This window comes from Paenibacillus sp. YAF4_2 (genome assembly GCF_052113225.1).
In the GTDB taxonomy this organism is placed as follows: Bacteria; Bacillota; Bacilli; order Paenibacillales; family Paenibacillaceae; genus Pristimantibacillus.
Genome location: NZ_JBFRCT010000018.1, coordinates 1 through 56,962 on the forward strand (window position 1 = coordinate 1; position 56,962 = coordinate 56,962).

61 protein-coding genes, 2 tRNA genes, 1 other RNA gene, 1 pseudogene and 1 riboswitch (1 of these 66 cut by a window edge) are annotated in these 56,962 nt (G+C 47.9%); of the genes and pseudogenes, 20 read left to right on the forward strand and 45 right to left on the reverse strand.

Annotated features, from left to right (window positions below):
- Positions 1-312: 312 nt before the first annotated feature.
- The 14 genes from AB4Y93_RS27775 to rpoE form a co-directional block, all read right to left on the reverse strand.
- On the reverse strand, positions 313-576 hold the full coding sequence (locus AB4Y93_RS27775; protein ID WP_441896901.1) for a pro-sigmaK processing inhibitor BofA family protein: 264 nt from the start codon (positions 574-576) through the stop codon (positions 313-315).
- Positions 573-860 (reverse strand): DUF2508 family protein, encoded by a 288-nt coding sequence (locus tag AB4Y93_RS27780; protein ID WP_441896903.1) that lies wholly within the window; start codon positions 858-860, stop codon positions 573-575. Before AB4Y93_RS27780 ends, AB4Y93_RS27775 begins: the two co-directional genes overlap by 4 nt.
- Positions 861-1,012: 152 nt before the next feature.
- Entirely contained in the window at positions 1,013-1,612 is a 600-nt protein-coding gene (recR, locus tag AB4Y93_RS27785) for a recombination mediator RecR (RefSeq protein WP_441896905.1), read from the reverse strand.
- Positions 1,613-1,723: 111 nt separating this feature from the next.
- On the reverse strand, positions 1,724-2,035 hold the full coding sequence (locus AB4Y93_RS27790; protein WP_167283032.1) for a YbaB/EbfC family nucleoid-associated protein: 312 nt from the start codon (positions 2,033-2,035) through the stop codon (positions 1,724-1,726).
- A gap of 26 nt (positions 2,036-2,061) precedes the next feature.
- Positions 2,062-3,834: a DNA polymerase III subunit gamma/tau gene (gene dnaX / locus AB4Y93_RS27795; protein ID WP_441896907.1), complete on the reverse strand. Its 1,773-nt coding sequence runs from the start codon at positions 3,832-3,834 to the stop codon at positions 2,062-2,064.
- Positions 3,835-3,993: 159 nt separating this feature from the next.
- An RNA gene (ffs, locus tag AB4Y93_RS27800) (signal recognition particle sRNA large type) lies at positions 3,994-4,261 on the reverse strand.
- Positions 4,262-4,321: 60 nt separating this feature from the next.
- Entirely contained in the window at positions 4,322-4,756 is a 435-nt protein-coding gene (locus AB4Y93_RS27805; protein WP_441896909.1) for a hypothetical protein, read from the reverse strand.
- Between the two features lie 78 nt (positions 4,757-4,834).
- Positions 4,835-5,032, reverse strand: a complete 198-nt coding sequence (gene rpmE, locus AB4Y93_RS27810) for a 50S ribosomal protein L31 (RefSeq protein ID WP_167283026.1) — start codon at positions 5,030-5,032, stop codon at positions 4,835-4,837.
- A gap of 108 nt (positions 5,033-5,140) precedes the next feature.
- Positions 5,141-6,394, reverse strand: coding sequence for a radical SAM protein (locus AB4Y93_RS27815; protein WP_441896911.1), 1,254 nt, complete (start codon positions 6,392-6,394; stop codon positions 5,141-5,143).
- Between the two features lie 24 nt (positions 6,395-6,418).
- A complete protein-coding gene (rho, locus tag AB4Y93_RS27820) occupies positions 6,419-7,783 on the reverse strand; it encodes a transcription termination factor Rho (protein ID WP_441896913.1) in 1,365 nt (454 codons plus the stop codon).
- Positions 7,784-7,886: 103 nt separating this feature from the next.
- A complete protein-coding gene (locus tag AB4Y93_RS27825) occupies positions 7,887-9,140 on the reverse strand; it encodes a UDP-N-acetylglucosamine 1-carboxyvinyltransferase (RefSeq protein ID WP_441896915.1) in 1,254 nt (417 codons plus the stop codon).
- A 288-nt stretch (positions 9,141-9,428) separates the two neighbouring features.
- A complete protein-coding gene (locus AB4Y93_RS27830; protein WP_132312442.1) occupies positions 9,429-9,827 on the reverse strand; it encodes a response regulator in 399 nt (132 codons plus the stop codon).
- Between the two features lie 132 nt (positions 9,828-9,959).
- Positions 9,960-11,564, reverse strand: a complete 1,605-nt coding sequence (locus AB4Y93_RS27835) for a CTP synthase (RefSeq protein ID WP_441896917.1) — start codon at positions 11,562-11,564, stop codon at positions 9,960-9,962.
- A gap of 375 nt (positions 11,565-11,939) precedes the next feature.
- Positions 11,940-12,521 carry a DNA-directed RNA polymerase subunit delta gene (rpoE, locus tag AB4Y93_RS27840; RefSeq protein ID WP_441896919.1) on the reverse strand — a complete coding sequence of 194 codons (582 nt, stop codon included), beginning with the start codon at positions 12,519-12,521 and terminating at the stop codon, positions 11,940-11,942.
- A gap of 365 nt (positions 12,522-12,886) precedes the next feature.
- Here rpoE and AB4Y93_RS27845 point away from each other — a divergent pair, with 365 nt between their 5' ends.
- Positions 12,887-14,017: a S8 family peptidase gene (locus tag AB4Y93_RS27845; protein WP_441896921.1), complete on the forward strand. Its 1,131-nt coding sequence runs from the start codon at positions 12,887-12,889 to the stop codon at positions 14,015-14,017.
- Between the two features lie 631 nt (positions 14,018-14,648).
- On the opposite strand, the gene argS is transcribed toward AB4Y93_RS27845, so the two are convergent.
- The 4 genes from argS to speE all read right to left on the reverse strand — a co-directional run bounded on the left by argS (position 14,649) and on the right by speE (position 18,379).
- On the reverse strand, positions 14,649-16,328 hold the full coding sequence (argS, locus tag AB4Y93_RS27850; RefSeq protein WP_441896923.1) for an arginine--tRNA ligase: 1,680 nt from the start codon (positions 16,326-16,328) through the stop codon (positions 14,649-14,651).
- A 5-nt stretch (positions 16,329-16,333) separates the two neighbouring features.
- Complete coding sequence (locus AB4Y93_RS27855; protein ID WP_441896925.1) at positions 16,334-16,774, reverse strand: DUF1934 domain-containing protein; 441 nt, start codon at positions 16,772-16,774, stop codon at positions 16,334-16,336.
- A 79-nt stretch (positions 16,775-16,853) separates the two neighbouring features.
- The gene (locus AB4Y93_RS27860) at positions 16,854-17,381 is read right to left on the reverse strand and encodes a DNA-deoxyinosine glycosylase (RefSeq protein ID WP_441896927.1); all 528 of its coding nucleotides are present in this window, start codon (positions 17,379-17,381) and stop codon (positions 16,854-16,856) included.
- 170 nt (positions 17,382-17,551) lie between these two features.
- Entirely contained in the window at positions 17,552-18,379 is an 828-nt protein-coding gene (gene speE / locus AB4Y93_RS27865; RefSeq protein WP_167283008.1) for a polyamine aminopropyltransferase, read from the reverse strand.
- A 152-nt stretch (positions 18,380-18,531) separates the two neighbouring features.
- Between speE and AB4Y93_RS27870 the strand changes: the two genes are divergently transcribed.
- The 7 genes from AB4Y93_RS27870 to AB4Y93_RS27900 all read left to right on the forward strand — a co-directional run bounded on the left by AB4Y93_RS27870 (position 18,532) and on the right by AB4Y93_RS27900 (position 26,102).
- Complete coding sequence (locus AB4Y93_RS27870) at positions 18,532-20,625, forward strand: transglycosylase domain-containing protein (RefSeq protein WP_441896930.1); 2,094 nt, start codon at positions 18,532-18,534, stop codon at positions 20,623-20,625.
- A gap of 141 nt (positions 20,626-20,766) precedes the next feature.
- Positions 20,767-21,075, forward strand: coding sequence for a hypothetical protein (locus AB4Y93_RS27875; protein ID WP_167283004.1), 309 nt, complete (start codon positions 20,767-20,769; stop codon positions 21,073-21,075).
- A gap of 222 nt (positions 21,076-21,297) precedes the next feature.
- Positions 21,298-22,299: a ubiquinol oxidase subunit II gene (gene cyoA / locus AB4Y93_RS27880; protein ID WP_441896932.1), complete on the forward strand. Its 1,002-nt coding sequence runs from the start codon at positions 21,298-21,300 to the stop codon at positions 22,297-22,299.
- A 25-nt stretch (positions 22,300-22,324) separates the two neighbouring features.
- Complete coding sequence (locus AB4Y93_RS27885; protein WP_441896934.1) at positions 22,325-24,301, forward strand: cbb3-type cytochrome c oxidase subunit I; 1,977 nt, start codon at positions 22,325-22,327, stop codon at positions 24,299-24,301.
- A complete protein-coding gene (cyoC, locus tag AB4Y93_RS27890) occupies positions 24,302-24,928 on the forward strand; it encodes a cytochrome o ubiquinol oxidase subunit III (protein ID WP_167282998.1) in 627 nt (208 codons plus the stop codon).
- Position 24,929: 1 nt separating this feature from the next.
- Entirely contained in the window at positions 24,930-25,256 is a 327-nt protein-coding gene (gene cyoD / locus AB4Y93_RS27895; RefSeq protein WP_441896936.1) for a cytochrome o ubiquinol oxidase subunit IV, read from the forward strand.
- 117 nt (positions 25,257-25,373) lie between these two features.
- Entirely contained in the window at positions 25,374-26,102 is a 729-nt protein-coding gene (locus tag AB4Y93_RS27900) for a peptidylprolyl isomerase (protein ID WP_441896938.1), read from the forward strand.
- Between the two features lie 50 nt (positions 26,103-26,152).
- On the opposite strand, the gene AB4Y93_RS27905 is transcribed toward AB4Y93_RS27900, so the two are convergent.
- From AB4Y93_RS27905 to AB4Y93_RS27925, 5 genes are all read right to left on the reverse strand, one after another.
- Entirely contained in the window at positions 26,153-26,785 is a 633-nt protein-coding gene (locus tag AB4Y93_RS27905; RefSeq protein WP_441896939.1) for a hypothetical protein, read from the reverse strand.
- Complete coding sequence (locus tag AB4Y93_RS27910; protein WP_441896941.1) at positions 26,782-27,930, reverse strand: hypothetical protein; 1,149 nt, start codon at positions 27,928-27,930, stop codon at positions 26,782-26,784. The genes AB4Y93_RS27905 and AB4Y93_RS27910 overlap by 4 nt, the downstream gene beginning before the upstream one ends.
- 31 nt (positions 27,931-27,961) lie before the next feature.
- Complete coding sequence (locus tag AB4Y93_RS27915) at positions 27,962-28,516, reverse strand: zf-HC2 domain-containing protein (protein WP_441896942.1); 555 nt, start codon at positions 28,514-28,516, stop codon at positions 27,962-27,964.
- Positions 28,513-29,154 carry an RNA polymerase sigma factor gene (locus tag AB4Y93_RS27920; RefSeq protein ID WP_441896944.1) on the reverse strand — a complete coding sequence of 214 codons (642 nt, stop codon included), beginning with the start codon at positions 29,152-29,154 and terminating at the stop codon, positions 28,513-28,515. The genes AB4Y93_RS27915 and AB4Y93_RS27920 overlap by 4 nt, the downstream gene beginning before the upstream one ends.
- Positions 29,155-29,215: 61 nt before the next feature.
- A complete protein-coding gene (locus AB4Y93_RS27925) occupies positions 29,216-29,740 on the reverse strand; it encodes a YwhD family protein (protein WP_441896946.1) in 525 nt (174 codons plus the stop codon).
- Positions 29,741-29,844: 104 nt separating this feature from the next.
- Here AB4Y93_RS27925 and AB4Y93_RS27930 point away from each other — a divergent pair, with 104 nt between their 5' ends.
- The 3 genes from AB4Y93_RS27930 (at position 29,845) to AB4Y93_RS27940 (ending at position 33,748) form a co-directional block, all read left to right on the forward strand.
- Positions 29,845-31,851 carry a M1 family metallopeptidase gene (locus tag AB4Y93_RS27930; RefSeq protein ID WP_441896948.1) on the forward strand — a complete coding sequence of 669 codons (2,007 nt, stop codon included), beginning with the start codon at positions 29,845-29,847 and terminating at the stop codon, positions 31,849-31,851.
- A gap of 135 nt (positions 31,852-31,986) precedes the next feature.
- Complete coding sequence (locus AB4Y93_RS27935) at positions 31,987-32,808, forward strand: hypothetical protein (protein WP_441896950.1); 822 nt, start codon at positions 31,987-31,989, stop codon at positions 32,806-32,808.
- 310 nt (positions 32,809-33,118) lie between these two features.
- A riboswitch (cyclic di-AMP (ydaO/yuaA leader) is annotated at positions 33,119-33,275 on the forward strand.
- Positions 33,276-33,280: 5 nt separating this feature from the next.
- A complete protein-coding gene (locus AB4Y93_RS27940; RefSeq protein ID WP_441896952.1) occupies positions 33,281-33,748 on the forward strand; it encodes a C40 family peptidase in 468 nt (155 codons plus the stop codon).
- A gap of 125 nt (positions 33,749-33,873) precedes the next feature.
- Here the strand turns inward: AB4Y93_RS27940 and AB4Y93_RS27945 are convergent, their stop codons facing one another.
- A complete protein-coding gene (locus AB4Y93_RS27945) occupies positions 33,874-35,091 on the reverse strand; it encodes an MFS transporter (protein WP_441896953.1) in 1,218 nt (405 codons plus the stop codon).
- A gap of 103 nt (positions 35,092-35,194) precedes the next feature.
- Here AB4Y93_RS27945 and AB4Y93_RS27950 point away from each other — a divergent pair, with 103 nt between their 5' ends.
- The gene (locus tag AB4Y93_RS27950; RefSeq protein WP_441896955.1) at positions 35,195-35,713 is read left to right on the forward strand and encodes a GNAT family N-acetyltransferase; all 519 of its coding nucleotides are present in this window, start codon (positions 35,195-35,197) and stop codon (positions 35,711-35,713) included.
- Between the two features lie 5 nt (positions 35,714-35,718).
- Here AB4Y93_RS27950 and AB4Y93_RS27955 read toward each other — a convergent pair whose 3' ends face one another.
- A complete protein-coding gene (locus AB4Y93_RS27955; protein ID WP_441896956.1) occupies positions 35,719-36,960 on the reverse strand; it encodes an EAL domain-containing protein in 1,242 nt (413 codons plus the stop codon).
- Positions 36,961-36,984: 24 nt separating this feature from the next.
- Positions 36,985-37,278: a hypothetical protein gene (locus AB4Y93_RS27960; RefSeq protein ID WP_441896958.1), complete on the reverse strand. Its 294-nt coding sequence runs from the start codon at positions 37,276-37,278 to the stop codon at positions 36,985-36,987.
- A gap of 170 nt (positions 37,279-37,448) precedes the next feature.
- Between AB4Y93_RS27960 and motA the strand changes: the two genes are divergently transcribed.
- A complete protein-coding gene (motA, locus tag AB4Y93_RS27965) occupies positions 37,449-38,246 on the forward strand; it encodes a flagellar motor stator protein MotA (RefSeq protein WP_441896998.1) in 798 nt (265 codons plus the stop codon).
- On the forward strand, positions 38,230-39,051 hold the full coding sequence (gene motB, locus AB4Y93_RS27970; RefSeq protein WP_441897000.1) for a flagellar motor protein MotB: 822 nt from the start codon (positions 38,230-38,232) through the stop codon (positions 39,049-39,051). Before motA ends, motB begins: the two co-directional genes overlap by 17 nt.
- 57 nt (positions 39,052-39,108) lie before the next feature.
- Here motB and rluF read toward each other — a convergent pair whose 3' ends face one another.
- From rluF to AB4Y93_RS27985, 3 genes are read right to left on the reverse strand one after another with little or no spacing between them, the layout of a single operon-like run.
- Entirely contained in the window at positions 39,109-39,810 is a 702-nt protein-coding gene (gene rluF, locus AB4Y93_RS27975) for a 23S rRNA pseudouridine(2604) synthase RluF (RefSeq protein WP_441896960.1), read from the reverse strand.
- Between the two features lie 6 nt (positions 39,811-39,816).
- Complete coding sequence (locus AB4Y93_RS27980) at positions 39,817-40,563, reverse strand: NAD(P)H-binding protein (RefSeq protein WP_441896961.1); 747 nt, start codon at positions 40,561-40,563, stop codon at positions 39,817-39,819.
- Positions 40,564-40,580: 17 nt separating this feature from the next.
- On the reverse strand, positions 40,581-42,449 hold the full coding sequence (locus AB4Y93_RS27985) for an ATP-binding protein (protein ID WP_441896963.1): 1,869 nt from the start codon (positions 42,447-42,449) through the stop codon (positions 40,581-40,583).
- A gap of 213 nt (positions 42,450-42,662) precedes the next feature.
- On the opposite strand from AB4Y93_RS27985, the gene tadA reads away from it, so the two are divergent.
- Entirely contained in the window at positions 42,663-43,133 is a 471-nt protein-coding gene (gene tadA, locus AB4Y93_RS27990) for a tRNA adenosine(34) deaminase TadA (RefSeq protein ID WP_441896965.1), read from the forward strand.
- Here the strand turns inward: tadA and AB4Y93_RS27995 are convergent, their stop codons facing one another.
- Positions 43,134-43,325 (reverse strand): Spo0E family sporulation regulatory protein-aspartic acid phosphatase, encoded by a 192-nt coding sequence (locus tag AB4Y93_RS27995; protein WP_441896967.1) that lies wholly within the window; start codon positions 43,323-43,325, stop codon positions 43,134-43,136.
- 284 nt (positions 43,326-43,609) lie between these two features.
- On the opposite strand from AB4Y93_RS27995, the gene AB4Y93_RS28000 reads away from it, so the two are divergent.
- Positions 43,610-43,687: transfer RNA gene (locus AB4Y93_RS28000), tRNA-Arg, on the forward strand.
- 111 nt (positions 43,688-43,798) lie between these two features.
- Here the strand turns inward: AB4Y93_RS28000 and AB4Y93_RS28005 are convergent.
- Positions 43,799-44,530: an MBL fold metallo-hydrolase gene (locus tag AB4Y93_RS28005; protein WP_441896968.1), complete on the reverse strand. Its 732-nt coding sequence runs from the start codon at positions 44,528-44,530 to the stop codon at positions 43,799-43,801.
- 146 nt (positions 44,531-44,676) lie between these two features.
- On the opposite strand from AB4Y93_RS28005, the pseudogene AB4Y93_RS28010 reads away from it, so the two are divergent.
- From AB4Y93_RS28010 to AB4Y93_RS28020, 3 genes and pseudogenes are all read left to right on the forward strand, one after another.
- Positions 44,677-44,829, forward strand: a pseudogene (locus AB4Y93_RS28010) (arsenate reductase/protein-tyrosine-phosphatase family protein); the annotation flags it as partial.
- A 79-nt stretch (positions 44,830-44,908) separates the two neighbouring features.
- On the forward strand, positions 44,909-45,175 hold the full coding sequence (locus AB4Y93_RS28015; RefSeq protein WP_441896970.1) for a hypothetical protein: 267 nt from the start codon (positions 44,909-44,911) through the stop codon (positions 45,173-45,175).
- Positions 45,176-45,551: 376 nt separating this feature from the next.
- Positions 45,552-46,070 carry a DinB family protein gene (locus tag AB4Y93_RS28020; protein WP_441896972.1) on the forward strand — a complete coding sequence of 173 codons (519 nt, stop codon included), beginning with the start codon at positions 45,552-45,554 and terminating at the stop codon, positions 46,068-46,070.
- On the opposite strand, the gene AB4Y93_RS28025 is transcribed toward AB4Y93_RS28020, so the two are convergent.
- The 3 genes from AB4Y93_RS28025 to AB4Y93_RS28035 form a co-directional block, all read right to left on the reverse strand.
- Positions 46,071-46,733 (reverse strand): methionine ABC transporter permease, encoded by a 663-nt coding sequence (locus tag AB4Y93_RS28025; RefSeq protein ID WP_441896974.1) that lies wholly within the window; start codon positions 46,731-46,733, stop codon positions 46,071-46,073. It abuts the gene before it with no gap.
- A complete protein-coding gene (locus AB4Y93_RS28030; protein ID WP_441896975.1) occupies positions 46,726-47,502 on the reverse strand; it encodes a methionine ABC transporter ATP-binding protein in 777 nt (258 codons plus the stop codon). The genes AB4Y93_RS28025 and AB4Y93_RS28030 overlap by 8 nt, the downstream gene beginning before the upstream one ends.
- A 95-nt stretch (positions 47,503-47,597) precedes the next feature.
- Positions 47,598-48,362: a glycosyltransferase family 2 protein gene (locus AB4Y93_RS28035; protein WP_441896977.1), complete on the reverse strand. Its 765-nt coding sequence runs from the start codon at positions 48,360-48,362 to the stop codon at positions 47,598-47,600.
- 124 nt (positions 48,363-48,486) lie between these two features.
- Between AB4Y93_RS28035 and AB4Y93_RS28040 the strand changes: the two genes are divergently transcribed.
- Positions 48,487-49,809 carry a nucleotide sugar dehydrogenase gene (locus AB4Y93_RS28040; RefSeq protein ID WP_441896979.1) on the forward strand — a complete coding sequence of 441 codons (1,323 nt, stop codon included), beginning with the start codon at positions 48,487-48,489 and terminating at the stop codon, positions 49,807-49,809.
- Between the two features lie 56 nt (positions 49,810-49,865).
- Here the strand turns inward: AB4Y93_RS28040 and AB4Y93_RS28045 are convergent, their stop codons facing one another.
- The 11 genes from AB4Y93_RS28045 to AB4Y93_RS28095 form a co-directional block, all read right to left on the reverse strand.
- Positions 49,866-50,291 carry a NucA/NucB deoxyribonuclease domain-containing protein gene (locus AB4Y93_RS28045; protein WP_441896981.1) on the reverse strand — a complete coding sequence of 142 codons (426 nt, stop codon included), beginning with the start codon at positions 50,289-50,291 and terminating at the stop codon, positions 49,866-49,868.
- Positions 50,292-50,329: 38 nt separating this feature from the next.
- Positions 50,330-51,055: a DsbA family oxidoreductase gene (locus tag AB4Y93_RS28050; RefSeq protein WP_441896983.1), complete on the reverse strand. Its 726-nt coding sequence runs from the start codon at positions 51,053-51,055 to the stop codon at positions 50,330-50,332.
- A gap of 21 nt (positions 51,056-51,076) precedes the next feature.
- Entirely contained in the window at positions 51,077-52,135 is a 1,059-nt protein-coding gene (locus tag AB4Y93_RS28055) for a hypothetical protein (RefSeq protein ID WP_441896985.1), read from the reverse strand.
- A 120-nt stretch (positions 52,136-52,255) separates the two neighbouring features.
- On the reverse strand, positions 52,256-52,405 hold the full coding sequence (locus AB4Y93_RS28060; RefSeq protein WP_441896987.1) for a small acid-soluble spore protein P: 150 nt from the start codon (positions 52,403-52,405) through the stop codon (positions 52,256-52,258).
- A gap of 25 nt (positions 52,406-52,430) precedes the next feature.
- Positions 52,431-52,613 carry a hypothetical protein gene (locus AB4Y93_RS28065; RefSeq protein ID WP_167282941.1) on the reverse strand — a complete coding sequence of 61 codons (183 nt, stop codon included), beginning with the start codon at positions 52,611-52,613 and terminating at the stop codon, positions 52,431-52,433.
- A gap of 12 nt (positions 52,614-52,625) precedes the next feature.
- On the reverse strand, positions 52,626-52,970 hold the full coding sequence (locus AB4Y93_RS28070; RefSeq protein WP_441896989.1) for a hypothetical protein: 345 nt from the start codon (positions 52,968-52,970) through the stop codon (positions 52,626-52,628).
- A gap of 243 nt (positions 52,971-53,213) precedes the next feature.
- Positions 53,214-53,302, reverse strand: a tRNA-Ser gene (locus AB4Y93_RS28075).
- 80 nt (positions 53,303-53,382) lie between these two features.
- The gene (gene serS / locus AB4Y93_RS28080) at positions 53,383-54,666 is read right to left on the reverse strand and encodes a serine--tRNA ligase (protein WP_441896991.1); all 1,284 of its coding nucleotides are present in this window, start codon (positions 54,664-54,666) and stop codon (positions 53,383-53,385) included.
- A 36-nt stretch (positions 54,667-54,702) separates the two neighbouring features.
- Entirely contained in the window at positions 54,703-55,290 is a 588-nt protein-coding gene (pdxT, locus tag AB4Y93_RS28085) for a pyridoxal 5'-phosphate synthase glutaminase subunit PdxT (protein ID WP_167282935.1), read from the reverse strand.
- A 31-nt stretch (positions 55,291-55,321) separates the two neighbouring features.
- Positions 55,322-56,203 (reverse strand): pyridoxal 5'-phosphate synthase lyase subunit PdxS, encoded by an 882-nt coding sequence (gene pdxS, locus AB4Y93_RS28090; RefSeq protein ID WP_167282933.1) that lies wholly within the window; start codon positions 56,201-56,203, stop codon positions 55,322-55,324.
- Positions 56,204-56,378: 175 nt separating this feature from the next.
- Positions 56,379-56,962, reverse strand: the end of a protein-coding gene (locus AB4Y93_RS28095; protein WP_441896993.1) for a D-alanyl-D-alanine carboxypeptidase family protein. The gene runs 703 nt beyond the window's last position; 584 of the gene's 1,287 nt are visible here — the last part of the coding sequence; its start codon lies beyond the right edge, outside the window — the gene reads right to left on this strand; its stop codon occupies positions 56,379-56,381.

Sequence of the window (56,962 nt, forward strand, 5' to 3'; positions counted from 1 at the left end):
GTCCTGAGCCAGGATCAAACTCTCCATGAAATGGTTCTGTTTGACTTGCTCAAACTTGTTTTTATCGCTTTTTCCGTTATTTCTAACGGGGCAGTTTTGCTCGTTGTTCAGTTTTCAAAGAACAATTTTCTTTCGTTTGTCGACCGTTTTTCTCAGCGGCGACTTTTATAATATATCACAGTTGCCTAGTTGATTGCAAGTTCTTTTTTAAATCTTTTTTTGAAGCTTGTTTTCCCTTGCACTTGGCGCGAGAAGTAATATACCATGAATCAAACAATAAGGTCAACCCTTGATTCGAAAAACTTCTCGATCTCATACAATCAAGTATTGTACACCAGCAATCAGAGCAATGCCTGGAACACCAAGCACGACAACAGTACCTATTGTAACCGGATTAAGCGGAATATATATGTTCGGAATTAGTCCCGAGAAATTTAATACATATAGGACTGCAGCAGCAAGTACGAAATGAATTGCAAAGTTTCGAATCCATGCCAAAGACAGGCGCTGTCTAACAAGAACAGCAACCAAAGCAACAGATGATAAAACAAGTATAGCAAGCCATATCATGTTCATTGTAATGCCCCTCTCCACGCTGGCCATACGCTGCATGTGCGCTTGGCGATTCGAATTAACATCTCATATCTTTTCTCAGCCGTAATCAATGCATAAATGGCATAGTCGATCTGATCTTGTCCAACAGCGACATTAAAGAACCGATTAGCATTTACCCACTCATTATGTGCCTCAGCAATTTCAGCCCGTAAATGTTCGCCCCATTCTACTGTATCTACTTGTGGAATTGGCTTTACTTGAGTTTTCATTAATGCAAGATCACCTGTATGCTGACTTTTGCCCATCACACTTCGCCTCCTCACTTGTCCGTTAGGACAAGGCATTTCTATATATGTATAAAGACTAGGACAGGTTTAGAACGGATAACCTCCAGAAAACAAAACAGAGCCGCCTTCCCCAAAGGGGGAAGACGGCTCTTTAACGTTACTCGTAGTATTTAGTTTAGTTCTCTGCGACCTTCCAATGCTTTGGACAAGGTGACTTCATCAGCATATTCGAGATCGCCGCCAACGGGCAGACCATGAGCAATTCGTGTAACTCGTATGCCAAACGGCTTAACGAGCCTTGAAAGATACATGGCTGTCGCTTCGCCCTCAATATTTGGATTTGTTGCTAGAATCAACTCTTGCACTCGCTCATCACTCAAACGTCGAAGGAGCTCGGCAATTTTGATCTGATCAGGACCAATACCTTCAATAGGCGATATTGCACCCTGCAGGACATGGTAGTGCCCTTGGAATTCCTTCATCCGTTCCAGGGCAACGAGATCTTTGGACTCTTGCACTACGCAGATAACTGTGTTGTCCCGTGTCTTATCCTGACAGATCCGGCAAGGATCCGTATCCGTAATATTGCAGCAAACCGAACAATACGTTAAATTTCGCTTCACACTAACAAGTGCTTTGGCGAAATCAATAACATCATCTTCTTTCATGCGAAGCACGTGAAAAGCCAACCTTGCGGCCGTCTTTGGTCCTATACCAGGGAGGCGCGTAAAGGCATCAATCAACTTCGCTATCGGTTCAGGGTAAAACAAAACGCGCAGCTCCTTTCAATCCTCTAGCGTAAACGGCTGACGCCGCCCTTACGGCGGCGTCAGTCAGCATACGTTTTAGCTTTATATATGATGGTTCTCCGGCAACTAGCCTTAGAACAAACCTGGAATTTTCATACCACCTGTAAATTTGCCCATGTCTTGGTTCGCAATTTCGTCTACTTTAGTAAGAACATCGTTAACTGCAGTCAAAACAAGGTCTTGCAGCATTTCTACATCATCCGGATCTACCGCTTCAGGTTTGATCGTGATGCTAATAATTTTCTTATGACCGTTTGCAACTACCGTTACAACGCCGCCGCCTGCTGTACCTTCAACTGTTTTATTAACAAGTTCTTCTTGTGCTTTCATCATTTGTTCTTGCATCTTCTTAACTTGCTTCATCATTTGGTTCATGTTATTCATGCTTATCACCTCATCGTTATAGTTAACTAATCTTCCTTGATAACAACTAAATCCTCACCAAAAAGCTTTACTGCTTCCTCTACCCATTGTGGACGCTGTTCCTCCCCGGTGTCAATCGCATCGGGCTGTAATTCCAGCGTTTCACCTTGCTGCTCTCCCGAACGGCTGCTGGCGCTCTGCCATTCCTTCAGCATACATGTGGCTAGCTTCAACGGGTTGCCTATTACATCCTGAATAACCCGTTCAATAATCTCCCGATGTGCTGGCCGTTCGGTTGTCTCGCGGTGCATCGTATTTTTAAAAGCTACGAGCACCGTCCCATCCGTTGCTGACACTGGTTCTCCATCAACAAACCAGGCATGTACAGTAATCTTGGCTTCCTTGACCCGTTGAAGCACTTCGTTCCACTTCATCCGAATCTGCCCCGTACTAGGACTTCCAGCAGATGCCACGAAAGGATCGAGTTTTACCGTAGCTCTGCTGATTGCTGCCCCGTTACCACCAAACCCGCCGCTTCGACGGGACTGATTAACAGCGGGGCGTGCTGCTCCACCATCAGCAGATCCTGCAGCTCCAGCGTTAGCCGCACCATTTTGGATAAGCTGTTCCAGCTTACGTTCCAACACTTCGACTTGCTGACGCAGACGATTCACCTCAGCTGAGGCAGCCGGCGGTGAGGTTGATGAACCCGCCCCCCCAGCAGCTGTACTACTCTCATTGCCAATCGTGCAAATCTTCATCAGTGCGACCTCAAATAAGGTTTGGGGCTGAGAAGCATGCTTCATATCGGACTGATAGCCATTGAGTGTGTCAATCATCCGGAATAACCGTTCAGAACTAAATGCTCCGGCCATCTCCTGGAAACGCTCTGCATCTACAACACGCTCGGTCACCGTACCTTGAGGTGCCAGCTTAAGCACAAGCAGATCCCTGAAATAAAAGATCAGGTTCTCCATACATTTATCCGCGCTTTTCCCGGCCTGCGTCAAACCTTCTACGAGCGGCATAATAGCAGCTACATTACGATCTCTAATGGCTTCAGCCAGTGCATAGAACTGATCCGCCGCCATTCCTCCTGTTACATCCACAGCTCCATCGAGCGTAATTCTGGAACCACCGAAGGCAGAAACTTGTTCGAGCAGGCTTATCGCATCACGCATACCGCCTTCGGATAATCTGGCGATATAAGAGATGGCATCGTCCTCTGCCTCAATACCCTCTTCCTTACAGATCTCAAGCAGGCGCTCCGTTTGTTCCTCAAGCGACACTTGCCGAAAATCAAATCTTTGGCATCGTGAGATTATTGTCGCAGGAAGTTTATGAGGCTCAGTTGTTGCTAATATAAAAATAACATGACCCGGAGGTTCCTCTAATGTCTTGAGTAAGGCATTAAAGGCTTCAGAGGTAAGCATATGAACTTCATCAATAATATACACTTTATAACGAACTTCAGACGGGGCGTAACGAACTTTATCTCGAATATCCCGTATTTCATCAATACCCCGGTTTGACGCCGCATCAATCTCAACAACGTCCATAATATGACCGGCTGTAATTCCGCGGCAAGCATCACATTCATTACACGGCTCTTCCGCTGGACCACGTTCGCAGTTTACTGCTTTCGCTAGAACTTTGGCCGCTGTTGTTTTCCCCGTACCTCGGGGTCCATTAAATAAATAGGCATGCGAGACACGATTCTCTCGAATCGCATTCTGCAGCGTTTGTATAATATGCCGTTGTCCGACCATATCCTGGAACGTCTGCGGACGCCAGGCACGATATAATGCAATATGACTCACGCGTTTACGTTCCTTTCGGTTGCTTCATTCTTTGTTCTTCTATTATACAACATGATTTCTATATGCAAAACAAAAACACCTGCATTCTAGGCATCTGCTTCTAAGAAAGCAGAACCACATCGCTGGTGTTCCTCAGTTACTCTATGAAAATAATGTGTACCGTGCACCTGCCCTCGATAACATGCGATCCAGGCGGCACTCTTGCGTCTCAGCTCGAGTCAGGCACTCCCCCGGCACATGAACAAACTTGCTTACGGCTGCTTCCTTCCGGACCTGACCGGGTTCACAAGCGTCCATTGCGGAGGACCCAACTGTCAACACTGATTGCAAGCGCCAAACCCTGCATCACATAACCTCAAGCAGGAATTCAACCTCGCTAAAGCGGATTGCGAGTTACAGGGCACCGCTAACTCCCCATCTAGCACGGCAAAACTAAGTATAGCCCATCCCAGCATAAAGCGCAACCGTAGGATAGTGGCAGTCCAATCTAGCGCGACGCTGTCACTTTGACATGATAACGCGGCATGTTGAACTGTACAGCTTTCTGAGCTTTTGCTTCAAGCGCCTGAATTTGCTCATTCGTCAGTTTTGAATCCGCTGTTATGTGTACATTCAGGTTCCCCCCATTAAAGGAAACCCTGCTGTCTTTAATACCATCGATTGGCTGCAGTACTTGGCCTATAAACTTCCTGTCCGAATCATAATTGAGGAAAGTAAGATTATTAGGCAGATTAGGATTACTGTTGGAGTAGCCCATATATCCATCATGGCCATAAGTCTCTACCTTCTGGTTATTTGAACGATGACCATTGTTTATGCCATCAGTAGCACAGCCCGATAAGCTTACAACTATTAAAGCAGGTATTGCGAAGCCCATAAACAATACTCGCAGCTTGCGTCTTAGCATTCTTTTGGTAAGCAATCAAAAAACCTCCCTTTAACCATAGGATGGCTAAGGGAGGTTTTCTTATTCTGCCAAATTAAGCCGAGGCAGATAATATTACATGCCGTATTTCTTTTTGAAACGATCGACGCGACCGCCTGCATCCAAGAACTTTTGCTTACCCGTGAAGAATGGGTGGCACACGGAACAAACCTCTACGCGAAGATTCGATTTGATCGAACCAGTCTCGAATGAGTTACCGCAAGCGCAAGTGATGTTGGATACGTGGTATGTCGGATGAATACCTTGTTTCATCTCGTTCACCTCTTTCTGCCCTGAACCACATGCGGGTCCAGAGTTAAAATCACACATCTCGGATTATAGCATGACCATACCACTCATGCAATGCCGATGTTTTCCCAGCTACTTGCGCATCGCTGCAGGAGGGAGATGTGTATAGGAGCCAATCACAACATCTGGCAGCTCATCACGGAAGATTTCGAGCATTTGTTTCATCCCGTAAATCTCGCCTTTGGCAGGTGGGATCAAGTTCAAATAGCTCTCCGGGTCAATGTTCAGATTACGCATTTGGATCAGCTTCAAGCCTGTCCGCTTCGCAAATCCGATCATGGCCTCTATCTCTTCCTCACGGTCCGTGACACCAGGGAATATGAGGTAGTTAATGGAAGTGTATACACCTTTTTCAGTTGCATACTTTAACGATTTCTCCACATTAGCTAAGGTATAAGCACGCGGCTTGTAGTAGGCGTTATAATGCTCGTCAAGTGCACTAATGGTGCTGACCCGCATAAGATCAAGACCTGCGTCTACGATCGCACGCATGAAATCAGTCAGACCTGCGTTTGTATTGATATTGATGTAGCCCAGCTTCGTCTGGCTTCTGACGATCTTCATCGCTTCCACAATTATTTTGGCTTGCGTCGAAGGTTCGCCTTCGCAGCCCTGGCCAAAGCTGATAATGGATTCTGGCGTTTTCAGATGCTCCAGCATAATCTCCACAATCTCATTTACCGTAGGCTTAAAGTTCATACGTGTCTGCGGTGCAACAAAACCACTGTCGTCTGGTTGCTCGGAAATACAGCCGAAACATCCAGCATTACAGGAATAGGAGACAGGAACGCCACCCTCCCAGCGCTGCAGGAACGTATTCGACGAAGTTAGGCATTCATAACCAAGCGCGCAGTTAGATAAATGCTTGTATAAACGATTCTCCGGATATTTCGAAGTTAATCGCTCCACCTGTCTGCGAACTTCACCACGGTCGCAGTTCAGCGGATCCCACTTATACGGATCATCGCTCTGCTCCGCCGCTACATAAAATCCGCCGTCTTTCCAAACGACTGAAGTATAGCCGAATAACGGAAACTTCTCGTTCTTATCCGTCTTCACGTACCCTGGTAGAGCCAGCCGGGTAAACCCTTGCGGCAATAAAGCACCTACCGCCTGATAATTGCCGGAGAGCATCTTCATCTCACCTGTGTCAGGCTCAATAAAGACCGGCCGCGTATGCGGCAGTCCTACTAGGGTAGCCCCCCGCGGCAATGGAATCAGCTCTTCCTCCATCAGTTCGACGATCATATCGCCACTGCGCCCAAGCGCAATATAGTCAGGATGATCAAACACATTGCCTTGCTCATCCGCATATACGAGATTCATCTTGATGTCCTCCTTCCAGCAGCGCTAAGAGCCGTGCGTTGTGCGCGGCGCTGGCCGCCTTCCAGTTGTTGCGCTGCTTTTAATTCCCGTACCTGTTCCCGTGCTTGTCCTCGACTGCTGAGGCTTCGGCGTTGACTTTTCCTCTATTGTATCAAGCGACATCAAAAACTCACTATTGGTCTTAGAGTCAGCAAGCTTCTTCAGGAACCCGTCAACAAAGTCAGGTGTATCGGTCATATTACGGCGCACAACCCATAATTTATCCAGTTCTTCTTTCGTTAAAAGCATCTCTTCACGTCGTGTACCCGATCTGCGGATATCAAGCGCAGGGAAAATACGACGTTCTGCAAGCTTCCGGTCAAGATGCAGCTCCATATTACCGGTACCTTTAAATTCTTCATAAATGATATCATCCATACGCGAGCCTGTCTCGATCAAGGCCGTCGCGAGGATTGTCAGGCTGCCGCCCTCTTCCACATTGCGGGCCGCACCAAAGAATCGCTTAGGACGATGGAAGGCCGCAGGATCAATACCGCCGCTAAGCGTACGGCCAGATGGAGGAACAACAAGGTTATAAGCACGCGCAAGACGTGTAATACTATCGAGCAATATAACAACATCTTTCTTATGTTCCACTAAACGCAGTGCTCTCTCAAGCACAAGCTCGGCTACTTTGATATGATTTTCAGGCACTTCATCAAACGTAGAGGCAATAACTTCGCCCTTCACAGAACGCTGCATATCCGTTACTTCCTCTGGGCGTTCATCAATAAGCAATACAAACAACTCAATATCCGGATGGTTAGTCGAAATACTGTTCGCAATTTCTTTAAGCAGCAAGGTTTTACCCGCTTTCGGCGGCGCTACAATTAGTCCACGTTGGCCAAGGCCAACAGGTGCAAGCAAATCCATAATTCGTGTAGAAAGTTTGGAAGATGCCGTCTCCAGCACGAGTTTTTTCTGTGGATAAAGAGGGGTCAGAGCGGGAAAGTGAAGTCTTTCAGCCGCTTGTACAGGATCTGTGCCGTTTACGGCATTTACCTGAAGAAGGCCAAAGTATTTCTCCGAATCTTTCGGCAGCCGGCATTTGCCAGATACTAGATCTCCGGTTCGTAAATCAAACTTTCGAATTTGCGAAGCAGAGATATAAATATCTTCTTTGCTTGGCAAATAGTTGATCGGCCGAAGGAAGCCAAATCCTTCTGGTAAGGTTTCAAGTACACCCTGCATAAACATGAGGCCGCTTTTTTCCGCTTGTGCACGTAATATTGCAAAAATCAATTCCTTCTTCTTCAGCTGGCCATAGTACGGAATTTGATACTGCTTTGCTAATTTGTATAATTCGGTCAGCTTCAATTCTTCGAGATCAGCGATCTGAAGATCTGTCATATTCTCACCACTTTGTATTCAGTTTTAGCTATCATTATATACCCGAAATGGCGCCTTCTATTCGTCTTAATCCATAGAAGGCGCATAAATATTGGAATTAACTTTACTCTGTCTCCCGCCAAACATCTGCACCTAAACGGCGCAGGTTATCAACAAGATTGTCATAACCGCGGTCAATGTATTCCACACCAGTGATTTCTGTAATGCCTTCCTTCACGGTAAGGCCAGCAATAACGAGCGCGGCGCCAGCCCGCAGATCAGCAGCTTTTACTTTAGCAGCAAACAACTCTCCGCCTTCGACGATAGCTGAACGCCCTTCAACACGTATATCCGCACCCATCCGATTCAGCTCTGGTACATGCTTGAAACGGTTGCTGTACACATAGTCACTCAGGATACTCACGCCTTTTGCTTGCGTCAAAAGCGTCGTCATCGGCGATTGCAGATCCGTTGCAAAGCCCGGGTAAACAAGCGCCTTCACATCAATAGCTGAATACTCTGGCGCGCCAATAATTCTGATCGATTCATCCATCTCATGAACCGTTACGCCCATCTCTTCCAGCTTTGCTGTCATGGCTTCCATGTGCTTCGGAATCACGTTATCGATGGTCACGTCACCACGTGTTGCAGCAGCGGCGATCATGTACGTACCCGCTTGAATACGGTCAGGAATAATCGAATGACGGCAGCCATGCATGCTATCGACCCCTTCAATTCGGATCGTTTCTGTGCCTGCCCCTTTGATGCGAGCTCCCATTGAATTAAGAAGTGTTGCTACATCTATAATTTCAGGCTCTTTTGCCGCGTTTTCGATAATTGTAGAGCCTTTGGCCCGCGAGGCCGCAAGCATAATATTAATGGTTGCTCCCACACTTACAACGTCGAGATAAATCTTCGCTCCGCGCAGCTCTTTTGCGTGAATACGCATGGAGCCGTGTTCATTTGTTACGGTTGCTCCTAGTGCCTCAAAGCCTTTGATATGCTGATCAATTGGTCTCGGCTCGAAGTTACAGCCGCCTGGCAATCCAATAATCGCTTCCCCAAAACGCCCCAGCATGGCGCCCATCAAATAATAAGAAGCGCGAAGAAGCTTCACTTTACCGTTAGGCATCGGCTTTGACTCAAGGCGGGAAGGATCAATTCTCATAATATCGCCTTGCCAGCTTACTACAGCGCCCAGGTCCTCAAGGATTTCACTATATACGACAACATCGCTTAAATGGGGCAAATTATCCAATACCACTTCTGATTCAGCCAATATAGCAGCCGGAACCAGAGCGACGGCACTGTTCTTTGCTCCGCTTATTTGGACGGTGCCCCGCAGTGGACGTCCACCACGTATCATCAATTTCTCCATCAAATGTAGTCCTCCCGTGACTAGGAAGAAACATAGGAAAACCGCCTAGCGTGCGAGGTTTATACTAACACACTCGCCGTGATGAAGCGGTTCGTCATCCTGTGCTCCTATTTAGTACGCTTCGTAAAGTACGGAAGCGAATTTGTATTGATTACAAAGCTATTATCAGGTCTATTAGACTTTATATTCTGAGCTATTATACCATAACGGGACAGGGAATGGTATTTCCCTTACAGAAGCAGGGATACCACGTGAAAGTCTTCCATATGGGCAGAAAAAAAGGGTCCCTTAGGACCCTACCGCGAAGCGGTTGTTAGAATTGCCGCCGTGAAGCTGCATATTAACCGCGATTCGCATTTCATCGATATCAAACGGTTTCGTGAAATGCATCACAGCACCCAGATCAGTCGCTTCCTTGATCATGTCGAGCTCGCCGTATGCGGTCATCATAATGACTTTAATTTCACGATTAATGGCTTTCACATGCTTTAAAATTTCAAGTCCGTCCATCCCCGGAATCTTCATGTCGAGCAGAACGAGGTCAGGGTTCTCAGCCTTCACAATTTCCAGTGCCAGCCTACCGTTTGAAGCTTGGAAAGTATTGTAGCCTTCACTGCTGAATACTTCCATTAGAAGCACTCGGATGCCATTCTGATCATCAACGATCAATAGCTTCTTCTTCTCCAAGATATTACCTCCCGCGACTCGAGCGACAACTGGTCAACTCTTCCATAATCGTTAATATATTCGCGCGGAGAGGCACATTATCCTGCTTTTCCAATAAAAAAATTGAAACATTCCTTGTTAGAACGGGTGTTCTTATTGTCCGGAGTATTTCAAAGCAGCACGAACAAATCCGCGGAAGAGCGGTTGTGGACGATTCGGACGGGATGTGAATTCCGGATGGAATTGAACGGCAAGGAACCATGGGTGCGCAGGAAGCTCCACCATTTCGACCAAACGGCCGTCAGGGGAAGTACCAGAAATGCGAAGTCCTGCCGATTCAATACGCTCACGATATTCATTGTTAAACTCATACCGGTGACGATGACGTTCGTATACCAGTTCATCATTATATTCTACAGAAGCAAGCGAACCTGGCTTCAATTTGCAAGGATAGAGGCCAAGACGCATCGTTCCGCCCATATCTTCAATATCTTTTTGATCAGGAAGCAGGTCAATAACTGCATATGGCGTTGAAGGATTGATCTCTGCACTGTTTGCGTTGTACAAACCTGCTACATTACGCGCGTATTCGATAACAGCCACCTGCATGCCAAGGCAAATACCGAAGAATGGAATTTGCTGTTCACGTGCATAACGAATTGCAGTCACTTTACCTTCAATACCACGATCACCAAAGCCGCCTGGTACAAGAATACCATGTACGCCTTGCAGAGCTTCTCCTACATTCTCGTCGTCGATCTCTTCCGCGTTCACCCAACGAAGTTTCACTTCCGAATCTGCGTCGATACCAGCATGTCCAAGAGCTTCTACAATGGAAAGGTAAGCGTCATGAAGAGCAACATATTTGCCGACAATGGCGATTTCAGTCGTTTTATGCAGTGACTTCACGCGCTCGACCATTTCTTCCCACTGCGTCATATCCGGTTGGTTTGTCGTCAGCTTCAAGTGGTTAACGACGATATCGTCGAGTCCTTGCTCACGAAGCATAAGAGGTACTTCATACAATGTCGATGCATCGAGACATTCGACAACGGCATTAGCGTCGATGTCGCAGAACAGGCCGATTTTGCGTTTCAGATCTTCTGACAGCGCATGCTCGGTACGGCAGACGATAACGTTCGGTTGGATGCCAATGCTGCGTAGTTCTTTTACACTATGCTGTGTCGGCTTAGTTTTCACTTCACCCGCTGCTTTGATATATGGAATCAGTGTTACGTGAATGTACATCACGTTGTCACGTCCAATATCACTCTTAATTTGGCGGATAGCTTCAAGGAAAGGCAAGCTTTCGATATCGCCTACTGTTCCGCCGATTTCTGTAATAACAACGTCCGAGCCGGCTTCTTTACCAGCGCGGTACACGCGCTCTTTGATCTCGTTCGTAATATGCGGGATAACCTGTACCGTTCCGCCCAAGTATTCACCACGGCGTTCCTTGGAAATAACGTTCGAATAAATTTTACCCGTTGTTACGCTGCTGTACTTCGTCAGGTTAATATCGATAAACCGTTCATAATGCCCAAGGTCAAGGTCTGTCTCCGCGCCGTCATCCGTTACGAATACTTCACCATGCTGGTACGGGCTCATCGTTCCCGGGTCAACGTTAATATAGGGATCGAATTTCTGGATCGTTACTTTAAGGCCTCTGTTCTTAAGCAAACGACCGAGTGATGCAGCCGTTATCCCTTTGCCGAGCGAAGAAACGACACCACCGGTTACAAAAATATATTTTGTCACTTTGCTAATACCCTCCAAGCTCCTATGGTTATGTTTAGGTTTTCCCATTTGTACAATAAACATGGATTAGCAGGTGTTGTACCCATCTATCCAGTTTATGGATTCCTAAATCTGGTTACTGAAACTTACTTCTACAAACAAAAAAAGTGACACCCGTCTTCACGGGGCACTTTTCATTTGGCATATTATTAAACGTTAGCTAACCCGCAAGAGAGCGGCGAAAGCTATATTCCGCTTAGGCATTCATCCTTCAAAAAATGAAAGGTAAGCCATTGCTGCTTGTGCGGTACGTTAACCGAATCTTAAAGCCCATGCAATAGTTTACTCCGCCCGTCTATGGACTGTCAAGCGTAAAGACGACCCAGTTTAAGACGATTATTTCTCTTCTTCTTCGTCCTCGTCTTCTTCAAAATCTCCGTCATCAGCATCTTCATCATCAAGTTCAGCATCAGCGTCGATTTCTTCATCAACTGCGTCTTCCTCTATCTCTTCGTCTTCGATGCTAACCTCTTCATCAACTTCTTCTTCTGTTTCAGCTTCGCCGAATTCACGATCTTCATCAAATACATCGTAATCTTCTTCGTCACCTGCGTACGTTTCTTCTTCTTCGTCCGCAAACAGATCATCATCATCATCTTCGTCATTAATGATACGAGGACGTTTCGCGTTCGTGATCGGATCCTCGTTTTTCTCAACTGGATACCAGCGTTTCAATCCCCACATATTGCTTCCTACGCAAGCGAACCTGCCGTCAATATTGATCTCCGTATATACTTGAGCGATTACTTGGTTAACTCCGTCCGCAGACAGTCCGCGAACCTTCGCAATTTCCATCATCAGGTCACGGTAGTAATAAGGCGTATTGGCCGATTTCAACAATTCAAACGCTAAATCTACCATAGGCATTTCTTTTACCCGCTCAGGATCGAGCTTCAATGTAATATTGCCGCTGCTCATATGGACACATCCCTTCTTGCTATCTTCACTTTCATAATCTTAACCATTATCAAAGTATAGTAAAACCTATTTTATTCAAAAAAGCAAGCCGTCCCTCGGCTGTATGAAGTCCCTGTATCCTGCCCCGAAACAGAAAAAAGCGAAGGGCTGTCCCTTCGCTTTGACTGTATCCATCCGGACAGCGCATGAGTAATGCGGACCGGAGCGATAAGAGTCCCTAAGAACTCTTACTTCATCGTATGTTTGCCATGACGTTTTGACACGGCTCAAAGCCTAATTATCTGAAAAAAGGCAAGTTGCTCATGCGGCCGAACTCCTTGTTTCATACAATAGTTCAGCATCGTCCGTCGGGAGGGGACGCGTAATTGGACATCACCGCTTTTCTCCATTGGTTGAAGGACACGATGGCTTGCACGGGCCAAAAGACAAAAAATCGGATTATCCGATTTCAACAGCAAGGGGATTATCGACGCTTTCTGCAAGAGTGGTCTGAAGCATCGACATTTACCCCTGAGCTCAAATCGGTTAAGCAAATGCGCATCATTCGTGCAATTTCTTGTCAGCTCCCTGTCGAAGCAACATTATCTGGTTTCTCCGGCGGCGTATGGATTGAGAACGACCGCCGTATTTCTGTTCACACAGCAGCCAAAACCATTCCTTTGGAAAAAGGCATCCCCTGGGGCATCCAGCAGATTAAAGCTCCGCTAGCATGGAGCACAACGACAGGACATCGCATTAAAATCGGCGTAATCGATACCGGTGTAGACTTCAGTCATCCCGATCTTCGGCAGTCGTTGTCTCGTGGCATTAACCTGCTCAACCGCAGCATGCTGCCTCATGATGATAATGGGCACGGCACACATATCGCCGGAACCATCGCAGCAGCCAACCAAGTACAGGGCATGATCGGCATTGCTCCTCGAGCACAAATCCTCCCTGTTAAAGCATTCGACCATAACGGCAGCGCCTTTGTCTCCGACATTATTCTTGGCATTGATTGGTGTGTGCGCAACCGGGTCCATATTATTAATATGAGTTTTGGCATGAAAACACGCAGCAAAGCTCTCCTGAACGCAATAAACAACGCTTATAATGCTGGCGTTATTGTCGTTGCTTCCTCAGGTAACGATGGCAAACGACGCTCGGTCGATTATCCAGCGAGATATCCGCAGACGATATCCGTCGGGGCTACAAATAAGCTTCGGCGCATTGCCCCGTTCAGCAACAGGGGAACATTCATCGATATTTATGCACCTGGCGATAAAATCTTCTCTGCCTGGCTTCGCGGCAAATATCATGAAATGAGCGGAACTTCGATGGCTACCTCGCATGTCAGTGGAGCCATCGCCTTGCTGCTCGCATATAGGCCGGGATTAACTCCCGCAGAGATCAAGGCGATCCTGAAGAAAGCGTACCAGCCGCTTCGAAGTACAAAAGCTCCCAAGTATACGGGGGAGCTTGATGTGATGAAGATGTTGGGGGCGGCGGACCGATGATGTGACTGTGGTGAAAGGGCAAGTTCGCGGATTGGCGATGATGGGGCTGGCTGCGAACAATGTATCTCCTTCCGGCTGCGGTTGACGCTGAGAAATTTGAATATACTCGTTGTAACGAGATTTCTCAGTCGTCAAAGGCAGGCGCTAACGCTCCTCCAGGAGATACATTGCCCTTGCCCCGCACCTCATCGGCCCTTTTGGGAGAAAAAGAAAGAAACCGTTCCTCGGGAGGGGTATCCCCCTCTCCGTTGGAACGGTTTCTTTTTGTTGTAGCGCAGCCTAAGGCTGCGCTGTATTTTTTACAGGATATTGGTCTCGTCTCTGCAAATGCCGAGACCTATGTTGTAAGAGGTTTGTGCAGGATAATCGTGAAGTTTTTGCAAGATTCCGCCTCACAGAGGCAATTATACTGTAGAAACTGTAATGTAGACGGTGCAAAGAAGCCGAAGAGACTGTTTATACTGCAATAAATACAATGAAAGTAGCCCAAGCAGCTTAGAGACCGATTATGCTGCGCAACCCATTCGCCGGTTCGCAGCATTTTTTCGTGTATCCGCATAAATGCGGTCAGCAAAATAAGCGGCCAAGATGGGCGGCTGGCGAATGCCAGGCCGCTATGTGAGCGGAACGATTACATCCGCTCTGGAGCCGATACGCCAATGAGGCGGAGCGTGTTGGCGATAACTGTGCGCACAGCGCCGAGCAGGGCGATACGCGCTTGCGTTTGATCCGCGTCTTCAGTGATGACGCGCTCTGCTTTGTAGTAGCTGTGGAACTGCGAAGCCAGTTCATATACATAACGTACAAGACGATGCGGCGCGTATTGAGCTGCAGCTTCCGACACTTCCTGCGGCAGCTCGCCGAGTTTGCGCATCAGGTCGAATTCAGCTTCGGAGTTCAGCTTGCTGAAGTCAATGTCGCTAATAGGCAAGAGAGCAATGCTTTGCTCGTCCGCCTGGCGGAAGATACTGCAAATACGCGCATGCGCATATTGCACATAGAAGACCGGATTCTCGTTCGAAGTCGAGATCGCAAGGTCCATATCGAAATCAAGATGCGAGTCCATACTGCGCATGGTGAAGAAGTAACGAATCGCATCAACGCCTACTTCGTCCATAAGATCCTGCATCGTAACGGCTTTGCCGGTACGTTTGGACATTTTTACTTTTTCGCCGTCTTGGAACAGGCTCACCATTTGCGCGATGAGCACAACCAGCTTGTCCGGGTCGTTGCCAAGGGCAGCCATAGCAGCTTTCACACGAGGGATGTAACCATGATGGTCAGCGCCCCAGATATTAATCATCCGGTCATAGCCGCGGCTGAATTTGTCGCGGTGGTATGCGATATCCGGTGTCAAATACGTGTACGAGCCGTCATTTTTCACAAGGACGCGGTTCTTGTCGTCGCCATAAGGCATTGTCGCAAGCCATGTCGCGCCTTCTTCTTCGTACACTTGGCCTTTCTCCTTCAGCGCGTCGAGCGCCTGCTCAACCTGACCGCTCTCATACAGCGATGTCTCGCTGTACCAAATATCGAAGCCAACGCGGAAACGGCCGAGGTCACGTTTGATTTTATCTAATTCTTTCTCCAGACCGAATTGGCGGAAGAAAGCGAAGCGCTCTTCATCGGAAAGCGAAAGCAGACGGTCCCCTTCCTGCTCCGCAAGCAGCTTACCGAAGCCTACGATATCTTCGCCGTGATAGCCGTCTTCCGGCATCTCAGCTTCTTGACCAAGTGCTTGACGGTAACGTGCTTCGATCGAGCGAGCCAAGTTGTTTACTTGGTTACCAGCGTCATTGATATAGTACTCACGAGTCACTTCATAGCCTGAAAAATCCAGCACGTTGCAAAGGGCATCACCAACAGCTGCGCCACGCGCATGACCAAGGTGAAGGCTGCCTGTCGGATTCGCGCTGACGAATTCGACTTCTACACGTTGACCTGCCCCTTCCTTCGTACGGCCGTAGTTATCTCCCGCAGCTGTAATTTCACCTATAACGGAATATAAATAGCTTTTGTCCATGCGGAAGTTAATAAAACCAGGTCCTGCGATCTCAGCGGATTGGATACCAAACTTCTCCCCGTTCAGGTTCGCGATAATCGTCTCTGCGATTTGACGAGGGTTTTTCTTCGCCAGCTTAGTCAGCTGCATGGCTGCGTTAGTCGCCAGGTCGCCATGCGCTTTGTCTTTAGGAACTTCCAGCACGAATGCCGGCAGCTCCTCGCGTGCAGCCAGGCCACCTGCTACTGCTGCATCAGCAATCGCTTCCTTTACCTTCTCATACATCTGTTCCAACACGTTCGTACTCATTACTCCTACTCCTCCTGTATATGGAGCCGATTATGGAACCGGCCCGACAAATGTTCATTCATCCATAATTCATACTGCCATTCAATCGTATAAGGCAGCACTGCTGATGGCAGCTCCAAGCCGTCATCACCCTTCACCGCAACGAACGCTGTAGCCGTCTCCATTTGAAACGAAGTATACGGAGAGCGATAATAGCCGCTTCGTCTCACTTCTCCCGGAACGAACAACTGCTCCGACTCCACAACGCCGCGGCGTGTGATCGACAGCTCGTCCGTGCGGAAGCGCACCAGCGTCCGAATAGGATCAGCGCTGCCTTCCACCGGTTCTTCGTAACGGATATACACCGATCTTTCCTTACGGAACCATTCCCCTTTGTACGTTTGTACGACGGACTCTCCGTCCTGGGTACTTGTCAGCGTGATCTTAACCGCCATTCTATCTTGCATAACAAAAACTCCTATATCTCCAGTCTTCTCGTATGTTACTACTATATACAGGAAGGCCCGTAATTTCAACGATTGTAAGCTATTCCGATAAATCCAGGTAAGGGAGAATGGCACGCCATGCCTCGATTCGGTCCTCTAAGTTTCGCATCTTTTGCGTGGGAATCGGACTGGTTGAGGGCATTTTCAGAAGGGTAATATCCCGAAACGCCGGATGATCGCGGAAATATTTGCGGAAGGTATCATATGCCTTGCTTCCATTAAATGCAAAACATTTCAGACCCGGATACTTCGCAAGCAATGCAGGCAGGTCATTCGGCTGCTCGTTCTTAATGTTCACATCAAGACTCCCTGGCCGCTCACAGGATTCAATTACATCAAACACCGCCATATGATGCTCCTGCAGAAAAGCAAGCCGGCTCTCGTAATTCTCTTCCGGCGCTCCTGCACCAAAAATACCGTATACCATCCCCCAGAAGTAATTACGCGGGTGACCGTAGAACTGCTGATGCTCCAGCGACTTTACACTTGGCGCAGTCCCCAGCACCAATACACGGGCACGCTCATCAATCACCGGCGGAAAAGAATAAATGCGCTCTGCTTCTTCCACTCGAATCCTCTCCTCAGCACAAAAATCACGTACTACGTATTCTACACCAGCCGCGCCGGAAATAAAAAAAGAGACGCCCTTCATCGCCTCAGCTTTACAGAAAGCTTCGGTGATACAAAGACGCCTCTTTCATCAGCAATTCGCCATCTGCGAGTATGCCGCTTATTTTATTACTTCACGAGGTCTTCTACAAATTTAGGCAGAACAAATGCCGCTTTGTGAAGGCGTGGTGTGTAGTATTTTGTTTCAATCTCAGTAATCGAAGCTTCATCCACTTGAAGCGGATCATACTTCTTACTGCCCATTGTGAATGTCCACAGACCACTTGGGTAAGTTGGGATGTTAGCGCCGTATACGCGAACGATCGGGAATACTTCCTTCACGTCTTTGTTCACGCTTTGAATCAGGTCAGCTTTGAACCAAGGGTTGTCGGTTTGAGCGACGAAGATGCCGTCTTCTTTCAGTGATTCGTAGATACCTTGGTAGAAGCCGCGTGTGAACAGGTTCGCCGCAGGGCCAACTGGCTCAGTCGAGTCAACCATGATAACGTCATACGTATTTTTATGATCATGAATATGCATGAAGCCGTCGTTCACTTGAACTTCAACACGAGGGTTGTCCAGTTCGCCTGCAATCGTCGGCAGGTACTTCTTGGAATATTCGATAACCTTGCCGTCAATATCAACGAGCACGGCTTTTTTCACTTTTGGATGCTTCATAATTTCACGGATAACGCCACCGTCTCCGCCGCCTACTACAAGCACATGCTCCGGATTTGGATGCGTGAAGAGTACCGGATGGGCTACCATTTCGTGATACACGAATTCATCCTTAACTGTAGTCATGACCATACCGTCGAGAACCAGCATCGTGCCGAACTCTTCCGTTTCGATCATATCGAGCTTTTGAAAATCAGTTTGTTCGTCTACATAAGTCTTAGTAATCTTCGCCGTAATGCCGAAGTTTTCGGTTTGTTTTTCTGTATACCACAATTCCATGTCGATAAATCCCTTCTTTCCGTCAATGGTTCTCCATGTATTATAGTAGTTCGGAGCGAAAAATCAACCTTTTCTAGCTTCCTCACATGAATATCGTTCCCCACCTTTTTCCATACTAAGGAAAAGGTCGTTCTTGCGAAGGGAGCACCATCATGAAAAAGCAGCAGATCAGGCCGGGCAAGCCGCGCCGCAAATATGCTTTTCCTATTATAACCGAACGTTTTCTTCCTCATGTTATGAGGTTCAAAAAAAGCTTACGATGGACCGCCGCTATTGCCGCCGTACTGGTGCTAGGTGCTGTGTCCATGTTTCTTTATTTGCGCTTCCAGTCGCTGCCGGTAACATCAATCAGCCAGACCTCCCGCATGCTCGACCTGCAGGGACAGGTAATTGATACGTTCCATACAGGTGAGAACCGTAGCTCCGTACCGCTTAATGAAATCTCACCTTATCTTGTAGATGCGACACTGGCGATTGAAGACCACCGTTTCTATGAACATAATGGGTTCGATATGAAAGGCATGGCCCGTGCCGTATTGGTTAACGTAGAGACGATGTCCGCAAAACAAGGTGCGAGTACATTAACCCAGCAGCTGGCCCGCAACCTGTATCTCACCCATGAGAAAACATGGCAGCGTAAGCTGAAAGAGGCTATGTATACCGTTCAGCTCGAGATGAATTACTCGAAGGATGAGATTCTTAGTCTTTATCTGAATCAGATTTATTACGGGCATGGCGCCTATGGCATCGAAGCGGCAGCACAGCTGTACTTCCATAAACATGCTTCCGAATTAACGCTGGCCGAGAGCGCAATGCTTGCAGGCATCCCGAAGGGGCCGAAATATTACTCCCCGTTTATGGATATGAAAAATGCAAAAGACCGTCAGCTGACCATTTTGAGCGCAATGACGGAAGCTGGCGATATCACGCCGGATGAGGCTGATGCCGCCTATAAGGAAGTATTAACCTTTCAGCCGCTCGGCTCCGGCGAACAGGCGGGATTTGCTCCCTACTTCCGCGATTATATTCGTTACATAGCGGTTGATAAGCTAGGTATTAATGAGCAGCTATTAAATGAAGGCGGAGTAACGATATATACAACACTTGATCCTACTGCGCAGCGTGCTGCGGAGGACGCGGTCAAGAATGGGCTTGCCGGAAGTGAAGAGCAACAGGCGGCACTTGTTTCAATTGATCCGCGCAATGGGTACATTAAAGCGATGGTCGGCGGCAGGGATTATAAAACAAATCAGTTCAACCGGGCGCTCGCCGAAACCAGGCAGCCGGGCTCTTCCTTTAAACCAGTCCTATACCTGACCGCGCTGCACAGCGGCTTTATGACGCCGGTCACCCGGTTTAAGAGCGAACCAACCTCCTTCACCTATGATGAAGGACGCAAAACCTATGAGCCGCGCAATTACAATGACAAGTATTTCAACGACTTCATTGATATGCGCACAGCTATTGCAAGCTCGGACAATATCTATGCTGTAAACACCATTATGACAGTGGGCGCCGACCGGGTTATTGAAACGGCGAGGAAGCTTGGCATTACGAGCCCGATGAATCCGGTTCCTTCCTTGGCGCTTGGTACTTTTCCGGTCAGTCCACTCCAGATGGCTTCCGCCTTCGCGGTCATTGCTAATGGCGGTGTCCGAGTCGAGCCTGTCGCGATCCTACGCATCACAGACCGAAACGGACATATTATATATGAAGCGGAGCGGCAAGAAGAGCAGGTCATCAATCCCTCTGAAGCCTACGTGATGACTAGCCTGATGGAGAGCGTGTTTGAAGGAGGCGGTACTGCGAACCGAGTGTCTTCCTTCATTAAAAGACCCGTAGCCGGTAAAACCGGCACAACATCTACCGATGCTTGGCTTGTCGGTTACACACCAGAGCTGGCAACAGCCGTATGGGTCGGTTATGACAAGAATCGGAAGCTGACCGTTACCGAGGCCCATCGCGCTGCTCCAATTTTCGCCCAATTCACAGAGCAGGCGCTATCCGCCATCCCGCCTAAGATCTTCCCGATCCCGGACGGTGTCGTGAACGTATACATCGATCCGACAAGCGGCAAGCTAGCAGCATCCACCTGTGCGAACAAACGGCTGGAATCCTTTGTATCGGGAACAGAGCCAACCGAGGTATGCGGCGAACCAGCGGGCCAAGATACCGAGGCAGACAACAAGCTCAAAGAAGAGGGCGGTACTTGGTGGAATGACTTGAAGCGTTGGTGGAAGAACTAATTGGAAAAACAAACCACATGAATTCAGACGAATTTGTCTAAATTTTGATCAAAAAGTGAAAATTCTTTGAACATTAGCCGTAAACTGTGGTATAGTAGGATCAAGAAGTAAGCACTTACAAACTTTATGGGAGTGTTTAAGATGGCTACAAAAACAGCAACGGTAAGCAATGTAAAGTCGGATGCGGAAGCAACAGCTGCAAACGTGAAGCGACTTGTTACTTTAATGACGATTTTTGCCTGGACGGCTTTGACAGTGGGTGTGTTGTTATGTCTGATCAATATCAGCCACTTTAGTGATAAGAACACCACTTTAATGGTTGGTATCGGCTGTCTTGTCGGCAGCGTGTTCATTTATGTAATTGGTACAGCGATCAGCCTCGTACATGCAAGAATCCATCAGGCGATGGAAGATCAGCAGAACGATGATCAATCCAACCATATTTTGTAATTCAAAATTGCTTTTAACGAACCGCTTTTTCGTCAATATTGACGAGGAGCGGTTTTTTTGTGTGTTAATTTCCAAGGAAAAAAACCACAGTTGTCAATATGGTGAAAATTCTATTACAGAAAAAAGACGAATTGTTGACGTAATTGTTAAGCCAGCAGTTATTCTGAGCGACTTCTGCTAATCTTAATAGCAAGAAGCAATCTTGAGGAGTTGAAACAAAAAATGAGAAAGTCTATCCGCTATCTGGTTCCGTTGATGATTATGCTAATGGCCGTCATGCTATCCGGCTGCGGCGATCAATATCTCGTCCTCGATCCAAAAGGACCGATCGGCGAATCACAAAAGGATCTCATTTGGATCACGGTATGGCTATGTGCGATCATTCTGGTTCCTGTATTGATCCTGACTGCTTATATTATCTGGCGTTATCGTGACAAGAAGGGCAACAAAGCCGGATACCAGCCAAACTGGGAGCACAGCACAAAGCTGGAGACGATTTGGTGGGCGATTCCGATCATCATCATCGCGATCCTGGCGACCGTTACTATTAAATACACGTACGATCTAGAGCCAAGCAAACCGCTTGAATCGGCTAAGGAGCCGATTACCATTGAAGCAACTTCGCTTGACTGGAAATGGCTCTTCACTTATCCGGATGAAGGAATTTCGACCGTCAACTACGTTCAAATTCCTGAGGATACGCCAATTCGCTTCCGCGTAACGGCGGACCAAGCCATGAACTCCTTCTGGATTCCACAGCTTGGTGGTCAAATCTATGCGATGTCCGGCATGGCAATGACCTTGTATCTCCAAGCCGATGAACTTGGCACATACTTTGGTTCGGGTGCCAACTTCACAGGTGAGCAATTCGCGAAAATGACCTTTGATGTGAAGGCAACTTCTGATGCCGACTACAAATCCTGGGTTGAAAGTGTAAAATCATCTGCGCCTGCTCTCACAGAAGAAGGTTTTGAGCAGTTGAAACAACCTGGATCTTCTGATCAGCAGTTCTTCTCGGCTTTCCCTAAAGGCTTGTTCGATCAAGTTGTTACGCAATATGTTGGTGAAAACGGAGCTAAAGCCCCTCATAGTGGCGAAAAATCAGGCCCTATTCATGATGCAGAAGGCGGGCATGACACCAATTCACCTACAAACTCATCCAGCAGCTCTGAACTGAGCAGCATGACAGGTATGGAAGCTTCTGCTCATACTGCTCAAGAATAAATAATGCAAGGAAAGGAGATGCACTATGTTTAAGGAATTTTGGGATTTCCTCATGAATGACTTCTTCATCACCGGCGACCCGCTTATCTTGGGCGCTCAGGTATCGATTGGTCTTTCCATGGTAGCGATTGTTATCGCACTTACCTACTTTAAGAAGTGGCGCTGGTTGTGGACCGAATGGCTGACAACTGTCGATCATAAGAAAATCGGTATCATGTATGTTATCGCAGCGCTTCTCATGTTGTTCCGCGGGGGCGTTGATGCCTTGCTGATTCGGACACAGCTTGCTTTACCAAATCTAGAGTTCCTGCATGCAGGACACTATAATGCCATCTTTACAACTCACGGTGTTATCATGATCTTGTTCATGGCGATGCCACTTATGTTCGGTCTCTTTAATATCGTCGTACCGCTCCAGATTGGTGCGCGCGACGTCGCTTTCCCTTATTTGAACTCCCTCAGCTTCTGGCTCTTCTTCTTCGGGGCAATGCTGTTCAACGTTTCGTTCGTTATCGGTGGTTCACCTGATGCAGGCTGGCTGGCTTATCCGCCGCTGTCCGAGCTGTCAGGCAGTCCTGGCCTTGGTCAAGACTTCTATATTTGGGGGATTCAAATCTCCGGTATCGGTTCCCTGGCGTCCGGTATCAACTTCGTTGTTACGATCCTGAAGATGCGCGCACCTGGCATGAAGCTGATGCAAATGCCGATGTTCACTTGGTCCGTTCTGTCGTCTTCGATTACAATTATGTTCGCATTCCCGATTCTGACAGTAACGCTGTTCCTGCTCTTTATCGACCGTTACCTAGGTGCTCACTTCTTCACCCTTGACGGTGGAGGCAACCCGATGATGTATGTCAACCTCATCTGGATGTGGGGTCACCCGGAAGTATATATCGTTATATTACCGGCCTTCGGGGTATTCTCTGATGTCGTATCAACCTTCTCGAAGAAAAAACTGTTCGGCTACAAATCAATGGTATTTGCGCTTATGTCGATCAGCTTCTTCTCCTTCTTTACCTGGCTTCATCACTTCTTCACCATGGGATCCGGCGCCGACGTTAATGCGTTCTTCGCGGTCACGACGATGCTTATTGCGATACCAACCGGTGTAAAAGTATTCAACTGGCTGTTTACGATGTTCCGAGGACGGATCACCTTTAGCCAGCCAATGTTATGGACGATAGCGTTCATACCATGTTTTGTCGTCGGTGGTATGACGGGGGTTATGCTTTCCGTTGCGCCTGCTGACTTCCAATTCCACAACAGTTACTTCCTGATCGCCCACTTCCACCAAGTACTGATCGGTGGCGTTGTATTTGGTTACTTCGCTGGCCTTTACTACTGGTGGCCAAAAATGTTCGGCTTCAAGCTGCATGATGGTCTTGGCAAATGGGCATTCTGGCTTTGGAATATCGGCTTCTACGTGTGCTTCATGCCGCAATATGCACTTGGTCTGATGGGTATGACACGTCGTTTCAACGAATACAACTTCGACATGGGCTGGCAGCCGCTTAACATCGTATCTACGGTTGGTGCCTTCATCATGGGTCTGGCGTTTATCTTCCAAGTGTGGCAAATTGCACACAGCATCAAGTTCTTGAAGAAAGAAAAAAGCGGCGACGCATGGGGAGACGGCCGTACACTCGAATGGTCGATTCCATCGCCTGCACCAATGTACAATTTCGCACGTCTTCCTGAGGTTTCGAGCTCGGATGCATGGTGGGAAGAAAAGCAGCGTCTTGCAAATGGCGGCGAACCAAAACCATTGGCACCGCTTGAACCAATTCATATGCCGAGAAATTCAGGGATTCCGTTCATCATGTCTGTGTTCTTCTTCATTGCCGGCTTCGGCTTTGTATGGCACTGGACTTGGATGCTCGTTCCGGGCCTGATCGGTGTAGGATGCTGCTTGCTCGCTCGTTCCTTCGATTACGATACGGACTACTACATTCCGGTTGATGAGATCGAACGTACCGAAGCAGCATTAAAGGGGGGACGTTAAATGGCACACACAGCAGCGCCACATGGCGGCCATGGTCCTAATGACCACGGCCACCATGACGATCACCATGATCATGAATCGATCAAGGTGCTTGGCTTCTGGATGTTTCTTATAACCGACGTTATTTTGTTCGGTACTTTATTTGCAACATTCTCCGTGCTTCATAACAGCACAAACGGCGGTCCTACGCCGCATGAGATGTTCGAGATGCCTGGCGTTATCGCCGAGACATTTATCTTGTTAACATCCAGCTTTACAAGTGGTCTCGCTGTTCTCTTCATGCATAAGGGGAACAAAAAAGGCCTGATTGGCTGGTTGATTGTTACTGCTTTGCTTGGTGCATCGTTTATTTTCCTTGAAGTATCCGAGTTTCTGAAAATGGTTGATGAAGGCGTCAAGATTAGCACCAGCGGCTACTGGTCGTCGTTCTTCACTCTTGTTGGTACTCACGGATTGCACGTTTCCGTCGGTCTGGTCTGGATGATTGCTTTGATGATCCAAATCGGCAAACGTGGTATTAATCCGGTTACGAAACGTAAAGTTACAATTATCAGCTTGTACTGGCATTTCCTCGACGTTGTGTGGATTTTCGTTCTCACAGTCGTTTACTTGATGGGGGTGATGTAGGATGGCCAACCATAATTCGCATGCACATGACGAACATGAGTCCCACGGCTCTTTGAAATCCTACGTCATTGGTTTTGTACTCTCGATTGTGCTTACTATTCTGCCGATCGTTGTTGTAATGAACGACATGATGGACAAAACGCCTACGATTATCTTCATTCTGATCATGGCCATTCTGCAATTCGTTATCCAGCTCTTCTTCTTCATGCATCTGCGCGAAGATAAGAAACCTCGATACAACGTAATGGCTTTGATCTTTGGTCTTGTCATTCTGGTCACCATTATTGCAGGATCGATCTGGATTATGACGTACAACGCAGTAGGCTGATTGTCGTAAAAGTCCGGGCCTTCTCCTTTACGAGAAGCGCCTGGGCTTTTTTTCATTTTGGCCGCTATGTTATGATACTCTTTAGGACAACTACCCCCATGAGGAGGCATTCTTACGATGTTGAAACGAAATATGCGCCTGCCGCTGCTCGTACTGCTCACAGCAGCTGTACTTGTTGTTATTGCCGGCTGCGGCGGTGGCAGTAAAACAAGCACCAAAACGAACAACACTAGCGGCTCCAATGCATCCAATGCGACAGCTACACCAACTCCTGAAGCAACGAAAGCCCCTAAGCCGGACAAGCTGCTAGGCGCCGACAAGCATCCGGTCGTAACAGTTGAGATGGATAACGGCAAAACGTTCAAAGTCGAGCTGTATCCAGAAATCGCTCCCAACACAGTCAACAACTTTGTATCGCTCGTGCAAAAGGGCTTTTATGACGGTACGGTCTTCCACCGCGTCATCCCAGGCTTCATGATCCAGGGCGGCGATCCGGAAGGAACCGGCATGGGTGGCCCTGGCTATGCCATTAAAGGCGAGTTCACTAGCAATGGGTTCCAAAACGATCTGCTGCACACACGTGGTGTCATTTCGATGGCCCGTTCAGGAGATCCGGATTCCGGCGGTTCCCAATTCTTCGTTATGGTTGCCGATGCGCCATCGCTGGACGGCGAATATGCAGCATTTGGCGAAGTGATTGAAGGCATGGATACGGTTGATGAAATCGTGAATCAAGAAACTTTGAAAACAGGAGAAGGATCTACTCCTGTTAAGCCGATGGCAATCAAGAAGGCAACCGTAGACTTGAAAGGCCTGACATTCGCAGAGCCTGAAAAAGTGAAATGATTTACAAAAAGGCAGTTCCCTCAAGTTGAGAGAACTGCCTTTTCTATATTTTAGAAGCCCCGCTTCTCGACTTCAATCTCCTGCGGGAGAACAAGGGTCAGTTCCTGATTGATATTCTCCGAACCAATCGCCCCATCCTTATGCTCGAAGCCATTAATAAGCACATACATTGTGCTGCCTACCATATTCGTTGCAACCATCTGTTCAGGCTGCTTCAGCGGCTTTGGTGACCAGTACTGAACCTGTCCAAGCAGCTGAACATTGCGGCTCTCTCCTTGGTCTAATTGAATTGGGCGAAGTGACTGCACCACAATTTTCTTCACGCCTGCCGACACGGTTACAGGCTCTGACTGCACAATGGCTGTACGCTCCGTCATTTGCAGCTGATCACGCACTTCATCGAGGAGCCCTGTTGAAGCAAAGGCCGCCATCATTAAACTGCCGCCTCCGATTACCGCGACATAAAACATACTCATCCAATCGTACCGCATAACCGGATGCTTTTTCCCTGCAAACTTCAAGTGTATCAAGAGCTCCGCTCCTAACAAAATGAAGACGACGGGCGTCACCCACAGCAGCATACGAAGGGCATCTGTTCCGCTCCAGATCGATATAGCAATGGATATACCAATGAGAAGCAGGGTAATTCCCATCGATAATGAGCCTACGCGCCATTCTCTCATCGTTCCCCCTCCTTCTCTGTGAACTCCGAGGGATGAGGAGGAAGAGGCTCAGGAGCTGTAAAAGACCTGCTGCCGCTCCCGCCACCAAATACGAGCCGGAAACCAAGGGCAATCATCAGGAAAGCGACAACTGCCGTTGGCAGGTTGTACTTAAGCTTTACATATTCCGCATAGATGCCTGGCCAAGTTTGTGAGATATAGTTACCCATCACCCGATCACCCAAATAATAAATGCCAAGTGCGAGCAGGCCAATGCCAATCCACTTCTGATATGGAGCAAGCTGCGCCACAACCGCTTGATCATTAAGCTCACCACGTTCATAACGTGACATTTGCTGCATCGCATCGAAAAAAGCATAGAACCAAAGCAGCGGCATCAGGAATAGGAAGATCGACAAGCGCAGCGAATCCATCAAATAAATAGCAATCAGGAAGCCGCCCATTAGCTGTAAGCCACGCTTTTGCAAACCAAGATACAAATGACCCGCTCCTGGGAACAGCGACAGTATAGCGGCAAGCACCTTGTTTTTCTTCCCAGTGCCCATATGGTTCTCAATCTCCTCGAACAATGGACGATCGTTAAGCTCCTCACCGCGCTGCTTCCGGTGAAGCTGTTGAATTGCATCAAAGATGCTGTAGATCCATATAACTGGCAGTCCCAACAAGAAGATGAGGAAGGCACTGGTATTGGTAACGACACCAATAAAGACCACGACCGCGAACAGCCCTAGAAAAGCGACTAGGAATGTGATGCCACGCTGCATCAGACCAAGCGACATATGACCGAGGCCGGGAATGAGGGACAGCAGTACTGTACTTGTCTTCTCCCGCTGCTGCTCGAATGCAACATATCCCGGATCAAACGGGATATCACCCCGTTCGGTATACGGTCCAGCGAGCGGCTTAGATGACAGCAGCGTCACGACCATATCAACCATATTAATAAGCCAGCTGAAAGCGGCGGTGAAGAGGAAGAAGAGGCCTATATTTCCTCCATCTCCGGATTGTACAGCTAAGAATAAAAACATTAAGGAGCCGAAGAAAGCCCCTCCATATAGCAGGCAGCGGAACGGCCGCCCCAAGTAGGCATGCCCGACGCCTGGAATAAAAGACAACAATAAAGCGACAACTGGATTTTTTGACATTTCGTCTTTCCTCTCTTTCATATATACCTACTTATTTGAAGCGGTCCTTCTCCAGCTTATCGAACCACGAAGATGTACGATTGACCATCTGGTCTGACCAGGTTGGTCCTTGCGGCTGCTCCTTCTCAATCGTCTGCTCGACAGGAACAGAATGGGAGTCAAGCTCACCAAGCTTCGCAGAAATACCGCTGAACGTCCCTGTACCCAGCAGTAGCAGCGTAATGGCTGCTGCAGCCGTAAAGTGAATCGCCGGACGCTGCAGCAGCGACTGGCGGCGGGCAGGCTCTGCACGCATAATAGGCTTCTTCCTCGCCGCTTCTGCAAACAGAATATCGATGACCCGCTTCCCAAGCTTCTTCATATCGGGGACATCTACTGTTATTTTCGACGTATCCCCTGCCTCTGCGGCTCCAGGCCCTTCGGCTTCTTCCGCCTCTACCGCTGACATCAGCATCATGAGGCATGGCTCACATGCCGCGATGTGCAGCTCGACACCATCCCGCTCCTGCTCAGTCAGTTCATTGCGGACATAAGCTTCCAGATCCGCTGCCCTAAGATGTAATCCGAACGATTGTTCCATGTTCATTCGAAATCCTCCTTTCGCCAGTGCCGCTTAATCCAATTTCGGGCCCGGTAAAGCCTCGACTCTACGCTTTTTTTCTCCAGGCCGGTCTGTGCAGCAATCTCTTCATACGATTTGTTCTCCATATAATAAGCGGTTACGACTTCACGATAGTTATCAGGCAGCTGCTCTACCTGCTCTCGCACATGGCGCTGCTCTTCACGTTCCATAACAGAGACTTCAACAGGCAGTCCACGTTCCGTCATTATGCCATCTGCTTCCAGCCCAGTTATGCTTTCCATTAGCTCTTCAGGCTTTCGCATTCGGCTTCTCTTCCAATCAATCGCCTTATTGACGGCTATCCGGGTAATCCACGTCTTGAGGCCGTCCATTCGGAACTCCGGGAGGGAGCGATAGATTTGCAACAGCGCTTCTTGCGTCACGTCTTCCGCATCATGCGGCGAACGGATGACCGCATACACGGTTCGATACAGATATGGCCCATATTCGTCGACAAATGATTGAAACGCCTCAGGACCGCCGTTCTTGATGGCCGTGATCCATTGTTCGTCTTGAATCTCGCTCTCCTCCCTTCCCGATAGAATAGACGACAGCTTAACCGCTCTCCCCTGCACTTCTGCGAAAATATTATTTTTCCCCATAAAAAAACCGGAGATTCGCTTGGCATCCAGCCTTACGATCCCCGGTTTTATGATGTTCCTTCTAGGCCAGTGCTTCCTTAAGCGATTCCGGCGAGTTGTTCCACCATTCTTCATTATGCTCGATTAAGAGCTTGCGGAAAGCCGCTTTCTCTTCTGCATCAAGCTCCTCAAGCTTGTACTTACGTTTAATTGCCGCATCAAGCTTGTTCACGTGGTCGGCGAGAATTTTCCACCCGCGGCGTGCCTCCGTATCGACCCACATCTCACAAGCCGTTGCTCCTGCATAATAAGTAGCGCCTGCTTCATTACGCTCTACAGCAGTCCATACGATCCAGCACTTTCGGCCGTTCGGGCAGTCTTCTTTGTTCGGAGTGAACTTGATGCCCCGCTCCACCTTACTCTTCGCATGCATCGCGCCGTCATCGATATAAGCAACGCCTCCATCAATGATGACACAAGATACTGCACTTAAATCTATCGTTCCGGCTCCAAAGCCTTTATGTTGTTTGTTGCTCACTACGTTAAGCGCGAGCGACTTCTTTTCTTTCTTTTCCGGTTGTTCCGGCTGTCCTTGCTGCTCTGTCATAGCTCTTCCACCTTCCCCGTACAATAATTCCATTTTAGCTAATAATCCACGAAAAGCAAACATATACATGCTGTAGATGCTTGTCAACGGGAGGGAAATGTATCATGTCTCCACGCTACGTCAAACGTTTGCTCTTGTTTACGCTTACCGCCGTCCTGCTCGGCCTCTCTATCCAGCAGGGCTTCGGCCGCGCTTGGCAATCTCAATATACTTATGCATTTGCTCCCGCCGCCAAAGCAGCGATCGATTCTGCACCAAAAACGGCCAAGCCACCTGCCTCGTCCCAGCCTGACCAGGTAGCGCCTAAGCCGCAGGCTCTTAGCAAAAGGGTCACCGAGTACCATATCAACGTTGCGCTTCGCGATGATATTCGGTACTTAGACGGACAGCAGACCGTTACCTGGACCAATCCAGGCAAAAAAACGGTGTCCGAGCTATACTTCCATCTCTATCCGAATGCCTTCATGTCGGACAAAACCACGTTTATGCAGGAGTCTGGCGGCAAGCTGCGCTCGGACAAGGCAACAGAAGCCAGTCAGGGCTATATGAAGCTGCAGACACTGGAGACGATGGAAGGGGAAAGCCTGCTTCCACGGCTGCATTATGTACAACCAGATGACAACAATCCGAACGACTTCACGCTGGCCAAGCTTAAACTTCCCGCACCGGTAGCGCCAGGCAAGTCCGTCACCCTACAGATGAGCTTTGAAGTGAAGCTCCCAGAAGTATTCGCCCGTATGGGCTACTCCGGCAACTATGTGATGGCAGGACAATGGTTCCCTAAGCTGGCCGTTTATGAGCCAGCGGGTACAAGAGGCCGGACATCAGAAGGCTGGAACATTCACCAGTATCATGGCAACTCCGAGTTTTACAGCGACTTCGGTATTTACTCTGTTCGTATTCAGGTACCGGAATCCTACATTGTTGCGGCTACAGGCTTCCAGACCAAAGCCGTGGAGAAAAAGGACAGCAAAGCAATATATCAGTTCTACGCCGATGATGTGCATGACTTTGCCTGGTCAGCTTCTCCGGATTTTATCTACTATGAAGATACCTTATCAGGGCCGGGTATACCGGGTGTCCGTATCAAGCTGTATCTCGATCCCGCTCACGCAGAGCTGAAGGATCGTTATATGCATGCGGCCAAATCCGCGCTTTCTAAGTATGGACAATGGTATGGCGAGTATCCGTATTCCACCCTATCCGTTGTTGTCCCGCCAAAAGGGGCGAATGGCTCCGGAGGAATGGAATATCCAACCCTGGTGACTGCTTTCGCAGCAGAGACGAGTAATCCGGGCTACAGCCTTGAGAGAACGGTTATTCACGAGGTTGGTCATCAATATTGGTACGGTATGGTTGCATCGAATGAATTCGAAGAAGCATGGCTGGATGAGGGCTTCACCTCTTATGCCGAGGATAAAGTGATGGCAAGCGAGTATGGTATTGAAGCGAATCTGCCTCTGGAAGCCAGCTACATGACCGCTCCCGCTCCTCTAAAGCAGCCTTCTTGGGCTTATCCGAGCAATAACGTCTATGCGGAGAATGTGTACATGCGGGCGAAGCTCGTACTGATCGGCATTGAAAAGCAGGTTGGCGAGAAAATGATGCAAAAGATTATGCGCACTTATTTCCAAAAGTATAAGTTCAAGCATCCTTCAAGCGCTGACTTCCAGCGGGTTGTCGAGACGGTGACGAAGCAGAAATGGACCAATTACTTCGACCAATATGTCTATAACAATCAGATGGCGGACGTTTCAGTAGAATCCATCAATGTACGGCCAGTGGAACAGGATGGAACGCCAATGTATGAATCAGTCGTGCTCATCCAGCGTAATGGCGGYTACAACGGGCCAATCCCGGTTGTTCTGAAATTCAAGGACGGTACCACCATCCCCAAAACTTGGGATCCAGAAGACTCGCAGATTCAATATAAAGTGGTCCACAGCTCCCCGCTTGATTGGGTGGCAATTGATCCGCAGCATACCAACGTACTCGACAACAAACATATAAACGATTACATGAAGGCGGATTTGTCGGAAGTTACACGTACGCGCTGGAGTCTTGGCGCCTCTAACGTTATCCAAGGACTGCTCGGATTACTGGGCTGGTAAGCCTATGCTTACGAGGTAAGAATTGCTTCGCAATTCTTTAAGTCAATGCTTTCGAAGTAAGAATTGCTTCGCAATTCTTTAAGTCCATGCTTTCGAAGTAAGAATTGCTTCGCAATTCTTTTAAGGAGGTTTGCAATGAAAAATCATATGATGCAAGGCTGGCGGCTCGCGATCAAGCACTTCTATATCGTAATTCTGCTGTTTCTGTACCAGCTGCTGTGGGGATTCTTCCTATATCGGTTTATCGATTCAGTCGTATCGCCGCTGCTGCGGCGATTTCCGGATCACTCCCCTGCGAATTCAGCGATCCAGCTATTTATGAGTGAAGCTCAATTCCAGATCATGAAGACGGATGTGCTGACCCCTTACTTATGGCTGCTTGGCGGACTATTTGCAGCAAGGATGCTGCTCTCCCCTTTATTTAACGCAGGACTGCTCTATTCTCTGCAGCATGCCACAGAGACCGAAGGTACGCAGTTCCTGCAGGGCATTCGCAAAGCGTGGAAGCCTGTGACGCTGCTCTACTGGATCGAGACGCTGCTCGCCCTTGCACCCGCATGGTGGCTGGCACCGCGGGGACTGGATGCATTGCTTCACAGCCGGTCGATCGGAGATCTCCTCCAGCAGCTGCTGCCCGCTGCGGGAGGCTGGCTGATTTGGGGTATCCTGCTCCATCTCCTCTTCCTCGCCATGCAGTTTGGCGCTACAAGCGAGAAAGGTGGAAGCATATTCCAATCGCTTGGTATTGCGATTAAGCATCTGCTGCCTTTCGCTGGCTTATCACTCTTAATGTGGGCTATCGGCTCAGGGATTGGATTGTTTGTCACAAGCTTTTCTCTCGTATGGGCCGGATTCATCGCCCTGATTGTCCATCAGGGCTACCATCTTGTCCGTACCTTGATGAAAGTATGGACTCTAGCCTCCCAATACGACATTTTGAGATCAAAGGAAGTTTAAAATTTTCTCATAATTATAGAAGCCACCCGCCCTGCGACCTAGTCGTAGCGCGGGTTTTTCGCGTTTTTCCGGGAAGGCTTGTCTTGCATTCTCCAAATAAATCAACATATTAGCTAGAAAAAACACATAGTAAAGAGTTAGTAAATCGGAATAGTGCTAATCTGCTAGTCTGTGCGCCCTATAAAGATGCAGCCAACCGCAGGATATAAGTTTTTCCGCATAGATTAGCCAAAAGGTTCCATGAGAATTATTAGAATTTGACGGATTGGGGAGGAGATAAGCGGAAATTACCGAATAGTTACCAAGTACATAATTTACACTGCCAAATTCCTTGTACTGGAAACGGGGGAACCACCTCTGGGTGAATTGACTTCGACGTCCGATTATTAAGATCGGCGCCTGAGAAGTCATAGGGATCCTTCAACCGAACCCCACAGCTAACCTCGTCGGCATTGGAAGGAGTTTCACCGCTTTGAAAAAGGTTACAGCACTTATTCTTGGGCTTGCGCTAATGCTGGCTTTCCAAGCCGGAAGCGTTTTCGCAGACTCCAAAATGGACGGCATTGTCAGTGATTTAATTGGCACGCCGTACGTTGCGGGCGGAACATCATCGAAAGGATTCGACTGCTCTGGTTTTTCTTCGTATGTTTTCGACAAAATGGGCGTCGATCTTCCTCGTACATCCGCTTCGCAAGCACAAACAGGTAAAAAGATCGCCAAGAGTGATCTGATCGCCGGAGATCTCGTGTTCTTTAACACGAACGGTCGTGGTGTATCTCATGTCGGCATTTATGTAGGAGATGGCCAGTTTGCTCATGCTTCGTCCAGCAAGGGCGTTACAATCAGCAATCTTAGCGACTCCTATTATGTAAATCGGTATGTGACTGCTCGACGTGTCATGGACCCTACTACTTTCACCAAATATGCCGACGAACAATAGAATCAAGCAGTCGCTTCCCTGGATTGAGGCGGCTGGCAAGATTTCTGCAATAAAGCCGCACGCTGCTTGTCCAACTGGACAAACCGCATGCGGCTTTATTGTTTGTTGCTATCATGATTAAGACGTTAGGACGCTCCAGCTTCCTGCCGCCGGCCTAAGGCCAGCATTGCAAGCAAGACGATAAACATCGCAATAATAAACGCTCCGAGAATCCAGACCGTACGGTCTGCACCATAGCTGTCCATCATCCATCCCGTTAATTTCGGGAAGATCGCTCCGCCTATCCCGCCGCAAGCGACAAGCAGACTCGTCGTCCGCTCTGTCATCCCTGGAATAAGACCGTTTGCAAATACGAGTGCAATGCCGAATACACCGGAGAAGAACAATCCGCTTAATCCGACAAGGACTAGCATGCCACTTAACTGACCGACCGCTCCCATCGCAAGAATGATGATACATGCTCCTGCAATGGCGACAAACAGATATCGGAAGTAGCCGAAACGATCCGCCAGACGTCCGGCGAATAGCCGGCCGAGAATCATCGTGCCCCAGAACAGACTTAACGTGGAAGGAGCACTCGCTTCCGTCATACCGGACCGATCAATCATAATTGACGGCAGATAGTTGGAAAAACTCATCTCCACCCCCACATAGATGACGAAGAATAACGCTGACAGCAGCAAGAAGGGAATAGCTGCTCTATTATACCCAAACCATCCTTTTGTAGGCGCTGCACCAGCTTCCCGCTCCACATGTTCCTTTTTCGCTCTGCCATGATAACCAATCTTGTCATCTATCGATCCAAATGATAGCGTCATCCACAAGATAAAGGTTATGCCGGCAAGAGCAGATAGGATTGGGAAGGATACCTGCCAAATATCATATTTGATCAATATACTTGCCATAGTCGGCATTAAGAAGGCCCCTATGCCAAAGAACGTTTCTAGTTTGGTCATCGCATTAGCCTTCCCATTCTCTTCAGCCAATTCAATGACCATTGCTCCGATAACGGATTCTGTCATCCCAAACCCAAAGCCTGCGAACAAGGCGATAAACAGCATCAGCCCCCAGGAATCAGGAGTCAGACTGTAGGCTGCTTCACCAAGTGTCAGAAGGCCTAATGAGAGGAGCACTCCCCCTCTTTTACCAACCTTTGATGTAATAAATGGAGAGAGCAAGACACCCACCAAAAAACCAAGAAACTGATTCATCATCCATTGCCCGCCGTCATCATAGGACAAGTCGTACTTATCGAGCATTTGCTCCATGACCGAGCCGCCCACGACATGTGCCAATCCAATTACGAGATAAGACAAACAGCCAAGTGCTATTAATTTGCGCATCGTAAAAGTTCTCCTTAGATATCCTTCAGCCAAATCCGAATGAAGTCGATAAGTGAATGTTATAATGGAAAAAAACTTATTGATTCATGTTGAGGGTATACAAATGACTAATTTTTCCGATGAGCCTTATTATAAACTATCCCTGACGGATATGACTATCCAGCCAATGGAAATGAAGCATGCCAAACAAATCTGTGAATGGCAATATGATTCGCCGTATGACCTATACCACTGGCCTTCTTGGGACATTATGCAGCAGGACGGAATCGAATTCGGCGATCCTGTCCTGCGGCACATGCAATATGTGGCTGTCATGAATCGCGGACAGGAGCTGATTGGTTTTGCACAATTTTTCCCGATTGTTGGCGTGACACGCCTCGGGCTTGGTTTGCATCCTGCCCTATGCGGCAGGGGGATAGGAACGGACTTCACCCGGTTGATTACCCGTGAAGCCATTCATAGAGCTCCCAAGAACAGTATCGATCTTGAGGTACTGACCTGGAATGCTCGAGCGATTAGAACCTATGAACGAGCAGGTTTCTTTGTTGACGATACCTATGTAAGACAGACGCCGGAAGGACCAGCAGAGTTCCATTGTATGGTGTACCAGTCCTCCCCTTAATATCCCTAAAAGCGATAATAGTCAGGCTCAGGATCTTTCATATCCACGAATAAAATAATGCCGGGTTTAGCCAATACCGATACGGTTCTGATCCATGCTCTCGAATCGAGGTCGGTATAGGCTCGTGATACCATCGAACGGCTTTTCTCGCTAAGCTGTACTACATTGGGAACAAAATACGGGCGCCAGCTCCAGTTCGCTCCGCAATATTCATCCTCCCGCCGCCAGCTTCCATCCACTGGCCTTCTTGAATAGTTGGATGAAATTTGAATGCCGTCATCTCGGCACAAGTAGACACGGATACAGTTGCTTTCCAGTTCCTGCAGAAGTCTGGCGATCCATTCGTTATCTACTTCTTCCAGCTCCTCCAGATGACCAATCCGGTCAACCTTGCCAGCCAGCCTGTCCGACAAATACCGCCAATAATTCTCAGAATAGAGCTGCAGCTGCCGATGTGCCTCCAGCTCTTCTTCTAATAAAGAAGAAAACCGAAACGGCTGCTCGAAATCCGGCTCTGCTTTCGCGAACAAAAAGCCCTGCACATACCGGACTCCTGCATGCATAGCTCTCGAGAGGTCCTGTCGAGTCTCGACACCTTCCGCAAGCAGCGATGCGCCAAGCTGATCAGCGAGCGCCGAGAAGGAGCGCAATGTACCAAGATAACCGTCGTGGTGCGCACTCCGTTTCAGCATATGCATGTCGATTTTCAGGATATTCGGTTGAATGAGCGCAATCCGGTCTATACCGCTAAAGCCGCTGCCTACATCATCAATTGCAATGAGACAGCCCTTGGCACGGTACATATCAATAACCTCGCGCAATTCCTCCATCTCGCCATTAAAGCTTTCTTCTGTGATCTCAATGACCACTCTGCTCGGATCGATCTGGTATTTATCAAGCAGAGAGAGAGTATAGAGCTCCCCGGATTGCATACCGTGATGCATCCAGTTTGGCTTCAAATTAATAAACAGCATTGGAGGCTGGTCCGTTGCCGCCATTTTCTGAAAGGCCTGCTCGCGTAGAATGCGGTCCACTGCAATATGGTCCTCTAACGGAACCGTCGGATCACAAAAGAACGGACCCAAGCTGCGGACAGCATCATCCTTGCAGGCTCTTCCAAGCACCTCATAGCCAACTACCTTTCTCGTATCAAGCGCGATGATCGGCTGATAGAAGGCAGACAGCTGCTCGCCCTCGAGCTCTAATGTCTGCGGTATCGTCGTATTTGATAAGCAGTCGTTCGTCACGCTCACGCTCTCCCTTTACTACCTTTATGTCAAACGAATCATGCGCGTCACGTTATCTCCTTGGGACACTTCAATGACATGATGCTTCGGATGGTACGTAATTGATCCTTTGCCAACCTCGATCATCGGCTGTTCGCCAAGACCGAAGAACACATCGTCCGCAAGCGCCTCCATCACTTCGTGACGGTCATCATCACCAAGTGCTGCCCACTCTTCTTCTTCCATTTCAAAAAAAGTATAGCTGCCTTCCACTTCGCCGACGGCTTCCGTCAGCTCTTTCAATATATCTGCGTATTCCCTTGCGTGCCTAACGCCCATTGCTGTTAACCACCTTTACCAAATTTATCTGCTATACATTCATTTTACCGCATTTTAACGAAAATTAACGCCTCCTCTCTTAAATCATTTCTGAAAGTCTAATTTCCATACGATAACTTGTCGATATAAGAACTAGAGATTTGTCGAAAACGTACTGGACGGGGTGCATGATGAAGAATTCTACAATTATCGGTATAGTATTAGGACTTGTTGCGGTACTGGTCGGCATGACGCTGAAAGGCGCCGCTCTAAGCAATCTGTTGAATCCCGCCGCTTATATGATTATCGTCCTCGGGACCATAGCCGCTATTATGATTGCCTTCCCGATGTCGGAGCTGTCCAAGGTAGGCAAATTATTCAAAATTGTTATTAAAGAGCAACAGCTGATGCCGCGAGAGCAGCTCATCGAGAACTTTATGGAATGGGCATCCATTACACGCCGTGAAGGTCTTCTTGCATTGGAAGCAAAGGTCGACGATATTGAGGATACTTTCCTCCGTAATGGCATGCGCATGATTATTGACGGCAATGACCAGGACTTTGTCCGCGATGTTCTGCTTGAAGATATTTCCGCAACGGAGGACCGTCATAAAGCTGGCGCATTGATCTTCACGCAAGCTGGTACGTATGCGCCTACACTTGGTGTACTAGGTGCCGTAGTTGGTCTGATTGGTGCGCTTGGACATATGGATGACATGGAGACTCTCGCCCATTCCATTGCAGGTGCCTTTATTGCAACTCTGCTTGGTATCTTTACCGGCTATGTGCTCTGGCATCCGATTGCGAACAAATTGAAGCGTCTATCCAAGAAAGAAGTTCAGCTTCGTTTGATGATGGTCGAAGGTCTGCTGTCTATCCAATCCGGCGTATCGACAATTGCGATCAATCAGAAGCTGTCTGTATTCCTCACCCCAACGGAACGGGCGGCAATGAGGGAGAAGGAGGCTGGCGCTGGTGAAAAAGCGTAAGCACGAAGACCACGAAGAGCATATTGACGAGTCATGGCTTATCCCCTATGCCGATTTGCTAACACTGCTCCTTGCGCTGTTTATCGTATTGTATGCGGCCAGCTCCACGGACGCCAGAAAATTCGAGCAAATGAGCGAGGCCTTTAGCGCGGCCTTTAATTCGGGAGCCGGCGTTCTAGACAATCCGGCGATTATTAAGTCGGGAGAGCAGAACCAGCAGAAAATTGATGACGCGAAGAAGACCAATACAGACAGTAAAGAAAATGACAGCGAATCGAATCTTCAAGAGCTGATGAAGAAAGAGCAGGAAGATCTGGAGAAGCTGAAGAAGCAGCTCGATCAATATATTAAGAAAAACGGCCTCTCCTCCGATCTGGAGACAAAGCTGAATCAATCACAGCTGATGATTACCATCAGCGATAATGCGTTGTTTGCATCCGGCAGCGATGCCCTCAGATCGGATTCGATTGAGCTCGCAGCGGCCATCTCCAAGATGCTCGAGCCTTATATCGGCTATGAGATTATTGTATCGGGCCATACTGATAATCAGCCGATTCGGACACAATCTTTCAAGTCCAACTGGGATCTCAGCTCTTCACGAGCGATCCGGTTCATGGATGTACTTCTCAAGAATAACAAGTTGAAGCCTGAGCGGTTTAGCGCTATTGGATACGGCGAGTACCGGCCGGTGGCATCCAACGATACAACCGCTGGACGTGCCAAAAACCGCCGTGTTGAAGTATCGATTATCCGGAAATATGTCGATGCCACGAGTGCTCAGCAAATCCCAGCTACACCTAAATAATAGTGAGAAAAATCCCCTGATCGTTATCGATCAGGGGATTTTATTGGGATATGCAGCCTAGGAAGGCTTGTAATCGAGCGTATGGAACAGCTCTGCTTTCTCTGCTTCCGTCAGATCACGCCATTTGCCGATTGGCAGCTGGCCCAGTTGAATATTCATAACCCGGACGCGCTGCAGCTTGCGTACATGATAGCCAAATGCTTCACACATCCGGCGAATTTGCCGGTTGCGGCCTTCGGTCAGAATAATCCGGAAGACGCGGTCCGTTACTCTCGTTACTTGGCAAGGTAAAGTCATGCTTCCAAGTATTCGAACACCACTCGACATTCCGTTCACGAACTCTGCTGTAATCGATCGGTCAACCGTTACGATATACTCCTTCTCATGCTTGCCTTCCGAACGAAGAATCGGATTCACAATGTCTCCATCATTCGTGAGCAGAATCAGCCCGTCTGAATCCTTGTCCAGCCTGCCGATTGGGAAGATCCGTTCCTGATGGCCAACAAAATCGACAATATTGCCGCGAATATGCAGCTCTGTCGTACTGGTGATGCCAACTGGCTTGTTAAGTGCGATATACACGTGATGCTTATGCTCGCCGATTCGTTTGCCGTCAATCCGCACATCATCGCCAAGCTCAGCCTGACTTCCTAGTTCTGCTTTCTCACCGTTGATCGTGACACGTCCGCTGTCGACCAGCTTATCCGCTTCACGCCGCGAGCAATATCCTGTCTCACTAATAAACTTATTAATACGCACAAATGTTCACCCCGTAGTCTGTGCTGCCATTTCCGCTATGCCACTAGAGGAATACGTATAGACAGCAGGCTGTCCTTCCGTATTCGTCTCCTTGGCTTGCTCTATCATTGCTTGCTTCGCTGCTGTCCGCATGGCCTTCGCCACATACTCTCCTGCAATTGGACGGTACTGCCGAAGCGAGCCTACCATTCCCCATTGTACTGCCTTCGACACCGCTGCGCCAATTCTTTCTCCCAGGCGGAACGACGGTCTCGAGCCTAATAATAAAGAAGGCCGAAATATACGAACTGAGTCCAGCGGAATCTGTACCAGCTGCTCCTCGAGTTCTCCTTTTACCCGATTATAGAAAAAGGACGACGAAGATGATGCGCCCATCGACGTAATAACCAAGTAATGTTTGGCCCCCGTATGTTTCGCCCATTCAGCCAAGGCAAGCGGATAGTCATAATCCACCTTGCGGAAGGCCTCCTGCGAGCCTGCTATCCTGATCGTCGTTCCAAGCGTACAAAACACGACATCCACCGACACATCGTCAAGCGCTTCCCACATTCGGTCGAAATCTGCAATAATGACTCGCAGCTTCGCCCTAAAGGCCGGCTCCATCTGGGCCCGGCCAAGCGGGCGTCTGGCTAATACCGTAATGGAATGGCATGCCGGATCATTCAGCAGCTGCTCCAGCAATGCTGATCCAACAAGTCCCGTTGCTCCTGCAATTAAGCTGCTGTATGTGCCCATGCCTTCATTATTGTCCATTGACGGATAATTCCCCCTCAGCCGACGTTCGAGTTCTGACCCAGTAATCCTTCAACTAGTATACCGCTGCCATTGTCCTCTTTCAAAGCGGGAAGCGTAATAATAATGGTCGTCCCTACGTTCACCTGACTTTTAATCTCCATCAGTCCTTGATGGCTATGTATAATCCGCTGGCTGATCATCATACCAAGCCCTGTACCGCTCTCCTTGCCGGTGAAGAAGGGATTGCCGATCTTCGGAATCATGTCTTCGGGAATTCCAATTCCTTCGTCCGTTATCGAGATCGTAATCTGATCATTCTTCGAGGCGATATGGGTGTGTATTCTTCCTCCCGATGGCATCGCCTCAATCCCATTCTTGAGCAGATTAATAAATACCTGTTTAAGCTGATTCTCTTCACAAGAGACAAGGCAGGCTGCTTCTGTAAAAGAAGTATTGAATATCACATTATGCAAATGGCCTTCGCTGTCGATCAGCGATAAGACGCTGCGGAAGACGTCCCTGACGTCCTTTGTCGCAAACCTTGTCGCCTGCGGCTTCGCCAAAATAAGAAACTCTCCGACAATTAAGTTAATCCGGTCAAGTTCCGACAGCATGAGCCCGGTATGCTCCTGATTCATCTTTCCGGTATGCTGCTGGATCTGTAGGAATCCACGCAGTGTCGTAAGCGGGTTACGGATCTCATGGGCAACACCTGCTGCCAGCTGACCAACGGTCGTCAGCTTCTCTGAACGACGCAGCAGCTCCTCCATCCGGTTACGGCTTCTCATATCCCTTGTAATACTTGCAAAAGCCTGAATAACGCCCTCCGTGTCCCTTATCGGTGATATCGTAACACTGACTGGGATGACCTCACCACTTTTGGTCATTCGGATAGTCTCTTGAGCAGGAAGCACCTTGCCCTCCTGTAAAGAATTAAGAATAAGCCGCATTTCTCCCCTGTGTGTATCGGGTATAAGTTCAATTTCTTCCCCGAAAACCTCCTCCGATGTAAACCCAAACAGCTGCTCGAAGGCCTTATTCACTTGAATCGTCTTGCCTTGCAGATCTACCACGTGGATGGCATCGCTGGTATGGTCGATAAAGGACTGCAAATATTCCTTCATCTGCCGGTTATCTTCAAATGCCTGCCGCAGCTTATCCATATAGATGCTAAGATTCTGAGACATCGCATTAATCTTCAGCGCAAGCAGTCCAAATTCATCTTTGCCCCTTACCTTGATTGCAGTCTGGAAGCGGCCAAGCGATACCTCATTGACCTTCCATAAGATCGCATTCAGCGGACGCAGCATAAATCCGGCCAGTAAATAACTGCTGACCAGCACGAATACAAGGATGATCCCTGCATAGGTAATCGCATCCCAACGCTTCATGCTCATGATCTGGTTATATTCCTCGCAATCATAGACGATGCCAATGACGAATGGGGCAAGGCTCTTGTCGCTGTAGTAGCTTTTCACATACTCCTTGCCGTCCAGCTTAATTTCCTGCACCTCAAAGCCGGACTCCATCGCCCGCAAGGCATACGACTTATCATTTGCTTCACGGATACTATAGGTACCATAAACAACCTGCTGAGCCGACAAATCACCTGTGGAGTCAGGCCGGAAGACGGTTACTTCCTCCAGATCCGGGTAAAGCTTTTTTAATAGCAGCTGCATGACATTTGGCTCAAAATCCGGGTCAGAACGAAGTTCCGGTGACTCTGACCAGCCCGGATACTGCTCGAATGACGCAGATAATTGGGTAGAAGCCTGCTGCATAAGTCGCTCCATATCTCGATTCATATTGCGAAGAGCGGCATATTGGTCCAAAATAACGATAAGGATGAACATCGCCAGAACAATCATAATTATGTAGATGGAGAACTTGAATTTGAATGACACGGCTCAACACATCCTTTATGTAAGGCAGATGTTATTCACAAGTTATTAACATTATCAACAACTTACCCACATACCCCTAGAATAGTTTGTGTGTAGTTTTGTGGACATTTGATAAGTTATCCACAATTTTATCCACTACATGTTAACAACAGAATATCTGTTCGATGAATAAATGCGAAAATGTTCGATTTTTATCGTTAATTGGAGGAAAATATGATTCGTGAACAAGAAGATCAAGCCTGGATGCAGCTCGCCATCGAGGAAGCCAATAAAGCAGAGCAAATAGGCGAAGTACCAATCGGCGCAATCCTAGTGAAAGACGGGGAAGTTGTCGGAAAGGGCTATAACTTACGGGAGATTAACCATGATCCGACTGCACATGCCGAAATGGTCGCTATTCGAGAGGCTTGCGAGCGCCTTGGCGCTTGGCGGCTCTTGGATTGTACATTATATGTCACGCTTGAGCCTTGTCCAATGTGCGCTGGCGCCATTGTCCAGTCCAGGGTAAAACGGGTTGTATTCGGAACGGGGGATCCTAAAGCAGGCTGTGCAGGCACATTAATGAACTTGCTTCAGGAGCCCCGATTTAATCATGAGACTGAAGTAACCAGCGGTATTCTGCAGGCTGAATGCGCAGCACTGCTGACGAACTTCTTCAGAAATTTGAGAAATAAACGCAAATAATTACTCGCTTCTCCGCAGGGAAGAGCAAGCAACTTCGTTGCGCTGCATATATTGCAAAGCAACGATTAATTGATCAGCTTCTTCACTGATTGCCAGAACATCAGGATCGGTCAAGCTACCGCGTGCCTCTGCTACTTCATGAAGCTTCAGTCGCAGCGATTGCAATTGTATAAGCAGGTCTGTTTTGTCCATAATCGCTTTGGGGCACGCTCCTTATATTCATGGATGTGGTATTAAAATTATTATACGCTTTCTTCTTTTGACTGTTTGTAAAAACCTGTCGACAATAAAACACAATTTTTAGGCATGTTTCGACATGAAATAGACCAACAGTACTAAATTACCATCTTTTGTGTGAGTCGTCTAGATGTTTCATGCTCGTTCATATATTTGTTGATAAGTTTTCTGACATAAATATAGACAAAATGACGGCGTTGCATGTTCCAAGCCTCCCATGCTAAAATAAACCATACTGCGCGCCCGTAGCTCAGCAGGATAGAGCGATAGTTTCCTAAACTATGCGTCGCGGGTTCGAATCCCGCCGTGGCGCGCCATAAGATGACCTTCCAAGAACCACATGATGTTATGTGGTTCTTTTTAAATTCATTAATGGAAATTAGAAAAAGACGGCCAGTTGGCCGCCTTTTCACACCGTTATTATTCCTTTAACCAAGCACTTGCTCCGTCAACGCTGCTATATGCTTATTTCCATCCCCTTGAAGCAGTCCACCATGATAGCAAATAATGTTCTCGATATCGTAGTCTCTAAACTTTTTCAGCGATTGAAGCGCCAACGCCATATCCGGCGTAACCGCCTCTCTAGGGCCTTTCAGTTCCCCGTTCTCGACAACCATCGCATCCGCTGCAATCAGTGTCTTGCTCGGCTTATGATAGAGGCTGACGTGCCCCGGTGTATGGCCAGGCGTGTGAATAACCGTTAGGCCGCCGCCAAACGGCAGCTCCTCACCGTCTGCCATAGTACGATTAACATTCTCACTAGTCGGTTGCAGGAACATCGCTTCGAATTGGCTGCGTGCCAATTCCGGAAGTGTCTGAAGCAAGCCAGCTATACGTTCCGGTGTTGCCTTCAGCATCGGCTGTTTGCCGTTGATTACTGCTTTATCACCTTCATGGGCATAAACAACAGGTGCCGGATTTTCTGCCGCAAACGCCGGGAGCCCCCCGATATGATCAATATCCTGATGCGTCAGAATAATGGTGCTAAGCGGCTGTTCCCCAATACCTGCTTGCTTGGCAAGCTCTATAATTACTGGTGCAGTTCCAGGCATCCCCGTATCAATTAACACCCAAGCATCCTTGTCCCAAAGGATCGTCGGACATATTGTCATCGGCCCAAAATTAAGCTCCAACATTTCAATTCCGTCTGCAATTCGCATTTTAACTGCCTCCCATTCAAATCGATCATAAACATACGAGTAGAGTATAGATCTCTTTTTGTATTCGAGTCAATTCGGCACGTTGACGCACCTATTTCCCCATGTAACAATATGGAATATAAGTATGTATAGAGGGAAGTGATCTTATTAAGCTGCTCTTTGTATGCAGCAGGAATAAGTGGCGCAGTCTTACTGCGGAGAAAGTATTCGAACAATACAGCCTCTACGAAGTCAGATCCGCAGGAACAGAAGAGAATGCCCGTATGAAGGTTACTGCAGGACATATTGGGTGGGTAGATTCACATATGACGGGATTATTCCCGGACAGGTCCATTCTCAAAAACATCCGGATGGCACTTAAAATAACGAGGTGACATAATGATCGTATTCGTAATTATTGGCGTATGTTTGGTAGGTGCTTTCTTATTCTGGGTCCTGCACGAAGTCATTCAAAGCGCCATCGATAACTCAACCCTTGCGAAGAATGTACAAGATATTCGGAATCATCTAATTGGAAAAGGTACACAACAGGAGACTGCGGCAAGTGGAGAAGACCACGAACCATGTCCAGGCTGCAAACATATGGTGCGGAAGACAGACCGTGTCTGCTACGTTTGTGGATTAGCATTAAGGGATTGGGATTAAGCGATGAACGAAAATTTTTTCGCGGCATGCATAGCAATCCCTTAAACCGACCATAATACTTGTGACGGTGTGAAGTGAGGTGTGGTTCCATTGTCCCATTTGGAGCAAGAACTACTGGGGGATCTTAACTAGCCACTTAATGCGATGGAAGCGAGGGGTTGTGCCGCAGAGTACTTCTAACGCGAGCTTAACACGTTTCGCCCTAACGGATCGTGAGCAGCTCCGCCCGAGTGATCAATACGTTGAAGTGTGATATGTAAAGTCTCAAACAATCAACACACCGTCAAAGGAGGGGCCCCTAACAGGGCTCCTTCTTTTAGTTGAAAAGAAATATCACAGGCGGTATACTCCAATTAATTCTAAGGAGGTGCCATCCATGTTTGAACGTCCACAAGTAAGCGAATATAACGAGTTTTTCTCGCGTTACATCGGCCTTGTTCCAGAAGGAAGCCTGATTACGCTATTAGAAGAGCAACAGGCAGAGGCTAACCAGATTTTCTCTGCGGTATCCGCAGAACATGCCGACTATCGCTATGCCGAGGGCAAGTGGTCTATTAAGGAAGTGCTAGGTCATGTAACCGACACGGAGCGTATTATAAGCTATCGTCTGCTCCGCATTGCAAGGGGCGATTCAACTCCGCTTCCAGGCTTTGACCAGGATGCTTATATGGAAGGTGATCCATTCCGCGGCCTCTCCGTTCCCGATCTTCTCGAAAATTATAATGCGGTCCGCCAAGCGACCATTCTCCTGCTGAAGCAGTTGCCTGCAGAAGCCTTTACCCGGTCTGGCATTGCCAATCAATCGCCGCTTACCGTACGTGCTTTAGCCTGTATTATCTATGGGCATGAGCGGAATCATTTGTCCATTATTCAGGAGCGTTATTTGAACGCTTAACTATTTGCGCTTATCTAATCGGGCAGCAGCAAAGCTGCCCACCCATTGGACAAGCTGAACCATGACGACCAGAATCACAATACAGGCAACCATAACCTTCGTATCGAATCGCTGATAGCCATACCGAATGGCCAAATCTCCGATCCCCCCGCCTCCTACAGTGCCCGCAGCAGCAGAGTACGAGATAAAGCTGATGATCGTTACTGTTAGACCAGATACCAATCCCGGTCGGGCTTCGGATAAAAGAACTCCAAAGACAATATGCTTAAGCGATGCCCCTGAGGCTACCGCTGCCTCAATGACTCCCTTGGGAACATCCCGTAAGCTCTGCTCGACCAACCTCGCATAGAACGGAATAGCCGCAACCGACAACGATACCGAAGCCGCCAAAGGACCAATCGCTGTCCCTACAATCATTCTCGAGAATGGAATTAATGCGACTAGCAGAATAAGAAAGGGAAATGAACGAACGAGATTCACCAAATAGCCCACCGCGCTGTATAAGGGGCGATTGCCCTTCAGATTACCTGGAGCGGTTAGGAACAGCAAAATTCCGATTGGCATGCCAAAGATAATTGCAGCTGCGACCGAAATGGATACCATGGTTAAGGTCTGCTCGATTGCTTTTTCAATCTCTGATTGTAAGACTAAGATACTATTCATGCTGCTCTCCCCCTTTATACATGGCAGAGGAAGAACCTGAAGTATCGAAAAAAAACTTCCCAAGCGGTGTTACCGGATCGATGTCCGGACGACTTCGATCAAGCTGCTCCGTAATCACTCCGTCTTCCATTACCGCAATCTGACTACATAACCGCTTCGCCACCTGAATCTCATGTGTCACCAGCATAATGGTAACTTGATACTCCCGATTAATTTTCTCCAGGAACTCCAGAATCGACAAAGTTGTTACCGGGTCAAGTGCAGAGGTTGGCTCATCACACAGCAGCACCTTCGGATTATTTGCCAGCGCCCTGGCGATCGCTACACGCTGCTTCTGGCCGCCACTAAGCTGCGCCGGATACTGCCGCGCTTTTTCCGTAAGCCCCACAATCCCGAGGCATTCTTCTACCCTTCTCTTACGCTGCTTGGACGGCACATTCGCTGCTTTCAGCACAAACTCGACATTGGCCGCACAGGTCTCATTGCTAAGCAAATTATAATGCTGAAAGATCATACCGATCGATCGCCTGGCCTCCCGAAGCTCCCCTGCATTAAGTCCCGTAAGCTCTTGTCCATCGATATAAACCTCGCCTGCCGTTGGTAATTCGAGCAGATTCGCCATCCGAAGCAAGGTGGATTTCCCCGCTCCGCTAAAGCCTATTATCCCTTGAATCTGCCCTTTCTCAACGTGAAGCGAGGTTGGTTTAACCGCATCCACCCACTGGCGGCCGACTTTATATTGCTTACTGACTTCTCTGAGAGTGATCATGGTCGTTCTCCTATTTCCGTGAACAATTTGCCCTAATGGTAGCAAACATCGGAAGGGACGACAAGTGATCCCCTGCTCGGGAAGCCTTGAACGTTCTAGCCGCCAGTACTAGGACGTCGAAGTCCAAGAGCTCGAAGCTGCTGCATCGTACGGTTCACATGCTTCCGGTAGTAGGGAGTACGTGTAATGACAGCGTTTCTAGACCTCAGCAGGTGATTATCGGTGATCTTCCATGTATGTGAATTGCGGTCCGCCCGGCGAAGGGCAGTGAAATTATAAGGTGAGGTCGTATAGACCCGAAATTTCTGCTCCAGTGCCCCTTTGATAAAACGGACATCCGAACCTTGTCGTACTTTGGTATTAAAGGAGACTTTCTCGAGCACTCTCTTATGGAACATAATCGTTGCTCCTGCCACTTTGCTGCATGTCGAATAATACGCCGTATTTCTTTTCCTAAGCAATAATGTGGAGCGATGAGGGAAAAAGTAGTAAATCTCTAGCTTCCCAACAATATCCGCTTTACTGGTCTGGAACATGGTCATCGCCTCGGGAATATAGTTCGGCCCATAATAATCATCGTCATCAAACTTGGCTATATAATCGTATTTCGCTAAGGAGGCAGCGTAATTGAGACATGCACCAAGCTTCGAGCTCTCCGGCATCCGGAACACTCTAACATTCGGAGTGGTCTTGGCTTTATTCAAGTATTGCCCCATCCCTGCCCTATCTTTGTTCAATATAATAATAAGCTCTTTATTCTCCCAATCCTGCCGGGAATAATTTTGAAAGAGTTGATTAATCAATTGCGGCCGCATGGTAGCCGTGATGATTGTAACGCCTTTTCCGTCTGCAGCGCTCATGGCCTTCGCACCCTCCTATTATTCTCTTGAAAATGGACATGACATAAGGGCTTATGTCGTGCTCATTCAAGCAGCTTTTTAATATTTTAGTAGATAGGTTTTGCGAAAGGAGATAGATAGATCTATGAAGGATGACCAAACGATACAGGTCCCGCTGAAGAAGGTCGCGATTATTGGTCTGGGATTTGTGGGGCTTCCGCTCTCGATGATGTTCGTTCGTAAAGGATTTCAAGTGATCGGTATCGATTATGACATAGTCAAAATAACAGCCTTACAAGATGGTAAAAGCTATATTCAAGACTTATCCGATGCCGATCTAACTGAAGCGCTCCAATCGGGCCGCTGGCAGGTGTCGGCGGATTATGCCTCGTTAGCCGGCGCCGATAGTATTATTATATGCGTACCTACCCCATTGTCGCCCGACAACAGCCCTGACTTATCATTCTTAACCGATACCTGCACCAAGCTGGCACCACTGTTGCGTTCCGGACAGCTTGTCGTAATTGAAAGCTCTACGTATCCAGGCACAACCAGAGACGTCGTACAGCCCTTGCTTGAAAGAAGTGGCCTCGCAGTTGGCAAAGAGTTGTACATCGGCTATTCCCCAGAGCGAATTGATCCCGGCAACAGGAGTATAGCCTTCTCCGATATTCCCAAAATCATCAGCGGTATTACACCAGCTTGTGCACAGCAGCTGCATGAGATCTATTCCCAGGTGTTCGAACAAGTAGTCACCGTATCGACTACAGAGGCTGCGGAGACAGCCAAGCTGCTCGAGAACAGCTATCGGTTCATCAATATTTCGTTCATCAATGAATTCGCCCAGCTATGCGATAGACTTAACATCAATGTATGGGAGGTCATTGCAGCCGCCTCTACCAAGCCATACGGCTTTAACGCTTTCTACCCTGGTCCAGGAATAGGAGGTCACTGTATTCCTGTAGATCCGCTGTACCTGCAGTGGAAGGCTGCACAAGCAGGTATAAACAGTCGATTCATTGAGCTTTCCCAGCAAGTAAATGAAGGAATACCCACTTACCTTGCAGACCGGATTGAGCAAGAGCTTCTTGATGGGAAAAAGCTTACAGGCGCCCATATTCTCGTCTATGGTGTAACCTATAAGCCTAATATTGCAGACGTCCGTGAGTCTGCTGCCATTCCGTTGATTAGCCGCCTGCTTCATCGAGGGGCAATCGTGCATTATCATGATCCATTCGTCTCTCAAATTAAGCTGGAGGATGGAACTCGGCTTCAAGGTGTGGAATTAACACAAGAACGGCTGGAGCAAGCTGACTGTGTTCTTATTTGTACAAATCACGATGTTATGCCTGTTGATCGCATAGCTAGCCACAGCAGATTTATTTTCGATACCCGTCATTCCTTTTCACTTAATGCTCCTGCAGACATGAAGGCTAAACTCGTCACCTTTGGGGACGGGACACAATGAAATAACAAATAGGCCTTTGCAGCCACGATTATCGTGGGATGCAAAGGCCTATTCCATTACTTCACTATAAATTCCACTCGGGTTCCATCTGGGAAGGTATCCAGTTGATTGCTTACCCAAGCACCCGCTCCGCGATTATCAGATGGATGGATATATGCAATATCAGCGCCATCTCCGCCTTCTTTGCACATCGCCATTGGCCATTCGTCCCGGTCGTAACCGGACTTGGTCGGGATATCCTTCAATGATTCCTTCCGATTCTCATCAGCATGATCCCGGTCAATTGTACAGATCTTTGATTCGCCTGCATCCATAGCTTTCTCAATATGTTTAGCCGTCTCCGGATATCGTTCAGCCGGAAACTCCAACGTATAATCACTAGCGGATGCAGGCGCTGCTTCATGCTGCTCCTGCCAGCCGTCTAATCGAGGTACGACATAGATGGCAATTGCCGCAAGCAAGATAACAAGTAATTTTTTCAAGCTGAGCGACCTCCTGCTGCACTTTACCTTAACCTAGGTTAGTTATTGGAATTAGGAGCGCACACGCCGTCTGCGCACGCTTCATCCGCAGCATTCGTCTCACCTTCACCACCAATAACGGTAAGTGGCTTACTCTCATCCCATGCCTTTGTAACCGCCTGAAGGAATACCTCGCTTGGCTGTGCACCAGAAACCGCATATTTACGGTCAATGACGAAGAATGGTACGCCACGTACGCCAAGCTCTCCTGCTTCCTGTTCATCAGAGCGTACTTCCTGCTTGTAAGCACCTTCCTCTAGAGCCTTCAACGCCTCCACACGATCAAGGCCAAGCTCGGCCGCTAGATCAGCCAGAGTCTCCTTTTGCCCTAGATGCTTCGAATCCGTAAAATATGCTTTGAACAAACGCTCTGCCATCTCTTCGCGCTTCCCATATTTCGCAGCGAAATGGGTTAGTTGATGGGCATCGAAGGTGTTAGTCAGAATCATCGTATCGAAATGATAATCGAGACCAAGTGTTTTCGCCTGTTCCGTCAGTTGCACGTTATTCGAGATTGCCTGCTGTCGGGACATCCCGTATTTCGTGGACAAGTAGTCATACACATCATAGCCGATATCGACCTTTGCATTCGGATCCAGCTCAAAGCTGCGGAATTCCACTTCGACCTTCTCGCCATGCTCAAACTGGCTTAGTGCTTCCTCTAAACGGCGTTTGCCGATATAACAGAACGGGCATGCAAAATCCGACCATACTTCTACTTTCATTTATCACACCATCCTTTTATTTTATAATCCCAAGGGAAGCTGCATTTGCTTCATGAGATCTTCAAACTTCACTGTATCTGTAGGAACATCATATAGGAACTTCGGATCCTTGTTCAAATCGCCGTATTTCATATCAAAATGAACATTAACCTTCGACACATTACCTGTTGCCTTATCGGTATATTCCACATTCACTTTTCCCGCTTCATAAGTGAGCTGTTTATCCTTATTGATCGCCCCGGTAATCGAAAGCTCATTTACTTTCACATTTTGATTCATGACATCAATGGCCTCTGCTTTGTTCGTTTCCCAGTCAGTCTGCATCTTCTCCACATCTTCCTTCGACTTCTGGATCAACTGCAGATAGGATTCATTCGAAGCAATAACCTTCATTAATTCCGGAAGCATATCATTTACGATTGTTTCTACGGACTCTTTATAATTGCTTTCATCAATGGCAAATCGGATGATTTGCTCCGCCTTAACATCCTCCGGCAGATTAGCATCCTTAGCTTTCACATTGCTGAAGTATGTCTTCTCGTCAAAATGCTTAAGTACAACCGCTCCAAGCTCCTGCGCAAATTTTTGTGAGGCAGCCGTATCAAGCGCAGTAGCAGCAGCGCCCTGCTGTTCAGCAAGCGTCTTCAGATCCAGTTCAATAAATTTACCCGCTGCTGATTCCGGAAGCTGCAGCATAGGCAAGGCAGGCAGCTTCATATAAAGCTTCTCCGCCGTTAGAATCATCGGAATGGTAATGGTTGTCCCAGATAATTGGAGGTTCAGCTCCATATCAGTACGCTGAGGCTCTTTTGCATAGACAGCCTTAATATCCAGCTTTGCGCCCTTCAGCATACCTAATACAACCGAGGTTACATCCATACCATTTTGCGAAGCTCCTGCAGGTAATTCAAGGTTATCAATACCAAGAGACATTTGCGTGGAGTAACTGTTTAAATTTACCATATTTTTCATCGCATCTTGAAGTGCTTGCTTCGGCGGTGTGCTGCCTGAGCTGCAGCCTGCGATAACTAGTAGAACAGCAATGAGTCCAAGCATAACTAATCGTTGTACGCTTTTCATAACAGGTTCGTCCCCCTTTTGAACAATATACTCATTCTATAACATCACCCGCCCATTTAGAAGATAATTGCAACAAAATCCCGTTCCAGCACGCTGAAACGGGATTTCATTGTTATATCATTACCCTTCAGGATTATTATGCGATACATGATTTCTTTGCTTTACCTTCTTGGAGCCTGACAGGGGCTCTTGCTGTTGACCGCGGCTTCGACGCTGTCTGCCTCCGTTTTCTTGTGCTTCAGGGACAGAATAGGAATCCGGTTTACTCATAGCTGTATGCCTCCTTTAACAAAGGTTAGCTGCTGCTGCGTTGATGCGTCAAATCTGTCGGCTGATCATGATTTAACGCGTCCTGATGGCGTCTGTCATTAACATCCTGCTGCAATTGCTGCGCTTGATGACTGTTGACTGGCGTTTGCGCCAAATCATCAATCACATTGGATAAATTTTTATCAAGTGATCCTTTTGCTTTCGTCATCGATCGTTCCTCCTATGCATGTGTCAGCTGCTGAAGTGCTTGCGCACATTCATGCAGGTGACGGGTGTAATCCTGAATAAGCTGCTGCATCGGATCTGTCCGCTCATCAATTGATACATTATTTTTATCCACATCAATAATTTCAACCTTCACTTCACGGCTATCCACATAACAAACCTTGAAGTCGAAGGCATAAGATTGATGCCCTGCTGTACTAATCGTTACGCGCAGAGCCTTTGGATCAGCCTCATCGGGGAATACTTCGCAATTATCCGCATCTTTAATCCAATCAGGCAAGGTTCGCTGCCATGCAGCAACAAGCTGATTTTGATCAATTTGAAGCTCTTCATTAGCCATTTATAAAAGCACCTCCACAACTTATAAGATGCGAAATTGCGAATCGAATTATGCGATAACTTTCTATCCAACTTATCCACAGACTTATCCACATATTACCCACTTTATTCACAATTTTGTGTATAAGGAGTTCGATTGGTTTGTGCACAGGTATACAACTAGAAGTTAATTTATTTTCCCCAGAATAACAAAAAACGCCCGAGACCAAGTCTCGGACGTAAGTATGTATGCTTAATATAAAACTGGCGGAGAGGGTGGGACTCGAACCCACGTGGGCTTGCACCCTAACAGTTTTCAAGACTGCCCCGTTATGACCGCTTCGGTACCTCTCCGTATTAAGAACTGACAAAGCTTATTGTACCACAGGCCAAAAACGAGAAGCAACTGAATTTTTGACCTGTAGCAAATTTATTTAAGCACGCGGACTAATTTTGTCCAATCCACCCATGTAAGGACGAAGCACTTCAGGAACAATAATGGTTCCATCCTCTTGCTGGTAGTTCTCGAGGATCGCTGCAAAGGTACGGCCTACAGCCAGCCCCGAGCCATTGAGGGTATGCACAAACTCAGGCTTGCTCTTCGCATCACGACGGAAGCGGATGCCTGCGCGGCGCGCCTGGAAGTCCTCTACGTTCGAGCAGGACGAGATCTCACGGTATGTACCTGCGCTAGGCAGCCATACTTCAAGGTCGTACGTTTTAGCCGCTGTAAAGCCCATATCGCCTGTACAGAGCGCTAGCACACGATAAGGAAGGCCAAGCAGCTGCAGTACTTTCTCTGCATTAGCTGTCATTTTCTCCAACTCATCATACGACTCTTCTGGTTTCGCCAGTTTAATCAGCTCGACCTTGTTGAACTGATGCTGACGGATAAGACCACGTGTATCACGGCCAGCAGCACCTGCCTCTGAACGGAAGCACGAGCTGTAAGCTACGAAATATTTCGGCAGCTCATCCACAGACAGAATTTCTTCACGATAAAGGTTCGTTACCGGAACTTCTGCTGTTGGAATCAAGAAATAGTCAGAGTCGCTGATTTTGAACAGATCCTCTTCAAATTTCGGCAGCTGACCTGTACCAACCAAGCTGTCACGATTAACGAGATAAGGCGGCAGCACCTCTTCATAGCCGTGCTGGTCGCTGTGCAAGTCCATCATGAAGCTGATCAGAGCACGCTCCAGTCGCGCACCTAGGCCGCGGTAGAACGTAAAGCGTGAGCCTGTTACTTTACCTGCACGCTCAAAGTCGAGGATCCCAAGCTCTTGTGCGAGGTCCCAGTGTGCTTTAGGCTCAAAGCCAAGCACTGTCTGTTCGCCATGACGGCGAATCTCGACATTATCTTCTTCCGAAGCGCCTACCGGAACCGTTTCATGAGGCAGGTTCGGAACCGACAGCATAAGCTCTTCCACTTGTGCTTCAACGACACGGATTTCCTCATCAAGCTCTTTGATCCGATCGCCGACTTCACGCATCTCTACGATCAGCGCTTCGGCATCTCCGCCTGATTTCTTCAGCTTCGCAACTTCCTGCGATACTGTATTACGGCGGTTTTTCAAAGTATCCGTCTCCACGAGCAAGTCACGACGTTTCACGTCAAGCTCTGGAAAAGCGGAAATAAGGTCGAGCGAGGCTCTGCGATTGATCAGCGCCTTCTCCACCTGCTCATATTCATTACGTAGCCATTTCACGTCCAACACGAAAGTAGACCCCTCTCTTATGCTTCCGAAGTACAATTACTTCGTAATTGATTCAGCCGCTTCTTTCACCATGTCGACAAAATACGCATGCAAGCGATAATCATCCGTCAGCTCTGGATGGAAGGAACAAGCGAGCAGATGCCCTTGTCTTGCTGCCACAATCTCATCGTTGTACACGGACAATACCTCTACATTACTGCCAACTTCTTTAATGAGGGGAGCACGGATAAACACTGCACGGATCGCTTCTTCAATTCCTTTGATCGGAAGATCCGTCTCGAAGCTTTCGCGCTGACGGCCAAACGCATTGCGGGCAACTACCATATCCATCAATTGCAAATGCGCATCATCTTGACCATCAATCTTATTCGCCAAAACAATAAGACCCGCACATGTTCCAAAGAGTGGCTTACCTTGCTTGGAGAACTCTTTGAGAGCCTCAAGGAAACCATATTTGCGAATCAGTTTGCCGATTGTTGTGCTTTCGCCGCCTGGAATAACGATACCGTCCAGCTCTTCAAGCTCTTCGATTCGTTTAACGGCGACCGCTTCCGCGCCCGCCGCCTCCAAACTGCGTATATGCTCTGCTACTGCGCCTTGAAGCGCAAGTACACCTATTTTCATCGCCTACACGCCTTTCTATATATGCCGCTTCTTACAGACCGCGGTCTTGCATCCGCTCACTAGCATTCAGCTTCGAGATTTCAATACCTTTCATTGGAGTACCCAAGTTTTTGGATACTTCAGCAATCAGCTTGTAATCTTTGTAATGCGTTGTTGCTTCTACGATTGCACGAGCGAATTTCTCAGGGCTGTCCGATTTGAAGATACCGGAACCAACGAATACACCGTCTGCGCCTAGTTCCATCATCAGTGCTGCATCAGATGGAGTCGCAACGCCGCCTGCTGCAAAGTTAACAACTGGAAGTTTACCGTTCTCTGCAACTTGAAGAAGCAGCTCATAAGGAACGCCGAGTACTTTTGCTTCATGGTACAGCTCATCTTTCGACAAGTTTTGCACTTTGCGGATTTGGCCATTGATCAGACGAAGGTGACGAACAGCTTCAACGATGTTGCCTGTTCCTGGCTCGCCTTTAGTACGAAGCATAGCTGCGCCTTCTTGAATACGACGAAGAGCTTCTCCCAAGTCTTTAGCGCCACAAACGAAAGGAACAGTGTAATCATTCTTGCTGATATGGAACACTTCATCAGCAGGAGTCAGTACTTCGCTCTCGTCAATGTAGTCAACACCCATCGATTCAAGAACACGTGCTTCTACAATATGACCAATACGAGCTTTCGCCATAACCGGAATGGAAACGACTTTCATAACTTGTTCTACGATTGTAGGGTCAGCCATACGGGCAACCCCGCCTGCTGCACGAATGTCGGAAGGTACACGTTCCAGTGCCATTACTGCCGTAGCACCTGCTGCTTCCGCAATTTTAGCTTGCTCGGCGTTCATAACGTCCATGATTACGCCGCCCTTTTGCATTTCTGCCATACCACGTTTTACGCGCGAAGTTCCTGTTTCCATGCTAGAAATCCTCCTTAAAATGGAGCGCAGCCCTCTATGGGGTATTTGCGCTTAATCGCTTATTTAGTTGAAGCATAGCCGCTTACTCTAACCATTAATTTTACAGGATGGGCCATTAATCGACAACCCTTGATTTACCGCCTGTTCCACAGATTAGAGCAAGTCTGATGCGAGTTTAGAACAAATCAACAATACCGTTAAACAAACCAGAGAAGAAGCCACCGATTCCGCGGAACATCAGGCTAAACCAGCCTGCCTTCTTCACATCTTTGCTGGCGATCAAATTGACTGTTTTCTCGAGTGCTTTGCCCTGGTCATCGGTATATTTGTACGTTGCAGTACCTACAACTTGACCGGCTTTAATTGGAGCAACAAGCTCTTCCGGTTTCTTAAGTTCAAAGCCAGCAAGCTCGATCTTTGGCTCAGTTCCTTTTTTCACAATAAGCGAAATGTCCGATTCTGTAATAACCGGAACCGATTTTTTTACACCTTTTTTAATCTTAACCGATTCTGCTTTTTCTACCACAGATTTCGCTGCAATAATTGTTTTCTTCTCCAGAGAGTTGAAAGCGTAGTTGTACATCTTCGCCGTCTCGTTAAAACGTGCTTCTTTCGACTTTGTATTCATAACTACACTGATATAACGCTGGTCACCGCGTTTAACTGTTCCTGTAAACGTATAGCCAGCAGCCTTAATATAGCCTGTTTTCATACCATCAACGCCGTCATAAGCAAAAGCTTTCAGATAAGTGTTGCTCT

Coding starts and splice junctions, on each gene's coding strand:
- AB4Y93_RS27910 (WP_441896941.1), bottom strand. CDS start 27,930: ATGTCAAAAAATCCAGTTGTCGCTTTATTGTTGTCTTTTATTCCAGGC.
- AB4Y93_RS27900 (WP_441896938.1), top strand. CDS start 25,374: ATGTTGAAACGAAATATGCGCCTGCCGCTGCTCGTACTGCTCACAGCA.
- AB4Y93_RS27980 (WP_441896961.1), bottom strand. CDS start 40,563: ATGGACAATAATGAAGGCATGGGCACATACAGCAGCTTAATTGCAGGA.
- AB4Y93_RS28060 (WP_441896987.1), bottom strand. CDS start 52,405: ATGAGTAAACCGGATTCCTATTCTGTCCCTGAAGCACAAGAAAACGGA.
- AB4Y93_RS27870 (WP_441896930.1), top strand. CDS start 18,532: ATGAAAAAGCAGCAGATCAGGCCGGGCAAGCCGCGCCGCAAATATGCT.
- cyoD (WP_441896936.1), top strand. CDS start 24,930: ATGGCCAACCATAATTCGCATGCACATGACGAACATGAGTCCCACGGC.
- AB4Y93_RS27885 (WP_441896934.1), top strand. CDS start 22,325: ATGTTTAAGGAATTTTGGGATTTCCTCATGAATGACTTCTTCATCACC.
- AB4Y93_RS28020 (WP_441896972.1), top strand. CDS start 45,552: ATGTTTGAACGTCCACAAGTAAGCGAATATAACGAGTTTTTCTCGCGT.
- AB4Y93_RS28055 (WP_441896985.1), bottom strand. CDS start 52,135: ATGAAAAGCGTACAACGATTAGTTATGCTTGGACTCATTGCTGTTCTA.
- pdxT (WP_167282935.1), bottom strand. CDS start 55,290: ATGAAAATAGGTGTACTTGCGCTTCAAGGCGCAGTAGCAGAGCATATA.
- AB4Y93_RS27925 (WP_441896946.1), bottom strand. CDS start 29,740: ATGACAGAGCAGCAAGGACAGCCGGAACAACCGGAAAAGAAAGAAAAG.
- AB4Y93_RS28005 (WP_441896968.1), bottom strand. CDS start 44,530: ATGCGAATTGCAGACGGAATTGAAATGTTGGAGCTTAATTTTGGGCCG.
- motA (WP_441896998.1), top strand. CDS start 37,449: ATGAAGAATTCTACAATTATCGGTATAGTATTAGGACTTGTTGCGGTA.
- AB4Y93_RS27945 (WP_441896953.1), bottom strand. CDS start 35,091: ATGCGCAAATTAATAGCACTTGGCTGTTTGTCTTATCTCGTAATTGGA.
- argS (WP_441896923.1), bottom strand. CDS start 16,328: ATGAGTACGAACGTGTTGGAACAGATGTATGAGAAGGTAAAGGAAGCG.
- AB4Y93_RS27815 (WP_441896911.1), bottom strand. CDS start 6,394: ATGAATCTCGTATATGCGGATGAGCAAGGCAATGTGTTTGATCATCCT.
- AB4Y93_RS27950 (WP_441896955.1), top strand. CDS start 35,195: ATGACTAATTTTTCCGATGAGCCTTATTATAAACTATCCCTGACGGAT.
- cyoC (WP_167282998.1), top strand. CDS start 24,302: ATGGCACACACAGCAGCGCCACATGGCGGCCATGGTCCTAATGACCAC.
- AB4Y93_RS28050 (WP_441896983.1), bottom strand. CDS start 51,055: ATGAAAGTAGAAGTATGGTCGGATTTTGCATGCCCGTTCTGTTATATC.
- AB4Y93_RS27855 (WP_441896925.1), bottom strand. CDS start 16,774: ATGCAAGATAGAATGGCGGTTAAGATCACGCTGACAAGTACCCAGGAC.
- speE (WP_167283008.1), bottom strand. CDS start 18,379: ATGGAATTGTGGTATACAGAAAAACAAACCGAAAACTTCGGCATTACG.
- AB4Y93_RS28040 (WP_441896979.1), top strand. CDS start 48,487: ATGAAGGATGACCAAACGATACAGGTCCCGCTGAAGAAGGTCGCGATT.
- AB4Y93_RS27935 (WP_441896950.1), top strand. CDS start 31,987: ATGAAAAATCATATGATGCAAGGCTGGCGGCTCGCGATCAAGCACTTC.
- AB4Y93_RS28015 (WP_441896970.1), top strand. CDS start 44,909: ATGATCGTATTCGTAATTATTGGCGTATGTTTGGTAGGTGCTTTCTTA.
- AB4Y93_RS27825 (WP_441896915.1), bottom strand. CDS start 9,140: ATGGAGAAATTGATGATACGTGGTGGACGTCCACTGCGGGGCACCGTC.
- rpoE (WP_441896919.1), bottom strand. CDS start 12,521: ATGAGCAGCGGCAATATTACATTGAAGCTCGATCCTGAGCGGGTAAAA.
- AB4Y93_RS27915 (WP_441896942.1), bottom strand. CDS start 28,516: ATGAACATGGAACAATCGTTCGGATTACATCTTAGGGCAGCGGATCTG.
- AB4Y93_RS27780 (WP_441896903.1), bottom strand. CDS start 860: ATGGGCAAAAGTCAGCATACAGGTGATCTTGCATTAATGAAAACTCAA.
- AB4Y93_RS27920 (WP_441896944.1), bottom strand. CDS start 29,154: ATGGGGAAAAATAATATTTTCGCAGAAGTGCAGGGGAGAGCGGTTAAG.
- AB4Y93_RS28035 (WP_441896977.1), bottom strand. CDS start 48,362: ATGAGCGCTGCAGACGGAAAAGGCGTTACAATCATCACGGCTACCATG.
- rho (WP_441896913.1), bottom strand. CDS start 7,783: ATGACAGATCTTCAGATCGCTGATCTCGAAGAATTGAAGCTGACCGAA.
- AB4Y93_RS27790 (WP_167283032.1), bottom strand. CDS start 2,035: ATGAATAACATGAACCAAATGATGAAGCAAGTTAAGAAGATGCAAGAA.
- rpmE (WP_167283026.1), bottom strand. CDS start 5,032: ATGAAACAAGGTATTCATCCGACATACCACGTATCCAACATCACTTGC.
- AB4Y93_RS27775 (WP_441896901.1), bottom strand. CDS start 576: ATGAACATGATATGGCTTGCTATACTTGTTTTATCATCTGTTGCTTTG.
- pdxS (WP_167282933.1), bottom strand. CDS start 56,203: ATGGAAACAGGAACTTCGCGCGTAAAACGTGGTATGGCAGAAATGCAA.
- AB4Y93_RS27905 (WP_441896939.1), bottom strand. CDS start 26,785: ATGAGAGAATGGCGCGTAGGCTCATTATCGATGGGAATTACCCTGCTT.
- AB4Y93_RS28025 (WP_441896974.1), bottom strand. CDS start 46,733: ATGAATAGTATCTTAGTCTTACAATCAGAGATTGAAAAAGCAATCGAG.
- AB4Y93_RS28070 (WP_441896989.1), bottom strand. CDS start 52,970: ATGGCTAATGAAGAGCTTCAAATTGATCAAAATCAGCTTGTTGCTGCA.
- AB4Y93_RS27875 (WP_167283004.1), top strand. CDS start 20,767: ATGGCTACAAAAACAGCAACGGTAAGCAATGTAAAGTCGGATGCGGAA.
- AB4Y93_RS28065 (WP_167282941.1), bottom strand. CDS start 52,613: ATGACGAAAGCAAAAGGATCACTTGATAAAAATTTATCCAATGTGATT.
- AB4Y93_RS27995 (WP_441896967.1), bottom strand. CDS start 43,325: ATGGACAAAACAGACCTGCTTATACAATTGCAATCGCTGCGACTGAAG.
- tadA (WP_441896965.1), top strand. CDS start 42,663: ATGATTCGTGAACAAGAAGATCAAGCCTGGATGCAGCTCGCCATCGAG.
- AB4Y93_RS28030 (WP_441896975.1), bottom strand. CDS start 47,502: ATGATCACTCTCAGAGAAGTCAGTAAGCAATATAAAGTCGGCCGCCAG.
- cyoA (WP_441896932.1), top strand. CDS start 21,298: ATGAGAAAGTCTATCCGCTATCTGGTTCCGTTGATGATTATGCTAATG.
- AB4Y93_RS27960 (WP_441896958.1), bottom strand. CDS start 37,278: ATGGGCGTTAGGCACGCAAGGGAATACGCAGATATATTGAAAGAGCTG.